At 68.1% G+C, this 57671-nt stretch carries 34 protein-coding genes (2 of these 34 cut by a window edge); 18 read left to right on the top strand and 16 right to left on the bottom strand.

Translation table 11 applies throughout. The features are described 5' to 3' along the window. On the bottom strand, positions 1-3136 hold the 5' portion of the coding sequence (locus NM961_RS15675; RefSeq protein WP_255915348.1) for a WD40/YVTN/BNR-like repeat-containing protein. It extends 95 nt beyond the left edge of the window; the window shows 3136 of its 3231 coding nt (coding positions 1-3136); its start codon is at positions 3134-3136; its stop codon lies beyond the left edge, outside the window. A 19-nt stretch (positions 3137-3155) separates the two neighbouring features. Next, entirely contained in the window at positions 3156-3902 is a 747-nt protein-coding gene (locus tag NM961_RS15670) for a LolA-like protein (RefSeq protein ID WP_255915347.1), read from the bottom strand. Positions 3903-4306: 404 nt separating this feature from the next. On the opposite strand from NM961_RS15670, the gene NM961_RS15665 reads away from it, so the two are divergent. Next, the gene (locus NM961_RS15665; RefSeq protein ID WP_255915346.1) at positions 4307-5059 is read left to right on the top strand and encodes a choice-of-anchor D domain-containing protein; all 753 of its coding nucleotides are present in this window, start codon (positions 4307-4309) and stop codon (positions 5057-5059) included. Positions 5060-5399: 340 nt separating this feature from the next. On the opposite strand, the gene NM961_RS15660 is transcribed toward NM961_RS15665, so the two are convergent. Further along, complete coding sequence (locus NM961_RS15660; RefSeq protein ID WP_255915345.1) at positions 5400-6374, bottom strand: hypothetical protein; 975 nt, start codon at positions 6372-6374, stop codon at positions 5400-5402. 659 nt (positions 6375-7033) lie between these two features. Between NM961_RS15660 and NM961_RS15655 the strand changes: the two genes are divergently transcribed. Continuing rightward, complete coding sequence (locus NM961_RS15655) at positions 7034-9850, top strand: outer membrane protein assembly factor BamB family protein (protein ID WP_255915344.1); 2817 nt, start codon at positions 7034-7036, stop codon at positions 9848-9850. Between the two features lie 402 nt (positions 9851-10252). Here the strand turns inward: NM961_RS15655 and NM961_RS15650 are convergent, their stop codons facing one another. The 3 genes from NM961_RS15650 to NM961_RS15640 all read right to left on the bottom strand — a co-directional run bounded on the left by NM961_RS15650 (position 10253) and on the right by NM961_RS15640 (position 20980). Further along, positions 10253-11299, bottom strand: coding sequence for a LacI family DNA-binding transcriptional regulator (locus NM961_RS15650; RefSeq protein WP_255915343.1), 1047 nt, complete (start codon positions 11297-11299; stop codon positions 10253-10255). Between the two features lie 668 nt (positions 11300-11967). After that, positions 11968-19080, bottom strand: a complete 7113-nt coding sequence (locus NM961_RS15645) for a DUF11 domain-containing protein (protein ID WP_255915342.1) — start codon at positions 19078-19080, stop codon at positions 11968-11970. A gap of 589 nt (positions 19081-19669) precedes the next feature. Next, positions 19670-20980 (bottom strand): sugar MFS transporter, encoded by a 1311-nt coding sequence (locus tag NM961_RS15640; protein ID WP_255915341.1) that lies wholly within the window; start codon positions 20978-20980, stop codon positions 19670-19672. A gap of 434 nt (positions 20981-21414) precedes the next feature. Between NM961_RS15640 and NM961_RS15635 the strand changes: the two genes are divergently transcribed. The 8 genes from NM961_RS15635 to NM961_RS15600 all read left to right on the top strand — a co-directional run bounded on the left by NM961_RS15635 (position 21415) and on the right by NM961_RS15600 (position 38930). Beyond that, on the top strand, positions 21415-22446 hold the full coding sequence (locus NM961_RS15635) for a glucokinase (protein WP_255915340.1): 1032 nt from the start codon (positions 21415-21417) through the stop codon (positions 22444-22446). Between the two features lie 160 nt (positions 22447-22606). Beyond that, the gene (locus NM961_RS15630; protein ID WP_255915339.1) at positions 22607-25279 is read left to right on the top strand and encodes a TonB-dependent receptor; all 2673 of its coding nucleotides are present in this window, start codon (positions 22607-22609) and stop codon (positions 25277-25279) included. 189 nt (positions 25280-25468) lie between these two features. Beyond that, a complete protein-coding gene (locus NM961_RS15625) occupies positions 25469-27844 on the top strand; it encodes a family 20 glycosylhydrolase (RefSeq protein WP_255915338.1) in 2376 nt (791 codons plus the stop codon). 255 nt (positions 27845-28099) lie between these two features. Continuing rightward, positions 28100-30196 (top strand): hypothetical protein, encoded by a 2097-nt coding sequence (locus NM961_RS15620; protein WP_255915337.1) that lies wholly within the window; start codon positions 28100-28102, stop codon positions 30194-30196. A 165-nt stretch (positions 30197-30361) separates the two neighbouring features. Next, positions 30362-31741, top strand: coding sequence for a toll/interleukin-1 receptor domain-containing protein (locus tag NM961_RS15615; protein WP_255915336.1), 1380 nt, complete (start codon positions 30362-30364; stop codon positions 31739-31741). A gap of 9 nt (positions 31742-31750) precedes the next feature. Then, positions 31751-37003, top strand: coding sequence for a WD40 domain-containing protein (locus NM961_RS15610; protein WP_255915335.1), 5253 nt, complete (start codon positions 31751-31753; stop codon positions 37001-37003). Between the two features lie 452 nt (positions 37004-37455). Next, positions 37456-37941, top strand: a complete 486-nt coding sequence (locus NM961_RS15605; RefSeq protein WP_255915334.1) for a hypothetical protein — start codon at positions 37456-37458, stop codon at positions 37939-37941. Beyond that, positions 37941-38930 carry a GlxA family transcriptional regulator gene (locus tag NM961_RS15600; RefSeq protein ID WP_255915333.1) on the top strand — a complete coding sequence of 330 codons (990 nt, stop codon included), beginning with the start codon at positions 37941-37943 and terminating at the stop codon, positions 38928-38930. Before NM961_RS15605 ends, NM961_RS15600 begins: the two co-directional genes overlap by 1 nt. Before the next feature lie 443 nt (positions 38931-39373). Here the strand turns inward: NM961_RS15600 and NM961_RS15595 are convergent, their stop codons facing one another. The 5 genes from NM961_RS15595 to NM961_RS15575 form a co-directional block, all read right to left on the bottom strand. Continuing rightward, complete coding sequence (locus NM961_RS15595; protein ID WP_255915332.1) at positions 39374-40243, bottom strand: nitrilase-related carbon-nitrogen hydrolase; 870 nt, start codon at positions 40241-40243, stop codon at positions 39374-39376. A 154-nt stretch (positions 40244-40397) separates the two neighbouring features. Continuing rightward, on the bottom strand, positions 40398-41234 hold the full coding sequence (locus NM961_RS15590; protein WP_255915331.1) for an aldo/keto reductase family protein: 837 nt from the start codon (positions 41232-41234) through the stop codon (positions 40398-40400). A 243-nt stretch (positions 41235-41477) separates the two neighbouring features. Beyond that, on the bottom strand, positions 41478-42506 hold the full coding sequence (locus NM961_RS15585; protein ID WP_255915330.1) for an aldo/keto reductase: 1029 nt from the start codon (positions 42504-42506) through the stop codon (positions 41478-41480). 132 nt (positions 42507-42638) lie between these two features. After that, positions 42639-43940 (bottom strand): hypothetical protein, encoded by a 1302-nt coding sequence (locus NM961_RS15580; RefSeq protein ID WP_255915329.1) that lies wholly within the window; start codon positions 43938-43940, stop codon positions 42639-42641. Beyond that, positions 43937-44524, bottom strand: a complete 588-nt coding sequence (locus NM961_RS15575) for an RNA polymerase sigma factor (RefSeq protein WP_255915328.1) — start codon at positions 44522-44524, stop codon at positions 43937-43939. Before NM961_RS15575 ends, NM961_RS15580 begins: the two co-directional genes overlap by 4 nt. 501 nt (positions 44525-45025) lie before the next feature. On the opposite strand from NM961_RS15575, the gene NM961_RS15570 reads away from it, so the two are divergent. From NM961_RS15570 to NM961_RS15560, 3 genes are all read left to right on the top strand, one after another. Beyond that, positions 45026-45724, top strand: coding sequence for a glutathione binding-like protein (locus NM961_RS15570; protein WP_255915327.1), 699 nt, complete (start codon positions 45026-45028; stop codon positions 45722-45724). Between the two features lie 211 nt (positions 45725-45935). After that, entirely contained in the window at positions 45936-47360 is a 1425-nt protein-coding gene (locus NM961_RS15565) for an outer membrane protein assembly factor BamB family protein (protein ID WP_255915326.1), read from the top strand. A 69-nt stretch (positions 47361-47429) separates the two neighbouring features. Continuing rightward, positions 47430-48308 carry a DMT family transporter gene (locus tag NM961_RS15560; protein ID WP_439334220.1) on the top strand — a complete coding sequence of 293 codons (879 nt, stop codon included), beginning with the start codon at positions 47430-47432 and terminating at the stop codon, positions 48306-48308. 3 nt (positions 48309-48311) lie between these two features. Here NM961_RS15560 and NM961_RS15555 read toward each other — a convergent pair whose 3' ends face one another. Next, complete coding sequence (locus NM961_RS15555) at positions 48312-49079, bottom strand: MmcQ/YjbR family DNA-binding protein (RefSeq protein ID WP_255915325.1); 768 nt, start codon at positions 49077-49079, stop codon at positions 48312-48314. Positions 49080-49200: 121 nt separating this feature from the next. Then, positions 49201-49524 (bottom strand): hypothetical protein, encoded by a 324-nt coding sequence (locus tag NM961_RS15550; protein ID WP_255915324.1) that lies wholly within the window; start codon positions 49522-49524, stop codon positions 49201-49203. A 161-nt stretch (positions 49525-49685) separates the two neighbouring features. On the opposite strand from NM961_RS15550, the gene NM961_RS15545 reads away from it, so the two are divergent. From NM961_RS15545 to gloA2, 4 genes are all read left to right on the top strand, one after another. Beyond that, complete coding sequence (locus NM961_RS15545; RefSeq protein WP_255915323.1) at positions 49686-50252, top strand: RNA polymerase sigma factor; 567 nt, start codon at positions 49686-49688, stop codon at positions 50250-50252. After that, entirely contained in the window at positions 50249-50704 is a 456-nt protein-coding gene (locus NM961_RS15540; protein ID WP_255915322.1) for a hypothetical protein, read from the top strand. The genes NM961_RS15545 and NM961_RS15540 overlap by 4 nt, the downstream gene beginning before the upstream one ends. A gap of 135 nt (positions 50705-50839) precedes the next feature. Then, positions 50840-53728, top strand: coding sequence for a PKD domain-containing protein (locus NM961_RS15535; RefSeq protein ID WP_255915321.1), 2889 nt, complete (start codon positions 50840-50842; stop codon positions 53726-53728). A gap of 217 nt (positions 53729-53945) precedes the next feature. Then, entirely contained in the window at positions 53946-54350 is a 405-nt protein-coding gene (gene gloA2, locus NM961_RS15530) for an SMU1112c/YaeR family gloxylase I-like metalloprotein (RefSeq protein WP_255915320.1), read from the top strand. A 39-nt stretch (positions 54351-54389) separates the two neighbouring features. Here the strand turns inward: gloA2 and NM961_RS15525 are convergent, their stop codons facing one another. Both NM961_RS15525 and NM961_RS15520 read right to left on the bottom strand, forming a co-directional pair. Next, entirely contained in the window at positions 54390-54674 is a 285-nt protein-coding gene (locus NM961_RS15525; protein ID WP_255915319.1) for a hypothetical protein, read from the bottom strand. Between the two features lie 237 nt (positions 54675-54911). Then, on the bottom strand, positions 54912-56516 hold the full coding sequence (locus tag NM961_RS15520) for an electron transfer flavoprotein-ubiquinone oxidoreductase (protein ID WP_255915318.1): 1605 nt from the start codon (positions 56514-56516) through the stop codon (positions 54912-54914). 262 nt (positions 56517-56778) lie between these two features. On the opposite strand from NM961_RS15520, the gene NM961_RS15515 reads away from it, so the two are divergent. After that, positions 56779-57285, top strand: a complete 507-nt coding sequence (locus NM961_RS15515; protein ID WP_255915317.1) for a hypothetical protein — start codon at positions 56779-56781, stop codon at positions 57283-57285. A gap of 144 nt (positions 57286-57429) precedes the next feature. Here NM961_RS15515 and NM961_RS15510 read toward each other — a convergent pair whose 3' ends face one another. After that, positions 57430-57671, bottom strand: the 3' portion of a protein-coding gene (locus NM961_RS15510; RefSeq protein WP_255915316.1) for a GntR family transcriptional regulator. Its footprint extends 559 nt past the window's final position; 242 of the gene's 801 nt are visible here — the last part of the coding sequence; its start codon lies beyond the right edge, outside the window — the gene reads right to left on this strand; its stop codon occupies positions 57430-57432.

Raw genomic sequence — 57671 nt, 5'->3', positions numbered from 1 at the left:
CGCTGGACAGGGCGCTCGCGGCCGCCGGCTGTGCGGGCGGGACCTGGATCGCGGGTGCGCCTTTCGCCTTCAGGGCGTCGTTGACCGGCGGCAGGTCTTTCGCGACGAGGGCATCGAAGCGCGTAGCGACTTCGCTCATTTCCTTCTGCAGCGCGTCGACGGTGGCCAGGTGATGCGTGCCCGGTGCGCCGTCGTAGAACACGATCGCACCGTATACGCTGTCCAGCTTCTCGCGCAGGCGCTCCTCGCCGGTGATGGCGCCGCCTTCCTTCGTGGCGACGATTTCCTTGCGGATCGCGTCGGCTTTTTCACTGAGTGCGGCCACCTTGCTGCGTGCCGGGTCGCCTTCCGGGAGCTTCGCGCCGATGGCGGCTGCCTGGTCGCGGACGGCGTTGATGCGTGCCATCAGGCCTGTCATTTCACCGAACATGCCGTGCACGCGCATCGCTGCGTCGAATTGTGCCTGGCGCTCGGCGACCGTCAGCTTCGTGCGCCGGTCTACCGAGACCTCGAGCGGCGTCTCGTAGACCTGCTTGTTCTTGGTCATGCGTACCTTGTAGGTGCCCGGCACTACGCGCGGGCCGATCGTGCCGAAGTTGGCGAGCTGCGCCGCGGGCGGTACGACGGGTGGCTTCACGCGCATCGACCACGTGATGCGGTTGAGGCCCCGACGCTTCGACGCGGGCAGCGTCTCGATCACCTTGCCGTGGGGGTCTAGCACCTCGATCTTCAGGTCGCCGAAGAGGTGACGCGTACGCTGGTAGTAGGTGATGACCGCGGCGTTCGACGGGTTGTCGCCGACGAATTTGGCGTCACCCTCGACGCTCCCGCCGAAACTGGCGATGCGCTGTTGCACCGGGCGTGCGGCGACAAAGGCCGCATCCCGGGCGAGCAGGGTGTCGTCAATCGAGCGCAGTGGCGTGATGTCGTCGATGATCCAGATGCCGCGGCCGTGGGTCGCTATCACCAGGTCGGCATCGCGCGCCTGCACGGCCAGGTCGCGCACCGCGACGCTCGGAAAGTTGCCGCCCTCGAACTTGGCCCAGCGCGCGCCGCCGTCGGTGGAGATCCACAGGCCGAACTCGGTACCGACAAACAGCACATCCGGATCGACCGTGTCTTCCTTGACGACGTGTGCGTAGCCGCGCAGCCCTTGTTCCTTGCCCGCGATCTTCTGCCAGCTGCGGCCGAAGTCGCGCGTGCGGTAGACGTAGGGATCCATGTCGCCGAAGGTATGGCGATCAAACGTCGCGTATGCGGTGCCGGCGTCGTGCAGGGACGCTTCGACCGTGCTGACCCACGCATTCTTCGGCAGTCCCTTGATGTTGCCCACCAGGTTGTTCCACGACTTGCCGCCGTCGCGCGTGAGCTGCACGTTGCCGTCGTCGGTGCCAACCCAGATCACCTTGCCGTCCTTGGGCGACTCGCTGATCGAGTAGATGGTCGTGTGCATCTCGGCGGCGGAGTTGTCGACCGTGATGCCGCCCGATTCCTCCTGCTTCTGCTTGCCCGGGTCGTTGGTGGTGAGGTCGGGCGAGATGCGCTCCCAGTTCTGGCCCTGGTCGCGCGAACGGAACAGGAACTGTGCGCCGTAGTAGATCGTGCCCTTCTCGTTGGGCGAGAGCTCGATCGGTGTGTTCCAGTTGTAACGCAGCTTTTCCTTGAAGCCGGCGGTCGGCGCGATGAAGCGGGTCTGTTTCGTGTGACGGTTGACGCGCCCGAGGAAACCGCCCTGGGCTTCCGCGTAGAGGTAGTCCGGATCCGCCGGATCGGGGAACACCCAGAAACCGTCGCCGAAGAACACCGGCTCCCAGCGGGCGTTCGTGATGCCGCCCGGATTCGCCGAATCGCCCACCCACGAGCCGTTGTCCTGCAAGCCGCCGTAGACCTGGTACGGATCCTGGTCATCGGCGCTCACGTGGTAGAACTGCGAGATCGGCAGGTTGTCGCCCTTCCACCAGCGATTGCCGCCGTCGTAGCTCAGGAACAGGCCGCCGTCGTCGCCGCCGATGACGTGATTGGTGTTGTCGGGGTTGATCCAGAGGTCGTGCCAGTCACCGTGCGCACCGCCGCCCGTGGACGAGAAGCTCTTGCCGCCGTCGAGCGAGACGATCAGCGGCAGGTTCGGCTTGAAGAGCTTGTCGGGATTCTTCGGGTCGACGATCAGGCGCGAGAAGTAGAACGGCCGCCAGACCATGGACTGGCTGCGGTCGCCCTCGGTCCAGGTGCGGCCCCCGTCGTCGGAACGGAACAGGGCGCTGCGCACACCTTCGATCACGGCGTACACGCGCTTCGGGTCGCTCGGCGCGATCGTCACGCCGATGCGGCCCCAGGGCTTGGCCGGCAGACCGTTTTGCTTGCCGGGCTCGATCGATGCGAATGACTTGCCGCCGTCGCGCGTCTCGAACAAGCCCGAACCGGACACGGCCTCCGGGCCGTCGCCGCCGGAGCGGAACGTCCAGCCCTTGCGGCGGAAATCCCAGAGCGAGACGAACAGGTGGTCAGGGTCTTTCGCGTCGATGCTGATGTCGGCGCAGCCCGTCGAGGCGTTGGGTCCCTTGAGCGCGAGCGTCCAGTTGCGGCCGCCGTCGTGCGTGACGTAGAGGCCGCGCGCCGTGGAGTCGCTCCACAGCTTGCCGGGTACGCAGGCGTAGACCGTGTCGGTGCGCTGCGGGTGCACGACAATGCGCGAGATGCGCTCCGATTCGGGCAATCCCAGGTACGTCCAGGTGTCGCCGCCGTCGGTCGACCTGTAGATGCCGTTGCCGATGGAAACGCTGTTGCGCGTCCACGTTTCGCCCGTTCCCACCCATACGACCTGCGGGTTTTTCGGATCGATCGTGACGGCACCGATGGATTGCACGGGCTGCTTGTCGAATACCGGCTTGAAGGTCGTACCGCCGTCGGTCGACTTCCAGACGCCGCCGCTCGCCGCGCCGACATAGAGCAGCGTCTTGCCGTCGACGACGCGCGCGTCGAGCGCCGAGATGCGGCCGCTCATCGTCGCGGAGCCGATGTTGCGCGCGCCGAGGCCGGAGATCGTGCCGGCGTCGTAGTGCGCCGCCGCCGCGTCCTGCGCGGCGGCCGGGATCGAAAAGGCCGCGAGCGCGAGGGCCACGGCGAGGTTGTTTTTCATGCGCATGGTCGTCGCCTCCTTACTTCGACGCAGCGGGGGAGGCCGGGAACGCGAATTTCGCGTTATCGACCGGGACGTTCGCCTCGACCTTATCGAGGGTGATCTTCTGCTGCTTCGGCGCGCCCTTCGGCCCGCTCTCGATCGAGAACGGGATATAGACGCCGGCGACTTTCTCGTAGTTGCCGAGGTCGCTCTCCAACGCCTGCTCGCTGCCGCGCACCTTGCGCTGCGTCACCGTGCGGATCTCCAGGAAGTAGTCAGGATCGAAGTAGAAGTACTTCACGTCTCCGTCCTTTTCGCTCACCTTGAGCTTGTGCGCCGCCGTGCCGTCGACGTCCTCGGTGCCGAGGTATTCGATCGTGCTGCCCTTTGCCTGCCAGTCGACGAGCGGGCCGTCGATGTCGGCATCGTCGACCAGACTCTTGCTGTCGTCGGCCGACAGCTTCTCGGGATCCTTGCGGCCGCCGAACGGCTGGATCTGCCAGCCCTCCGTGCCATCGTAGGCCTGCACCGACGTCATGCCCTGTAACGACGCCTCCTGCCGGACCTTGCCGGCGCGGCTGACGATCGTGTCGAGCGCGAGATCAACCGAGAAATCGCCGGTGAAAGACAGCTTGCCGGTCGAGTGCAGCGATTGGATCGCCTTGATCGCATCGCGGCCGCCTTTTGCCTCGAGATTCTTCGCGATCAATTCCTCGGCAGTTATGGCGCTGGCCGCGCCCGAGACTGCGAGCAGCAGCCCGCACAAGCAGATGCGTGGGTGCATGGGAGCTCCTTCTGGATTGGTATATGACAGTGCGAATCGCCGCGCGCTCGAGCGATGCCGGCACGAGAGCCGAAGCAAGAGCCTACGCCTTGCTGATCCGCTCGCAGATGGGGCGGAAGTCATGCTGGAGGACTGGGCGGCAGTCCGCTATCGGGGTCAGGTTGACTTCCCGGACCATTGCCTTTCGCCTCCTGACGATGCCCTTGATACCTCTGCCGGTTAAGCCGGCGCGAGTGGCTGCCGGGAGACTCGGGTTCCGGCTAGCCGCCTGGAACAGCACAGCCGAGGCTATTTGGCCCGTTACTTCGGGGTGTTTGAACGCCATGGCAGAAAACCCCGCCGTTCGTCGTTCCATTGAGGTGCGGCCCAGTGCCGGTCCCTGTCCGCTTTGCGAGGAGTCCTGCATGCGTTGTGCCCGTCTGATACTGGGAATGCTGTTGTTGGGTGTGGGCGTCAGTGTGCAGGCCGATCTCGTGCCCTCACCGGGACAGGTGGATTTCGGATACCGGGCCGTCGGCACAACCAGCGAACCGAAGGCGACTACCCTGCGCAATACAGGCGGCCAGGCGTTGAGCATTGTTTCCATCACGCCCGCTACCGGCGTCTATGCGCGCACGGGAGGGACCTGCGGCGCGCCTCCCTTCACCATTGCCGCACAGTCAAGCTGCACGCTCGAGCACACCTTCACGCCTACCGACGTCACCCAGTTCCCGCAGACGCACACGGTCACGCTGGCCGGGGGCAGCTCCGTCGCTTTCGGGTTGTACGGGCAGGGCGAAGTGGGGTATCTGGAGATCTTTCCGACGTCGCTCTGGTTCTCTTCTGTAGCCGCAGGCAGCACCAGCGGCACACTGACGGCCACGATGAACAACATCCGGTCGGTCCCGCTGGTGGTCGTGCAAATGCATACGACCAGCGTACCGCCAGGCTCGTTTGTACGCGCGGGCGGAACCTGCCCAGAGCCGCCCTTCGAGGTCGGCGGCCCTGGCGGCTGTACGGTCGAATTCGCCTTCACGCCCCAGGCCGTTGGCCCTGCATCGGGAAGCCTGAATATCATGGCGTCTTCTGGCACTTTTGTACTGTTTCTTGGCGGTGACGGCGCGCCGGAAGTTCCGCTGTTCGGCGACGGATTCGAAGCGGTCGTGCCGGTTCCGTGAGCGTGCAGCAAATCAGCAGCAAATCAGGACACCAGCAGCAAATCAGGACACCCATGAAATCCGGCGCAGCAAATCGGGGAGCCCAAGCAGCAAATCAGGACACCCACGAAATCCCAGCAGCAAATTAGGACACCCATGAAATCCGGCGCGGCAAATCGGGGGAGCCCATGAAGCCCGGCGAACAAAACCACGACCTGTGATACGGCCCGGGCGATAGCTTGCGGATCCGTCGCCTATACAGCGTGAGGTGCGGCATCACTCGCCGCTAGCAATGCGCAAGAACCAGCACGTGGCGATGTCTCAGCCGATACCGAACTGATACCGATGACCGGCCGGACCTTCAGTGCGCGATGGTCGACTGCGACAGTGCGCCACTGCCTTTGAGCCAGCGTTGTCCCAGCCGCCGCGCTTTGTCGATCAGCGCCTCGACGGCGCCGACCACGCGCCAGTAATGTGTCTGTATGCCGAAGACCTGATAACACCAGAGCGCGTCATCAACATCCAATAGTCGTAGCAGTGGAACTGCCTGCGGGGCGAGTTTGCCACGCTTGCCGGGGCGGGCGACTTGCCCGGTCAGGTCGACGAGGGTCAGGTATTGCTGCGAATCCAGCGGAAATGAAGGGGCCGGGAAACCGATGAGCGGTCTCAGCGTGACGCTTTCGGTTTCGGTGACTGCCTTCAGCGACGCGATACGGCGCTTGATCGAGGTGTGGTCGCAGGTGTTGAGGTCAGTGGCAATCCCGGCGCGCACGGGATTGAGGTCGACATAGGCCATGCAAGCCACGACAGCAGCATCGTCGAGCAGCGCCTGGCAGCGGTAGCGGCCTTCCCAGAAGCGGCCGGTGCAGGCGTCCTCGCGGTTGGCTCGGCGCGCAATCGGCTCATTCAGGCAGCGCATGAACCAGGAGAGGCTGGCCAGCCGCGCACGGCATACGGCGATACGTTGCGGATTACCGGCCATGAGTTGCGCGCGTAGATGCGTCGCTTCGGTATCGATCTGGCCGTTCTCGCGAACGGGAAACAGGCGCATCCATCGCGTGGCGACTTCGTCCGACGACCAGGCCGTGGCGGCGCCTGGATCCAGGTAGGTCACCACATGCACGTGATTGCTCATTACGGCATAGGCATAGACGCCTATCGCGAAGATCTCCGCCAGCTGCAGCAACCTTTCTTCAATCCATGCTCTGCGATGGTCGAAGCAGCGGCCGGTGTAGCTGTCTGTTCCACATAGGAAGGCTTGTCGTACGCAGCGGGAGACGCAATGGTAGAAGCCGGGGACTTCAGGGTCGACGATGAGGGCGCGGGCTGTGGTCATGGCCACAGGATGGCTTGCGGCTGCGGGAGGCGTCCTCGGAAAAGTGCCTGGTTTGGGGTCGGAAAATGGTGGTTTATGGTTGTCCGGTCCAGGAAGACCGTGGATGTCCCGGTTCGGGGGGCGGGAAGACCGTGGATGTCCCGGTTCGGGGGGGCGGGAAGACCGTGGATGTCCCGGTTCGGGGGGCGCAAGCCTGAGGGACGGATCGGAAAAATCGATGGATAGTGGCTGTCCTGATTCAGGAGACAGTGGATGTCCCGGTTCGGAAAGGCAGTGGATGTCCCGGTTCGGAAAGGCAGCTTGATCGCTGCGCACTCAGGCGGCACCAGGCCTGCGCGGATCGTGGCGGCGATGCTGCCCGCGCATGGCAGCAGGTTTCTCCCAGCTCGACGGCAACGAACAGGGGCTATGCGAATGGCGGATCAGGAGCCGCCGGATCGTCTCTGATCGAAAACTGCCGGCAACCGGGCATCTCGGTTCGAGGCGGCGAGCCGGGGGCAGGCCGGCTAGCGCAAACAACGATCCGAAGTGGGTCTGCTCCTTGTCGGTATGGGCGTTGCCGCGGTCGCGGAGCCGGTCATGCTGTGGGAACATCGCCGACCAGGAAAGGCGAGGAATACCGGCTCGCCGGCGTCCCGAGGCTTGCAGGAAATCTGACGATGCACGCAATAAAGCGACATTTGCACCAGTGGTTGCTGTTCCTGTTCGTCATGACCTGTGCTGTAGGCGCTGGCGCGGGCTGGCAGCGGGATTGGAATGAAACCGGTCCGGCTTTCAGCCTGCGTGCCGAAGATGGCTTCCAGTTGGCGGGGACGGCGGATGGCTCGGCCTTGGTCGGGTCGACCGACGGTTACGATTATCGGCTTTCGCAGGTCAGCGGCGACGGCAGCATTGCCTGGAGCTTTGCCCTGCCGCTGTCGGAATGGACGCCGGCCGATTTCGCGCCCGAGCCGGACGGTGCGACGCTGCTGATGTTCACGGGCCTCAACTATGCCAGTGTGGCACGCTTGGATGCTTCCGGGGCATTGCAGTGGAGTTCGGCCCTGCAGGGCCACTATTTCGCCATCGGCGGCGACCGGCTGGTCGCCAGGACGAAATATTCCGACGGTGCCGCGGTGGTCACTGCCATCGACCGGCTGAGCGGACAATGGCTCTGGCAGGTCCGTGTTCCCGGAATTCACGGCCATTGGCCTGCCAGAAGGCCAATCGCCGTGGACAGCGATGGCAATACCTATCTCGTCGGCCCAGGGGACGATGCTCAGCCGTTGTTGGCAAAGTTGAATCCGCAGGGCGGTTTGGCCTGGTTGAGGCCTGTTGCGTCGCTCGGTGTGATCGCTGTGCGCGATGGGCGTATCTACCTGCCGTATTCGGGAGCGCTGCAGGTGCTGGATGCCGCCGGCGGGCAGCAGTTGTGGCGCAATGAGGACTGCGATACCGGATATTCCGAGCTTTTCTTCATTGCCGGTGATCCCCTGTGCGTATCCGCTGGGGAACTCGCCCGTGTCTCGGCAGTAAGCGGCACCGAAGTCTGGCGGCGCGAGTATGCTGGCGCTGTGCTGGGTGTGTTCGGGGACGATGTATACATCGGCTCGGACCCGACCACATTTCCGGTCGCCAATGGCGTGCTGGCACGCCTGGCCGGCAGCGATGGCGAACCGCTCTGGCAGCAGCCGATGCCGTTTCCGGTGCTTGGGCGCATCTGGCAGGTGTCGGCCGACCTGATCGCTATTGCTGGTCCGGGGCGGACGGACGGCAGCCTGGCACTGCGCCGCTACCGCATTCCTGACGGCAGTCTCTCCGACGATCGCCCGCTCGCCGACGTGCCTCGCGGCGTGCAGCAGCCACGCGAGTTCCGCGACGGATCGGACCTGTTCGTGCTTGCCGGGGTGCCGTGGAAGGCGCTACCGACGCGGGTGAGACGCCTGGCGGCCGACAGCGGCGATGTGCTTTGGGAAAATGCCGCCCCGCCGCGCCAGAGCCCCTCCGGTGTTGCGTTGACACCGGACCGGCTGCTGCTGGCGGAGGAGACGGATATGGGTGATGCGCTCGTGCGCAGCCTCGATCGGGCGAACGGTCAGCAGCGCTGGGAGCGAAGCATCGTCCAGGCGCCGGTGTCCAGCGGCAGCATGAAGCCGCCGCGCATCATCGGCCTACCCAACAATGATGCATTGGTGAGCTACGGTTATCGCAACAACTTGTATTCGCCGACGCGCGTGCAGGAGCTGCAGCGGCTGAGCGATGCCAGCGGGCAGACGTTGTGGATACAGCAGCTTGCCAGCTGGAATTCCCCGTCCGTGGGCAACTACTGGGCCGAGCCCTTTCTGCTCGGCATCGGCGAGGACGCGCTGCTCTGGCCCGCCCGGAGTATCGAAGGCCCGATTGGCCTGAGCGCGCAACGGCGCTCCGGCGTCGACGGTGCGCTGATGTTCTCTTCAGCTGCAGCGCCGCTTGCATCAATGGTGCGTCTTTCGGTCGCAGCCGACGCCGTATTTGCGCTGGGTTTCGCTGATCGAGACACCCTGCGCTTGACCAAGCACAGCGCAACATCGGGCGAATTGCTGTGGCAGTTCGACTATCCAACGGCACCCTGGCCCGACGCAGCGCTGCTGGATCTGCTGCCATTGGCGGACGGCGATGTCATGATGCTGGTGCAGTTCTACAACTCGATGGCAGCGGCGACGGGGCAGACCACGCATCTGCTGCGGATCAAGAGTGACGGCAGCGGACTGCGCTATGTCTATCGCACCCCCATGCAGGGGAAAACACGCGACCTCATCACCCGCATCGTCCTGGCCGGCAACGGCGAGGCATTGCTTCGGCGCCTGCTCCACCAGGACCGGCGTTCCATCGAATTCCTGCAGCGCTTCGATCTGGAGCAGGTGCGCGTGCTCGGTTCGCAGGCGCTGCAGCTGCGCGGCGTCGAGCCCTTTGCCGCACGATCGGAGTGGAACGGCAGCTTCGTACCGCACGCTGACGGGATACTGATTTCAGGCACGGTGTTGCAATCGCCGCTGCCGCCTACGCGGCGCGATGCGCTGCTCGATATCGGCATCGTGCAGCATGGCGACCTGGGCTTACAGGTGCCGGCGTTCCCGGCCGGCATCAACGAAGGTGACAGCGTGCCGTTCACCGTCGGTGTCAGCTACACGGGCGATGCCGCTGTCACCGATGCCACGCTGATCGTGGAACTGCCCTGGCAGGGCGGCGAAAGTGGCTTGAGCTGCACGGGCGCCGGCATCAGCCGCTGCGACCTGCTGCTGCGCCACGGACAGCTCACCGCCCGTTTCGACGCGGCACCGGGCGCTCAATTGGAATTGCGCGGCACACTGCGCAGGCTGGCCGCGCCGGCGCTGGACAAGAGCGTGCTGCGCGCGGTGGTGCATGCGCCGATCGGTCTGCTGGAAGGCAATATCTACAACAACTTCCGCAATATCCCCGTGGATGGGCCGATCTTTGCCGATGACTTTGATCAGTGAGTTCGACAGGGCCTTACAGCGACGGTAGTAGGCCGGCACCTTGCATCAGATAAGGAGGGAAACCCGTGCTTCTTCGGCGTGAGGGCGCAGATCGGCGTAGATGCCGATCCGGGGCTGGGCACGCAGTGACGGCGGAGGTGCGCTTCAAAGGCTTGGCGAAGACTACCGGCCGGATTCCGGCGCTATTCGCGGTTGTCGAACCTGTGCATGGTGCGCAAGCGGCTGTTGGCGATGAAGGAGAGAGTTGCGCCTGAGGCCGCGTGATGTGGCAAACGGGCTGCTATTGGCGGCCTGGGCCCTCCCGGGCGGATGCGGTGCTTTGCGTCTACGGGCTCTCCTGGCATCCGTGTCGTTGTGGAGCATCAGGTGCTGTTCCTGATTGCCGTAGAGCACCCTCACCCACTAGGACGCCGCCCTCGCCGGCCCCGTGGACCCACGCACCACCAGCTGCGGACTGAACCCCTTGTTTCCCACCACGGTGAGCTTCTCCACATCGTTCTCTTCGCGGTCGATCTCGGAGATCAGCAGTTGGGTCGCGTGCCGCGCGATTTCCTCGGTGGCCTGCTTGGCGGTGGTCAGCGCGGGCCAGGATTGCTTGGAGAAGGGGCTGTCTTCGAAGCCGGCGATGGAGAGGTCGTAGGGCACTTCCAGGCCGGAGGACTTGGCGGCGGCGAGTACGCCGGCGGCGATTTCGTCGTTGGAGCCGAAGATGGCGGTGGGGCGGTCCTTGAGCGCGAGCAGCTTGCGCGCGCCGCGGAAGCCGTCGTCGAAGCTGTAGTCGCCGGGAATGATGAGCTTCTTGTCCAGCGGGATGCCGTAGTCCTTGAGCGCGCTCTCGTAGCCGCGGTAGCGCTCGGGACTGGAGCGGTGGGCCTCGCCGCCCCAGAGGAAGCCGATGCGCTGGTGGCCAAGCTGGATCAGGTGCTTGGTGATGTCGTAGGCGGCGTCGCGGTCGTCGACGTAGACGCAGGGGAAGCCGTCCTCGGGATCGGCCGCGGCCGAGATGATGCGCACGACATGGATGTCGTTCTCGGTCAGGTGGCGGATCAGTTCCAGGCGCTCGGACATGGGCGGCGCCAGCACCAGGCCGGCCAGGCGCGCGTGGCGGGCGAGGTGGACCAGTTCGTCGGCCAGGTTGGGCGAGTTGGAATTGCAGGGGTGGATCTGCAGGCCGTAGCCGGATTCGCGGCACACCGACAGCACGCCGCTCTGCACCGCGATCACGTAATACGGATTGGGGTTGTCGTAGACCAGGCCCAGGGCGTAGGAGCGCGCGCTGCGCAGGCTGCGCGCCGACAGATCGGGCTTGTAGCCCAGCTCGGCGATGACGCGCAGCACCTTGTTGCGGGTGCCTTCGCGCACGGTGGCTTCGTTGTTGATGACGCGGGATACGGTTTTGAGGGAAACCTGGGAACGTTCGGCGACGTCTTTGATCGTCGGACTGCGCATCGGGCGGGCCTTGCAGCTGCGGCTGTGGTATTCGGGGCGCGCACGAAGGTGCAGGCCGGTAGCGATTGTGGCCGGAAACCGCGCTAGCGCCTAGCCAGGGGCGGCGAGGCGGCAGCAGATGAATCATTGCGCGGCGGCTTTGCGGGGATTTGTTGCAACGGCGAGTGCTGCCGGAGCGGGATCCGTGGCGGCCAGCTCCGGATGCTGCGCCGGCCTGGCTGCGTCGGCAGCGTGGCTGGGATCGCGGCCATGCAGCGGCGCAGGGCGGGATGGGGCCGGCGCAGGCGCGGCTGGATGGCCCGGCGCTTCGGCGGCCCGGCAGCCGCGCCTGCGACATCCCCGGACGGTAGCTTGCGGGGCAGGCAGTCCGGAAGCGGCAGGCGCCGCCGCAGATTGTCTGGAAACAGCCGGCGGCAACACCGCTGGAATCGACCCGGCGCGCCGCCGGGCCTGCTGCATTTCGCGAGCCGCTGCATTTCCAACGCCGCTCAAGCGAAGCTGGGGCGGCGTAGCCGATCGGGCCGTCTGCTCCTGACGACATTCCGTTTCCCCGGCGGGCCGCCGCATCCTGCGATGCGGCGGCCCGTCGGGTCTTGCAGCGTCCGCGATTTGATTTTTTGTGGAAATTTCAACACGGACTTGCCCGGCATGCCGTACTCAATCTCCGCTTATGAGGCCTTGGCCCGCGGCGCCGCCAGCCCGGTCAGGGCGGTCAGCGCCAGCAGCATCAGCAGCAGCATCCGGCCGGCCGGGCCCAGCAGCGGCACCGGCTGCGCCGGCGGCGCGACGGCGACGGTGGTGGTCGCCGTGGAGGTGTTGTTGGCCGGGTTCGGATCCGGCGTGCTGCTGCTGGCGCTGGCGGTGTTGGTCAGTGGATTGGGGCTGGTGTAGTTCGGCGGTACGGCGTAGGTCACGCTCAGGTTGACCGAGGCGCCGCTGGCGAGGTCGCCCACGTTGCAGGGGAAGCCGCCCGCGCAGGGCGCTGTGACCGAAAGCAGGCTCAGGCCCGGCGGCGTCGGATCGTTGACGATCACGCCGACGGCGCTGGCCGGACCTGCGTTCGCGACGGTGATCGTGTAGCTGATCAGGCCGCCCGCGCCGATGCTGGCCGGTCCCTGTTTGAGCACGCCCAGGTCGGCGTCGCCGGTGCCCAGCAGCGGGGTGGATTCGCCGCCGGTGTTGTTGTTCGGCTGCGGATCCGGCGTGCTGCTGCTGACGCTGGCGGTGTTGATGATGGGATCGGCGCCGCTGTAGTTCGCCGGCACGCCCAGGGTCAGCGTGATCGCGCTGCTGGCGCCGTTGGCCAGGGTCGGCGTGGTGCAGGTGAGCACGCCGCCGGCCTGGTTGCAGGTCCAGCCGGGACCGCTGGCGCTGAGGAAGTTCAGGCCGGCCGGCAGAGTGTCGCTGACGCTGACCGCATTCGCCGCATTCGGGCCGGCGTTGCTGACGCTGAGCGTGTAGACCAGGTTGCCGCCGAGCTGCGCGCCGCTGCCGCCGTCGCTCTTGCTGATGGCGAGATCGGCGTTTTCGCCGACGGGCGTGTCCACCGAGCTGCTGCAGTTGCCGGCCACGCAGCTGCCGCCGCCGCCGCTGACAGTGGCGGTGTTGCTCAGCGCGGTGCCGGCTGCCGCGGGCAGCGGCGTCACCGGGATGACGAAGGCCACGTTCGCTCCGGCCGCCAGGCCTGCGGCGACGGTGCAGCTGACTACTTGGCCGCTGGCCGTGCAGCCCGCCGGCAGCGCGCCCAGGGCGAGCACGGCCGGAACCGGATCGGTGACGGTCGCGGCCGCGGTGGTTGCGGCGTTGCCGATGTTGGTCACGGTCAGCGTATAGCTCGCCGGAACGCCGACCTGGAAGCCCGCGCTGCTGGCGGTTTTCACGATGGACAGCTGCGGCGCCTGCACCGGCGTATTCGTGGTGCTGGTGCAGCTGGCCGCGGCGGGACAGGTCGGGTCGCCGCCGCCGGAAACCGTGGCCGCATTCGTCACCGAGGCGCCGGCCGCCGCCGCGTTCGGCGTGACCGGAATCACGAAGGCGACGCTGGCGCCGGCGGCCAGGCCGGCGGGGACGCTGCAGCTCACCTGCTGGCCGCTGGCGCTGCAGCCGGCGGGCATCGCGCCCAGGCTGAGGCTGGCGGCGACGGTGTCGCTGACGGTGGCAATTGCGGTGGTCGCGACGCTGCCGCTGTTGGTCACAGTCAGCGTGTAGCTCGCGGCTACGCCGACGACGAAGTTCGGCGCGCTCGCAGTCTTCTGCACGCGCAGTTGCGGCGCATTGACCGGCGTGTTCACCGTGCTGGAGCAGCTCGCGCCGCCCGGGCAGGCCGGATCGCCGCCGCCGCTGACGATGGCGGTGTTGGTCACGACGGAGCCGCTGGCGGCTGCGGTCGGCGTCACCGGGATCAGGAAGCTGACCGGCGTGCCGCTGGCCAGTCCGGCCGGAATGGTGCAGGTGACGACCTGGCCCGCCGCGCTGCAGGCCGCGGGCAGGCTGCCCAGGGTCAGCGCGGCCGGCACGGTGTCGCTGACCGTGGTGACGGCGGTGGTCGCGGCCGAGCCGATGTTGGTGACGGTGAGCGTATAGCTGGCCGGCACGCCGACGACGAAGCTCGCGGCGCTGGCGGTCTTGACGACGCGCAGCGCGGGCGCATCCACCGGCGTGCTGACGGTACTTGTGCAGTTTGCCGCACCCGGGCAGTTCGTCGCGCCGCCGCCGCTGACGGTGGCGCTGTTGACCAGGGTCTGGCCGCTGGCCGCGGGCGTGGGCGTGACCGGAATCACGAAGGCGACGCTGGCGCCGGCGCCCAGGCCGGCGGCGACAGTGCAGCTGACCGACTGGCCGCTGGCGGTGCAGCCGGCCGGCAGTGCGCCCAGGGTGAGTGCGGCGGGCAGCGTGTCGCTGACGGTGGCCGCGGCGTTGGTCGCGGCGGTGCCGGTGTTGGTCACGGTGAGCGTGTAGCTGGCCGGCACGCCGACGACAAAGGCGCTGGCGCTGGCCTGCTTGACCAGGCTGAGCTGGGGTGCGTCTACCGGCGTTGTCGTGGTGCTGCCGCAATGCGCCTGGCCGGGGCAGCTGGGATCGCCGCCGCCGCTGACCGTGGCGCTGTTGACCACGCTGGTGCCGCTGGCCGCGGCCGTGGGCGTGACCGGAATGACGAAGCTCACCGGCGCGCCGCTGGCCAGGCCCGCGGCAACGGTGCAGGTGACGACCTGGCCGGCCGCGCTGCAGCCGGCCGGCAGCGTGCCGATCGTCAGCACGGCCGGAATGGTGTCGCTGACGCTGGCCGCGGCGGTGGTCGCGGCGGTGCCGGTATTGGTCACGGTGAGCGTGTAGCTGGCCGGCACGCCGACGACGAAGGCGGCGGCGCTGGCGGTCTTGCTGACGCTGAGCTGGGGCGCATCCACCGGCGTGCTGATGCTGCTTTCGCAGCGCGGCTCGCCCGGACAGGTGGGATCGCCGCCGCCGCTGACGGTGGCGTGGTTGACCACGCTGGTGCCGCTGGCTGCGGCCGTGGGCGTGACCGGGATGACGAAGCTCACCGGCGCACCGGCGCTCAGGCCGGCGGGTATGGTGCACGTCACCACCTGCGAAGCCGCGGAGCAGTCCGGCGGCAGCGCGCCCAGGCTGAGGCCGCTGGGGATGGTGTCGCTGATGGTGGCGACGGCCGTGGTCGCGGCCGAGCCGATATTGGTCACGGTCAGCGTATAGCTGGCCGGCACGCCGACGACGAAGTTCGCCGTGCTGGCGCTCTTGACGATCTCCAGCAGCGGCGCGTTCACCGGCGTGCTGACGGCGCTGCTGCAGTGAGCCGCGCCAGGACAGGTGGGATCGCCGCCGCCGGAGACGCTGGCCGCGTTGATCTGCACCTGGCCGCTGGCAGCCGCGGTCGGCGTGACCGGGATCACGAAGCTCACCGGCGAACCCGGCGCCAGTCCGGCGGCGATAGTGCAGGTCACCACCTGGCCCGCGGCGCTGCAGCCAGCGGGCAGGGCACCGATGCTCAGGTCGCCCGGAATGGTGTCGCTGACGGTGGCGGCTGCGGTAGTCGCGGCCGAGCCGGTGTTGAGCACGGTCAGGGTATAGCTGGCCGGCACGCCGACGACGAAGTTGGCGGCGCTGGCCGTCTTGGTGATCTCCAGCACCGGCGCGCCTATCGGCGTGGTGACGCTGCCCGTGCAGCGCGGCGGCAGGCCGGGGCCGGGGCTGGCGCAGCTGGGATCGCCGCCGCCGGTGGCCGTCGCCGTGTTCGTCACCGACAGGCCGGCCAGGCTGGCCTGGGGCGTGACCGGAATTGCGAAGCTCACCGGCGTGTTCGTGGCCAGGCCCGCGGCAATCGTGCAGGTGACCACCTGGCCGGCGGCACTGCAGCCGGCGGGCAGGGCGCCGATGGTCAGGCCGGTGGGAATACTGTCGCTGACCGTGCTCGTTGCCGTGGTGGCGGCGGTACCGATGTTGGTTACTTGCAAGGTATACGTTGCGGCAACGCCGATGACGAAGCTGGCCGGCGTCGCGCTCTTGACGATGGACAGCTGCGGCGCGGAGACCGTGTCGGTCGTGGTGCCGGTGCAATGCGGCGCGGCCGGACAGCTGGCATCGCCGCCGCCGCTGACGCTGGCGCTGTTGCTCAGGCTCTGGCCGTTGACCGCGGCCTGCGGCGTGACCGGGATGGAATAGCTGACGCTGTTGCCGGTGGCCAGGCCCGCCGGCAGTGCGCAGGTCACCACCTGGCCGGCGGCGCTGCAGCCGGCGGGCAGGGTGCCTATGGTCAGGCCGGTGGGAATGGTGTCGCTGATGGTACCGGCCAGCGCCGTGGCCTGGCCGGTATTGGTCACGCTGATGATGTACAGGCTCTGCACGCCGACGACGAGATTGCCCTGCAGCGTCTTGACCAGTTCCAGTCGGGCCGAATCCACCGGCGTGGTGGTCGTGGCCTGGCAGTGCGCCGCCGCGGGGCAGCTCGAATCGCCGCCGCCGCTGGCGCTGGCGGTGTTGACGGCCGGCGAGCTGGTGCCCACCGCGACCGTCACATTCACCGTCACCGGCGGCGCGCTTGCGCCCGGCGGCAGCACGGTGCTGCTGCTGCAGCTGATTACGGTGGCGGTGCTGGCCGCGCAGTTCCAGCCGCTGCCCGTGGGCGTGCCGGTGGCGCTGATGCCGGCCGGCAGCGGATCGCTGATGCTGAGCGCGCCGCTCGTGCTGGAGGTGCCGGAGTTGCTGAGCTGCAAGGTGTAGCTGCCGCTCTGGCCGACGGCGAATGCGCTGGGCGTGGCCATCTTGCTCAGCGAGAGCTGCGGCGCGCCCGCGTCGGTATTGGTCGCGGTGCCGGTGACGGTGCAGGGCGGCGTGGTGCAGCTGGTGCCGGCCGGCGGGCTGGCGCTGGCGGTGTTGACGATGGCGCCGGTGGCGCTGAGCTGGGCTGTGCCGCTGATGCTGACGGTGACGCTTTCGCCCGCGCCCAGCGCGATCGCATTCAGCGCGATGGCATTGCCGCTGCCGCTGGCGCCGGTGCCTGCGGCGGCCGTGTCGCAATCGGCCGCCGGGCCGCTGGCGCTGCAGGTCCAGCCGGATACGGCGACGGCGGCGGGCACGGTGTCGCTCAGCGTGATGCCGCTGGCGGCGGAAGGCCCATTGTTGGTCAGCACCAGGCTGTAGTTGAGTGCGCTGCCGGGCAGGTAGGTGCCGGCGGGCGTCGCGGTCTTGACCAGGTTGAGGTTGACCAGGGCGGCCCGTGTATCGCTGTCGTTGGCCGAGACATCGGTGGCGCCGGTCGCTGTCGCGGTGGCGGTGTTGACCAGCGGATCGGCCGTGAGCGAAGCGGCGAAATTCACCGGGATCAGGATGGTGAGGGTATTGCCCGCGCCCGGTGCGATGCTGCCGCCGCTCATGCCGGCGCTGTTGCCGCCGGCGCTGCCGGTCAGTGTGCCGCAGGTGGCCGTGCCGGCGGCGGTGCAGCTCGGGGCGCCCGAGAGTGTCACGCCGGCCGGCAAGGGATCGCTCAAGCCCACGTTGGCGGCGATCGAAGGCCCGGCCGGGTTGCCGATGACGACGGTATAGGTCGCGCTGCCGCCGGGCGTATAGGTGGTGCTGCCGTCGGTCTTGCTGATGCTCAGCGACGAGGCGCAGCCCAGGCTGCCGGTGGTGGAGGCGCTGTTGTTGGCCGTGCCGCCGGGCGCCGGCGTGGTGAATCCGGCCTGCGCCGAGGTGCCTTCTTCCAGGCCCGCCGGCGTGGTGATCTGCGAGGTGTTGACCAGGGATCCGCTGCAGCTGCCGGGCGGCGCCACGGCGTCGATGACGTAGGTCACCAGGCCGCCGGCTGCGGCGTTGCCGGCGGGCAGGACGGCATTCCCGCTGATCGCGCCGCTGCCGGTGGTGGTGCCGTTGACCGTGCCGCCAGGACAGGATGCACCGTTGCTCGCGGTGCAGGTCCAGCCAGTGAAGGTGAGGCCGGCCGGCACTGCATCGGCGACCGCGGCGGTCGCGTCGTGCGCGGTCAGCGGTGCCACCGTGGTCGCGGCGGTGTTATTGCGGAAGGTCACCGTGTACTGGAACGGCACGCCGCCGAGCGGCGTGGCGGTGGAGGCCGACTTGGTCGTGAGCAGGTCGATGTCATTGTCGACGATCGTATAGGTGGCCGAGGTGTTGGGCGGCCCGCCGCAGGTGGTAGTCGAGCCCAGCACGTACGCCGACGGATTCGGCTGTATGGTCAGCTGTACCGTCTCGTTTTCCTCGACCACGGCATCGTCGATCACGCTGAGTGCGGCGCCGATGGGGACGGTGGTCGGTGTCGGATAGCTGCCGGCCGGAACGGTGAAGGTACCGGTAGTGGTGTAGTCGGTGCCCTGCGTCGCGGTGCCCGCGGTCACGGTGAAATTCACCACGGTGCCGCCGGCGGGGATATTGCCGACGACGATGATGCTGGCCGGCGTGGCCGACGGGCCTTCGCCGGTGAACAGGGGCGGGCCGGCGAACTCGATCACCGGCTGCAGCGTGACATTGACGGCGTCGAGGAAATTGCCCGAACCCAGCGATCCGCTGCCGGTGGAGATCGCCGCGAAACCGATATCGTGAATGCCGGTGGTGCCGGTCCAGGTGAAGTTGCCGGTATAGCTGCGCCAGCCGTTGGCGGTGGTCGCCGAGGAACAGGTCGGATTGGCCACTTGCCCGTCGGTGGCGCCCGCGACCGGCCCGTTGGTGGCGGCGACGGTGGTATTGCCGCATTGGGTCACGCCGCCGGTGCCGTTGCTGGTGGTGCTGGCGCGGATCACGGAATTGGCGGCGCTGTCGATATTGAACTCCGCCACGTCGGCCACGCTCGCGCTGCCGCGGCCGCGGTGTTGCATGGTGTAGCCGATCAGCTCGCCGTTGATCAGGCAGACGCTCTGGAACAGGCGCGCGCTGTTGAACGCATTCAGTTCGGCGAGCTGGGTGCCCTGCGCGGCGGCAACGCTGCCGAAGCCGTTCGCCCACAGCTCGATTACGCCGTCGCCGGCGCTGCCGCTGTTGGGCGTGAAGGTACAGCTGCCGCCGAACACCTGGCCGGTGGTGGTGGTTTCGGTCGTGCTCCAGCCGGGCACGTCGCTGGCGCGCGTGGCCAGGGCGCAGGCGGCCGAGGCGATATCCGGCACCTCGAAGCCGAGGTTGTCGAAGCCGCGCTGGATCTGCGCCTGGGCGGGAGTCAGCGCGAAGGCGACGCCCAGCGCCAGCAGTGCGGCTGCCGGATGCAGGCGCCGGCGTGCTGCGGCGGTGGCAGGGGTCGGGCCAGGATGCGTACTGCGCGACATGCGGACGGCTCCTTGCAGTAACTCGGAAAAAATTGGGCAAAAAGCAGCCCCTGGCGGGGGCCAAAACGGCCACCGCCACCGGGGTGCTGGTGGTTTGGGGAAGGGCACGACGACGTTCGCGGACTGCTGCTGCGATGCGGCGTCTGTAATAAATTCACATAGTGTACATGCGCATTGTTTAAGTACCTAAACCTCCGGCAGGTGTCAATCACGCTTGCTCACCTGCGGCGCTCCGACGCAGTTTTTTACGGAAAACGCCCAGGATGCAGCGGGAAAAACCATCTGGCGTATGTGCAAAAAATACACAGTGCCGCATTTGACCGCGGCTGCTGCGCTGGCATCGGTACGGCGCGAGTACGCGGGGAGGAGGGCATGCTGTTGCATGCGCAAAGGTATGGCTCAGGAACCGGGCCGGGCTGTCGATGTGCAGGATCGCGGCGCCCAGGCGCAGGTGCGGCGGCAGCGCTTGTCGCGGAATCGGCGCCGCGGCAACCGGCGCGGTGTGGCGCCACGGACAGGCGGTGTGCGGCGGGCGCCAAAAAGAAAGGCTCCGCCTCGCGGCGGAGCCTTGGTGCAGCACGCGAGGCGATCAGGCCAGCGCGGCTGTGCTGCGGGCCGGGCCGCGGCCTACGGCATGGCCCTTGAGCGAATAAAACAGGATGTACAGATAGCAGGGCGCCGCGATGGCGAGGAACACCAGCTGGAAGTCGTAGGCATCCTTGTACACCGCGAAGACGCGCGGAATGATCGCGCCGCCGGCGATGCCCATGATGAGCAGGGCAGACCCCTTCTCGGTGAAGCGGCCCAGGCCGGCGATGGCCAGCGGGAAGATCGCCGGCCACATCAGCGCGTTGGCCAGGCCCAGCGCGGCAACGAAGCCGACCGAGACATAACCCTTGGTGAGATAGGCCGCCACGCTGAACACGATGCCCAGCACCGCCGAGATGGCCAGGCCGCGCTCCTGCGACAGGTACTTGGGAATCGTCGCCAGGCCGATCAGATAGCCCAGCAGCATGGCCGCGAGGGTAAAGGCGGTGAAATACGTGGTTTCCTCGCTGGGAATGCCGAAGCTCTTGCCGTAGGTGCCGATCGCATCGGCAGCCAGAACCTCCACGCCGACATAGAGAAAGATGCAGACCACGCCCAGCAGCAGGTGCGGGAACTGCAGCACGCTGCTGCGGCGGTCTTCCGCGCCGCCGCTGCCGGCGGCGTTCGCGACCGAGGACTTCAGCTCCGGCAGCGGCGAGCGCAGTATCCATACCGCCAGGCCGGCCAAGATCAGCGCCATCACCATGTAGGGCCAGTAGATCTGTGCGGCGAACTGGTCCAGCAGCTGGTGCTTGATTTCCGGCGTGGGCGCCGCCGCGACCTTGGCTTCGAGCTGGCCCACGTCCTTCATCACCAGCACGCCCATGACGATGGGGCTGAGTATGCCGGCGACCTTGTTGCAGATGCCCATGATGCTGATGCGCGCGGCGGCGCTCTCGATGGGGCCGAGGATGCTGATATAGGGGTTGGACGCGGTCTGCAGGATGGAAAGGCCGGAGCCGATGACGAATAGCCCGGCCAGGCAGGCGGGATAATTGCGCATTGTCGCAAAAGTGCCGAATACCACGGTGCCGGCGGCCATCACGCCCAGGCCCAGCGCCATGCCTTTCTTCATGCCGGTGCGCTCCAGGATCAGCGAGGAAGGCAGGGCGAGGAAGAAATACGCCATGTAGAAGGCGAAGGTGACCAGGAAGGCCTTCGCGTCGGTATCCAGGTCGAAGGCGAGCTTGACGAAGCCGATCAGCGGGCCGTTGATCCAGGTCACGAATCCAAAAATGAAGAAAAGTACGCCGATGATGACGATGGAGCTGCGGTAGCCGGCGGGACTCGCCGCGGTGGTCGCACTGGTCATGCTGGATTCCCCGTCTGGGTTGGTCGGCTGCGGCGTGTCCTGCGCCGCCGCAGCGGCTGCGAAAGCACCGGACGGCGCGGTCGCAGCAGGCACTGCGCGCCGGGACGCCGGATGAGTAACGTTGTCATATCTTGCCCCGGCCGGCGCCCGTTTGCACCTGTTCCGGATGTTGCGTTGCAGCGTAGCGAAAAGTCCCGTCAGGTTTCCGCCGGCGCACTGCATGAGTACACGGAAACGTTGAAAAATCAACGGAATATGGCGCCGTTCGCAGACCACTTGGAGGCCGCGGCCGAGGTGCCGCCGGGCGCCGGATGCAGTCCGGACAAGCGCCTGCCAATATTCTGTTGACAACGTTGTCACTCTGGTTTCAGACTCGCCCCCGCGCTGACCGGCACAGGCCGGGCCGGCGGCAATCCGGGGCAAGGGAGGAAGGCGTGGCAGCAGCAGCCAGTCAGCGATTTGCCGATGCGACGAATGCGCAGGCTGCGCCGTTCGTGGCCGCCGATGTGGGCGGCACCCATGCGCGGGTCGGCCTGGTGCGTCAGGTCAGCGCCGGCTCTTCCGCGGTCACCGTGGAGCAGTACGACAAGTTCGTCTGTTCCGATTTTCCCAATCTCGGCGTATTGCTGCGCCAGTTCCTGCAGTCCATGGGCGATGTGCGCGTGGACCGCGTCTCCATCGCCTGTGCCGGCGTCGCGGTCGGCGATACCCTCATCAATGCCAATTTGCCCTGGCCGGTGTCGCTGGCGGAAATCCGCAACGAGATCGACGTGGACGACGTCGCCCTGGTCAACGATTTCGAAGCTGTGGCCTGCGCCACGCACTATCTGCGCGCCAGCGAATGCGTGCTGCTGCCCGGCGATGCAGAGGCCGCCGCGCAGGGGCCGACCCTGATCGTCGGCCCGGGCACGGGGTTGGGCGCTGCGGTGCGCATCCCGGGACGGCGCTATCCGACCGTGCTCGCGACCGAGGCCGGCCAGGCCGCGCTGGCGCCGGGCAACGAGCTGGAAATCGAGATCCTGCGCCTGCTCATGCGCCATTCCAGCCATGTCAGCAACGAGGCCGCGCTGTCCGGGCCAGGCTTGGTACAAATCTATAATGCGCTATGTGCCATCCGCGGCGTGCAGCCGGTGCTGCGCGCGCCGGCCTCGATCACCGAGGCGGCGCTGGGTGCGCACGACGCGCTGGCCACGGAAACCCTGAACCTGTTCTGTGCCTGGCTGGGCAGCGTGGTCGGCGACCTCGCACTGAGCTGCGGCGCCCGCGGCGGGGTGCATCTGGCCGGCGGCATCCTGCCGCATATCCGCCAGTTCCTGCTGCATTCGAATTTTGTCGCGCGCTTTCTCGCCAAAGGCGTGATGCGGCCGGTGCTGGAACGCATTCCGGTCAGCCTGATCGACCACGGCCAGCTCGGCGTGATCGGCGCGGCGTGCTGGCTGCTTGATTCACGCTCGGCGGAGGGCTGAGCGGCTGTGACCCGGCGTTCCGCGCGGAGCGCCCCGCTACGGAAGAACGTGTGAAACAGGATGCGTAGAAAAAAGTACTGAACCGAGGCCCGTAAGGCGAGGTTGCGCGCGCAGCCGGCACCAGCGGCAAACAACGAACGGTAGGGAAGGGGAACACCTCATGATCCAGCGTAGAAACCTGCTCGCCCTGAGCATAGTCACCGCACTGAGTTTTTACGGCGTCGCGCAGGCGGAAACCGCGGCCGCGACTGAAGCCGATGCAGCGGCCGCCCAGACCGGCGGCACCCAGGAACTGGAAGAAGTCGTCGTCAAGGGCATACGCCAGAGCCTCAAGGCCTCGCTGGATACCAAGCGCGATGCCGAGGCCGTGGTCGAGTCGATCACCGCCGAGGACATCGGCAAGTTCCCCAACACCAACGTCGCCGAAGCCATGGCGCAGATCCCGGGCGTCACCATCGACCGGCGCTTCGGCCAGGGCGAGCGCGTCAGCATCGACGGCACGGATCCTTCGCTCAACCTGTCGTTCATCGACGGCCATCCGGTGGCCCAGTCGATCTGGCTGTACGGCGAGCAGCCCAACCGCGGCTTCGACTTCACCCTGATCGCGCCGGAAGTGCTCGGCCGCCTGGAAGTGTACAAGTCGCCCGAGGCGCGCCTGCCGGAAGGTTCCATCGGCGGCACCATCCTGATGCACACGCGCAAGCCGCTGGATCTGGAAAAGAACACGCTCACCGGTTCGGTCGGCTACAGCTACAGCGACCAGGCTTCCAAGGGCCGGCCCAATGCCTCGCTGCTCTACAGCGTGAAGAACGATGCGGAGACCTTCGGCCTCGCCGTCGCCGCGCAACGCTACGAGGAACAGGTCGACCGCCAGGGTATCGAAGTGTTCGGCTACGTGCCGGCTTCCACCTTCAACAATGCGACCGGCGCCTCGGCCACCACCATGGTGCCCAATTCGGTCAACGCCGCCTGGTTCCAGCAGACGCGCAAGCGCAACAGCGCCGTCGTGAACCTGCAGATGAAGCCGAACGACAACTTTGAAGCCACTCTGAGCGGCATGTACATCCGCGAGAACTTCAACAACTACAACCAGTCGGTCTACAGCTACACCACCTGGCTGCCGAGCACGGTGGCGGCGGTGGACCGCCTCGGCGACGTGCGCAACGGCGTGGCGCGCAGCGGCCATTCCTCGGCCGACGGCGGCGCGGTGATCTACGACAACCAGGCGCGCGAATCCGAAGTCACCACCAAGGGCCTGGACCTCAACCTGCAGTACCGCGGCGACGGCTGGGATCTGGGCGGCCAGGTCGGCCGCTCCAAGTCGGACAATCCGAACATCACCCAGTGGTTCATCGAACCGGTGTTCTTCGGCGGCTACAGCTGGAACATCGACCGCGGCGTCACCTTCGACGATCCGAATGCCGCGCGCAATCCGGCCAACTGGAAGGACGCCGGCTGGATGGGCAACCGCGGCATCTTCTCCTCCGAAGGCGAAGACACCTACGCCCAGGTCGATTTCAGCAAGAGCTTCGACAGCGTGTTCAACCAGCTGCTCGTGGGCTACCGCCACAACAAGCATGAGGAAGCCTACGGCCTGGCCGTCTACGGCGGCGTGCGCCTGGGTTCGCTGGCCAATGTCGGCACCGTCGGCTACGCCGACACCATGGGCGCGTTCAACGGCTTCTCCTACGACCACGGCCACCACGTCTACGTCGGCCGCGACAACGTAATCAACTGGGTGCGCGGCTCGCCGATCAACTACGGCGCACCGGATCCGGGCTCGACCATCAACAACACCTGGGCGCTGGACCAGACCACCGACGCCTTCTACGCCCAGCTCAACTTCCAGACTGCCGGCAAGCTGCACGGCAACTTCGGCGTGCGCTATGTCGACACCGAAACCAATGCCAGCGGCTACAACCCGGGCGGCGCCGCGCCGGTGCTGCCGGCTCCGCCGAGCTGGTGGCAGACCAAGACCAGCAAGTACGACAAGCCGCTGGCCTCGTTCAACCTGATCTACGATGCCACCGACGACGTGGTGCTGCGCTTCACCGGCGCCGAAGTCATCGCCTGGGCGCCGTACAACCAGATGGTGAACAACACCTTCCTCAATGATTCCACCCTGACCGGCGCCGGCGGCAATGCCGACCTCGGCCCGTACGAATCGAAGAACTTCAACTTCTCGGCCGAGTGGTACTTCGCCGAATCCTCGGTGCTGGCCGCGTCGATCTTCTACAAGGACGTGTCCAACTACATCGACCGCGTTGCGCGCATCGAGCGCCAGTACAACTCGATCCGCGACAACAACCCGGACCAGTGGGGCAGCATGGTCGGCTTCCACGGCTGTACCGCCGACGGCTTCTGCGACTACAGCATCAGCCGTCCGGCCAATGCCGGCAGCGCCACCATCAAGGGCTTCAACCTGAACTACCAGCAGCCCTTCGGCGACACCGGCTTCGGCATCGCGGCCAACTACACCCACGCCCTGGGCCGCACCGAGGAAGGCAACCCGATGCCGTACCAGTCCAAGAACGCGCTGACCATCAGCCCGTACTACGAGAAGGGGCCCTTCAGCGCGCGCATCAACTACAACTTCCGCAGCAAGTACCTCGCCGGCGGCTATGTTGCAGGTGCCGCGCCGGCCAGCGTCGACGACTACACCGAAGTCGGCGCCAGCCTGGGCTGGAACTTCACCGAAAACCTGGGCGTGACCCTGGATGCGTCCAACCTCACCAACGAGACCTACTTCCAGTACCTGGGCACCGAGGACTACCTCGCCGGCAAGTATTCCACCGGCCGCCGCTACATGCTGACCCTGCGGGCCGGCTTCTGACCGGGCGGCGCGGCCGCAACCGCGCCGGAACCGTCCACACGGGGGCGGTTCCGGCAGCGGCCGGCGCAGCCGGTGTTTGTCGCTCTCCAACGTGGTGATGCTTTGGGGCCGGGAGTGGATCTCGGCCCTTTTTTTATCCGCAACAGCGCAGACCGCCTATGATCGGCGGCCGCTGCGCGCGAGGTGATCATGAGCCGAGTCCTGACGAATCTTGTTCTCGCCGCGGCGCTGGCCGCGACACTGGGCGCGTGTTCGCGCGAACCCGCGCCGGCAGCGCCGCCGCAGGCCGCGGCGCCGGCCCCTCCTGCCGGTGCAACCGCATCAGCGCCGGTTGCGCTGGATGCGATCGTGCCGCTGCCGGCCCAGGTCGAGGCGGCACCCGGCAAGGCGCCGGTGAGCGTGGATGCGTCCTCGCCGCTGCAGGCCTGCGGCGGCGCGGCCGAGAACGTCGCGCGCCATTTCGCCGGACTGCTGCAGCGCACGCGCGGCCTGGCCCTGCGCGCGCAATGCCAGGCCGCGGCGCCGGCCAATGGCATCGAGTTTCGCCTTGATGCCCAGCTCGCCGACACCGGCGCCGAGGGCTACCGTCTCGAAGCAGGCGACGGCCGCGTGCTGGTGCGCGCGCGCAGCGAGGCCGGCCTGTTCTACGGCGCCGTGTCGCTGTGGCAGCTGCTCAGCGCCGCACCGCCGGGAGCGGCCGGCGCCATTGCCGCCGGCCGCATCGACGATGCACCGCGCTATTCCTGGCGCGGCCTGATGCTGGATTCCGCGCGTCACTACCAGTCGCCGGAATTCATCCGCAAGCTCATCGACGCGATGGCGCTGCACAAGCTCAACACCTTGCACTGGCATCTGACCGACGACCAGGGCTGGCGCATCGAGATCAAGAAATGGCCGCTGCTGACCGAAGTCGGCGCCTGGCGCGTGCCGGCCGGGCCGGTCGCCGCCGCCGACATCGATCCGGCCACCGGCCAGCCGCGCCGCTACGGCGGCTATTACACCCAGGAGCAGATCCGCGAACTGGTGCAGTACGCCGCCGCGCGGCATGTCACCATCGTTCCCGAGATCGACATGCCCGGCCATATGCAGGCTGCCATCGCGGCCTATCCGCAGCTGGGTACCGGCGAGAAGCCGCCGGTGTCGGCGGAATGGGGCGTGCATACGTATCTTCTGAATGTGGAGGAATCCACCTTCCAGTTCATCGACGATGTGCTGGACGAGGTGGTGGCGCTGTTCCCCGCGCCCTACATCCACATCGGCGGCGACGAGGCGGCCAAGGACCGCTGGATCGCCTCGCCCCAGGTGCAGGCGCGGCGCAAGGCACTGGGCCTGAAAGACGAAGTCGCGCTGCAGGCCTGGTTCGTCGCGCGCCTGGAAAAATCGCTGGAACGCCACGGCCGCAAGCTGATCGGCTGGGACGAGATCCTCGAAGGCGGCGAACTGCCTGCCAGCGCGACCGTGATGTCCTGGCGCGGCACCAAGGGCGCGATCGAGGCCGCCCGCGCCGGCCACGACGTGGTGCTCTCGCCTTCGCCGGACCTGTATATCAACAACCTGCAGAGCGATGCCGCCGACGAACCGCCGGGCCGCTACGACATGGTGGTGACGCTGGAGAAGCTCTACGGCTTCGAGCCCACGCCCGCCGAACTGGATGCGCAGCAGGCGCGCCATGTGCTCGGCGCCCAGGTGAACCTGTGGACCGAGCACATACGCACCGCCGAGCGCATCGAACACGCCGTATTCCCGCGCCTGGCCGCACTGGCCGAGATCGACTGGAGCCCGCGCGAGCGGCGCGACTGGAACAATTTCCTGCAGCGCCTGCCGGCGCTGCTGGAACGCTATCGCCAGCTCGGCATCGGCTACGCCGGCTCGGCCTTCGCCGTACGTGCGACAGTCGCCGCCGCCGGCGATGCAATGACGGTCACCCTGGCCAACCAAGCCCATTTCGGCGATATCCGCTACACCGACGACGGCAGCGAACCGCAGCCGACATCGCCGCAGTACACGGCCCCGCTGTCGCTGCCGCGCGGCAAGGTGCTGCAGGCCGCAGCCTTCGCCGGCACGCAGCGCCTGAGTGCGCCGCTGCGCCTGGAAATCGGCGACGCGCTGCTGCGCACGCGCAACAGCGGCGAACTCAGACCCTGCCGCGAGAACGGCATGGTGCTGCGCCTGGAAGACGACGCGCCGCTCGCAGGCGAACGCAAGTCCTACAGCGTCGACATCTTCGACGCCTGCTGGCTCTGGCCCAAGGCCGACCTGGCCCAGGCCCGGGCCATCGAAATCGACGTCGCCAATCTGCCGTATAACTTCCAGCTGTGGCACGACATCAAGAACGTGAAGCTGCGGCCCGCCGCCACGGCCGAGGGCGAGCTGGAAATCCGCCGCGACGGCTGCGACGGAAAGCCCTGGATCACCCTGCCGCTCAAGCCCGCCGCCGGCAACCACGCCGTCACCACGCTGCGTGCGGAGCTGCCCAAGGACAGCGCCGGCGCGCACGACCTGTGTTTCGTGTTTGCGCGGCCGGATACGCAAACCCTATGGGTGGTGGACGAAGTGCGGATTTGATGCGGCGATCCGGGCGCGTGTAGCGGCCGGATCGTCCTTGCCCGGCTCGCCCGGGTGGCGCGGGCCTGGCCATGCCGGTTCGCGCCCCATGTCCGCTTGAAACGCGGTTGTGGTTCAATCGGCGAACCGGGCGGTCCAGCTACGCCTGGACAAGGGGAATCCGCTGCATTGTCCCGCGCGGCCGCCGCCGCGCGCGGGCTGCCGTGTGCGCAGCGCGTGCGGACACCCGAACCGGCCTTCGTCAGCGGTGAACGCATGGACAAGCAGTTGGCAGCAGTGCAGCAGGATTCCTGTGTCCGTATCGGCCTGGTCGGCACGCGCCGTCTGGGCGAAGCCAGGGAGTGGCTGCAGTCGGCCCTGACCGAGATCTGGCAGCTGACGGCGGAGACGGTCCCGCATCGCCTGCGCCTGGTCTGCGGCATGGCCCACGGCACCGACCGCGCCGCGCTGGACAGCTTCCTCGCCTGGCGCGGCGAGGCGCCGCACGAAGTGCTGGCCATCTATCCTTGCGGTCCGGACGAATTCCGCAATGCCAGCGGCGTCGAGGATCCGGCGCATTTCGACAGACAGCGCGTGCTGCTGCGTGCGGATACGCGTGGCGCGGAGCTGGTGCTGGACGGCCGCCTGCCGCGCGGCGACGGCAGTTGTCCCGTCGAGTGCGAGCAGGAAAGGCGCGTACGCGCATCGGCGCACACCTACCACTCCGAGGTGCTGATCCGGCAGTGTGAATTCCTGATCGCCGTACTGGACCGCAGCGCACCCGGCGCCGTTGGCGGCACGCGCGACGCCCTGCTCAGGGCCGCGGCCCTGCATACCCCGGTGCTAGTGCTGGATCCGGCCTCGCGCCTCTGTTTCCTGTTGCGCAGCGTCGAGGAATTGCGTCCGCAGTATTGCCCCGAGCCGCCGGGTTGGGCCGGCGATTGGCAACGGAAGCTGCGCGGTACCGCGTTCGGGCCGCGGGGCCGGCGCTACGCGGAGACGGCCGAGCCCAGCCTCGAATCGGCCTACGGCGGTCAGCCCGCCGTCGTGCAGCGGAGCTGGCGCGGCTGGGAAGCCTTCGTACAGGTATTCAAGGAGCGTGCGGCAGCGCAGGCGGCCGCAGATGGGGCCGCCGCGGCTGCGCAGCCGCCGCGCGATGCGGGCCACGCCGCAGACCACGAGCCGCCGCCGGGTGCCGCGACGACCTTGGCCCTGTTGACGCGGTCGATCGGTCGGGCGATACGGGGAAAGCCCCGTCCTGTACCGGCCGCGCGAACACCGGAACCGCCGCGGGAAGATGCTGCCCGCACACAGCCGCAGGCATCGGCAAGCGAAGCGCAAGGGCCCGGGCCGGCCGCGCCTTCGACCGCGGCCGGCGCGCCCACGTTGTCAGTCTGGCGCGGCCAGATCGCGGATCGGCAGGCCCAGGTCATGTCGCGCTATCGCGGCGTGTTCCTGGCCAACTACCTGCTGGGCCTGGGCGCGGTGGTGCTGGCGCTCACGGTACTGGTCATACTCACTCTCACCCGGTTGCAGCCCGGCCTGTTCTGGATCGCCGTGCTGATCGGCCTTACCGCGCTCAAGTTCTTCGTGGTGCTGCGGATAGGCTTCAATGTACACAATGCGGAGCACCACGATTTCGGCGGCGTGGCCATAGGCTTGCGCTACATCGCCGAGCGCCTGCGCGTCATGCCGGTCATGCTGGCTGTCGGCTGTGCGCGGCTGGACCTGTTGCACCGCACGCCGCGCCGCAACCGGGCGCACGAGATCGCCGAGGACCTGTGCCGCTGCGTGCCGCTGGCCGAATGCGCCGGTGTGCACGACAGTCATGCAGCCCTGAGCCAGCTGGCGGCGCTGATCGGCGAGCAGCGGGATCATCACCGTGTCAATCACGCGACGATGCGGCTGCTGCACCGGGTGCTGGATCGCGCGGTAAAGCTGGCCGGCAGCAGCGTGATCGCCATTGTCTGCTTGGACCTGGTGCTGCTCGGCGCCAAACTCGGGTTGAAGCTGCATTGGTTCGACCCTTGCCTCTTGGGCCTGGATCCGCAGCGGCTGGGCACTGCGCTGGGCGTGGCTGGCGTTTTCGCGGTCGCGCTGACGGCGCTGCTGCCGGCCGTCATGGCGACGTTTAACGCCATCCTGTTCCAGTCCCAGGCCGAACAGCTGGCCGTGCGTCACGGCGTCATGGCCGAAGCCCTGGCCGGTCTCGCCGCGGAAGCGGAACTGCTGGCAGAACACCTGAAAAGCGAGCGCTTCGAGACTCGCGGCAGCCACGCCGTGCTGGCGCTGGCCGAGAGGACTGCCGGCCTGATGGCAGAGGAGGTGGCGGAATGGGCGACGATGTACCGGCAGGGAGTGAAAGAGACGTAATTTTCCATTCCGGGAATAGCCCTCGCCGGTGCCGCACGGAGTTGCGGCGGGAAGCTGCGCCGTCCGTTCCCCTGGCGCCCTGGCTTGAGCTACGCTCGGTCCTCCGGTGCGCAAGGCGCCGGGTGTGGCGCGCCATCAGCCGGGCAGGGGCTCATCGAAACGACGATGACGGAAGGCTTTGACGACGACGACTGGGAGCGGTTGCTTGACCGCATTGAGAACCGGCATGTGCTGCCGGTGATCGGGCCTGCCCTGGTGACGGTCGAGTGCAATGGTGAACAAGTGCCGTTGTACCGGAGTCTGGCGCCGCTGCTGGAGCGCAAGCTGGGCCTGGAGCCGGCGCCGCCCGGCGTGACGATCATGGATGTCGCGCGCGAATACATCAGCCGCGGCGGCCGCAGCACCACGCTGTACGCAACGCTGAGCACCTTGCTCAAGCAGCCCTATCCGGTCAGCCCGGGCCTGCGCGCCCTGGCCGGGGTCGGCGGCTTCGACCTGTTCATCAGCAGCACCGCCGACAATCTCATGGCCCAGGCCCTCGCCGAGCACAACCGCGGGTTCAACGCCGCCTGCCAGGTGTTTTTCTTTCACCCGAAAGGCAGGGCGGTGGCGCATCCGCATGACAAAAGCGAGAAGGTCAAGCCCAACTGTGACCTGCCGACCGAGTTCGAGGGGCCGGCGCTGTACCAGGTCATGGGGTCGCTGCAGTCCACCGATTTCGCGGTGTGGGAAGAGGACTACATGGAGTTTGTCTGCGGGCTGCTGGAACAGCGCGGCACGCTGGAGCGCCTGTTCCACCGCCTCAAGGCCAGCGACCTGCTGCTGATCGGCGCGCCCTCGGAAGACTGGATCGTACGCTTCTTCCTGCGCGCGGCGCGCGGGCGGCGGCTGTCGGAGGAGGCGCAGGGCTCGCGCTATTACCTGGCCGACCGGCGCCGCGACTTGCCCGAGCCCATGACATTCTTCTTCGAGACCGCCACGCGGCTGACCCGCATCATCGACGGCGATCCGGTGGCATTCGTGCTGGAGCTGGCGCGCCGCTGGCAGCAGCGCACGCGGCCCGTGGCAATCGGCGATCCCCTGGCGCGGGTGGACGAGGAGTGCCCCGACGGTGCGGTGTTCATCAGCTACGCGCGCGAGGACGTCGAAGCTGTGCGTGTGCTGGCCCGGGCCCTGCAGATGGAAGGCGTGAAATTCTGGGTCGATCGCCGCGAGCTGCAGTACGGCGGCAACTACGACCGCGCGCTGGAACATCAGGTCCGGCGTGCCTGCAGCTTCTTCATTTCGGTGATTTCCGAGGTCACGGAGAACCAGCCCGACCGCTATCTGCACAAGGAGCGCCGCTGGGCCGCGAGCCGGCATATGGACGGCTATGTTTTCTATCTCAAGCTGCTGGTCGGCCTGCCAGCCGGCTATGTGGTCCGCGGCGAACCCGCGGAAGTCCACAAAGTGCAGCGCGCACGGCTGGAAGAAGTGGAGGACTTCGCGCGCCGGGTGAAGCGGCTGGTCGAAATCCGCCGCGAAGGCGGCTGGCCGCGTGACTGAGCTGGCCGCATGAGCGACGGCGCCTCCCTGCGGCTGGACCCGCAGCGCCCGTGGCTGGGGCTGCGTTCGTATACGAGTGAAAACCAGAGCTATTTCTACGGCCGCGACGGCGAGGTTCGCGAACTCTACCGGCGCGTCTGCCTGGACCCCATGACCATCCTGTTCGGCCGCTCCGGGCTGGGCAAGACCTCGCTGCTCGGCGCGGGCCTGCTGCCGCGGCTGAAGGTGGAAGGGCGCGAGGCGGTGCTGACCCGCCTGCGCTTCGATGACGCGCCGCCGCTGGTGCAGCAGGTGCGGGAGGCGCTCGGGCAGGCGCTGGGCGTGAAGCTGGAAGAGCGTTCGCTGTGGGAGCTGGCCCACCACGAGGCGACGCGCGGACGGATAGAGCTGACCCGGCCGGTGCTGATCTTCGACCAGTTCGAGGAGATATTCACCCTCGCACAGCGCCGCGACGGGCGCGAGCGGCGCGAGGAAGTGGCCGCCCTCATGGCCGAGTTGGCGGGGATCACGGAAAACCGCCCGCCGCCGGGCGTGGAGCTGCATTCGTCCGAGGACCCGTTCGCGCCCGGCCCCTACGTGTCCGGCGAAAGCGCGCTGCGTATCGTGCTTGCCCTGCGCGAGGACTTCCTGCACGAGCTGGAACGCTGGAAGAAATCGCTGCCTTCGGTGATGCGCAATCGCATGGAGCTGACCGAGCTGGACGGCATCAATGCGCTGCAGGTCGTGCTTGGCCCCGGCTGCAAGGCGGAGGCGCCGGTGGTGAACGCGGCGGTGGCGCACGACATAGTCTGCTACGTCGCCAAGCGCGAGCCGGGCACGGATCTTGGCGATATCGAAGCTGTGCCGCCGCTGCTCAGCCTTCTCTGCGCCGAGTTGAACGAAGCGCGCATTCGCAGCCAGCAGCCGCAGATTTCCGCGGATCAGGTGCGCAACCACAGCGAGGATATCCTGCAGCAGTTCTACCTGCGCAGCTTCGCCGGCATGCCGGCATCCGTGCGCGATGTGGTGGAAAACCTGCTGGTCGATGCGGAAGGGCGGCATCGCGAGGCGTCGTCGCGGAACACGGTGCTGGGACGGATGGATGCGGCCGGTGTGGCGCGGGCGGCGGAATTCCTGGACCGCCTCATCGAGCGGCGGCTGCTGACCTCCGAACTGCGCGACGGCGTGCAGCGCATCGAGCTGACCCACGACCTGCTGGTGCCGCTGGCGGCGCAGTCGCGCGAAGAGGGCCGCCTGCTCGCCGAACAACGCCATCGCGCCGAAGAGGAAGCTGCCCGGGCCGAGCAGGAGCTGTTGCGGGCGCGGACGGCGGAGCTCAAGGCGGCGCAGGCGCGCCGGGCGCAGCTGATCACCTGGGCGATCGTTGTTGCGATGGCCGGGCTGTTTGCCTTTGCGATCCTGTCCGCCTACCAGGCCTGGGTCAACGCGACGAAGGAAAGCGTCGCGCGCAGCAAGGCCCAGGTTGCCGAAGCGAAGGCGGATACGCTGCTGACCCAGGCCGCCCAGCGCGCGTTCGGACGGGCCCAGGAACAACTGCTGGCCGGCAACGGTCCGGGCTGGAATGCCTATCTGACGGAATCTCTGGGTTATGGCGTGCTGCCCGGCGCGGCGCTGGCCGGCACCATGGCCCTGCAGCAAGCGCCGGGTTCCGCACTGCTGGCCAGGCTGCCGCATATCGGCAGCGTGCAGGATGCGGTGTTCAGTCCGGACGGCCGGCGCGTGCTGACGGCCGGCCTGGATGGCTCGGCCAAGGTGTGGGACGTGGATACCGGCGAGCCCACCATGACCTTGAGCCAGGAATACAAGCTGATGCTGGTTCGCTTCAGTCCCGACGGCAACTACGCGGCGACAGCCGGCAGCGATCAACTGGTGCGGTTGTGGAATCTGCAGCAAGGTGTCGCGACGGGATCGGCCCTGTCCCACGACGGCCGCATCAACGCCGTTGAATTCAGTCCCGACGGCAGCCGCCTGATTACGGCGAGCGACGACGGCACGGCGCAGATATGGCTGGCGCGCGACGCCTCGCGCGCCGGCCCGCCGCTGCGTCACGCGGCGGCGGTCAGGCAGGCGCGCTTCAGTCCGGACGGTACCCAGGTGGTCACGGTGGGCGCCGATCGGATCGCGCAGGTCTGGGATGCGCAGTATGCCGCCGCTGCCGGCCCGCCATTGCTGCATGCCGCGGAGGTGGTGGCGGTCGACTTCAGTCCGGACGGCCGCCGCCTGGCGACGGCGGCGGGCGATCAGGTACGGGTCTGGGACATGGCCAGCGGCCGGGCGGTGGGGCCGCCGCTGCATCACGGCGGCATTCTCTCCGCGGTCCGTTTCAGTCCCGACGGGTTGCGTATCGCCAGCGCGGGGCAGGATCACGCGGTGCTGCTTTGGGACGTGACGGGCGCAAGCCGGCTGAGCGAACCCATGATGCACGAGGGGGCCGTCAACGCCCTCGCCTTCAGCGACGACGGTCTGCGTCTGCTCAGCGCCGCGGCCGACGGCACGGCCAGGCTCTGGGATGGCTTTACGGGCGAAGCGCTGGCGCCGCCCCTGCGCCACGCCGGCGCCGTGTACCAGGCGCGCTTCAGCCCGGACGGCACGCGCCTTGTCACCGCCAGCGCCGACGGCGCCGCGCGTATCTGGGACACCCGCCGCGGTGCGGCGGTGAGCCTGCCGCTGCGTCATGCGCAGGGTGTCGCACAGCTGGATTTCAGCAGCGACGGGCGTTATTTCGCGACAGCGACCGAGGGCGGCGACGCGCAGCTGTGGGATGCAAAAAAGTTGGTTGCGGCCGGCCCTGTCCTGCGTCACGGCAGTCCGCTGGCGGTGCTGCGCTTCGATGCCGGCGGAGGGCGTCTTCTGAGCGCGGGCGAGGACGGCTCAATTCGCCTGTGGCAGGTGCCCGGCGGCGAAATGCGGCAGTTGCCGGAGCATCCGGGCGGGATCACGTCCGCCGATTTCAGCGCCGACGGAAAGTGGCTGGCCACCGCCGGGCGCGAGGGCCAGGTGCTGCAATGGGCGCTTTCCGACGGGCTGGTCCGGCGCCGGGCGTGGCAGCAAGACGGTAGCGTCTCCTGGGTGCGCTACTCGCCTTCGGGCGACCAGCTTGCCGTCGCCGGCGGCGACGGTAGCGTGCGCCTCCTGGATGCGGCCAGCGGCGCCGTGCTGGCTGACGCCGGACACGAGAGCGGCGCCGCGCATTGCGTCGAGTTCAGCCCCGACGGTGCCTGGCTGGCCAGCGCCGGCGACGACGGCATGGCGCGGTTGTGGAAAATTGGCGACGACAGGCTTGAAGGCACGCCGCTGCCGCATGGCGCGGCGGTGGACCTTGTGCGCTTCAGCCCCGACGGGACACGCCTGGCCAGCGTCGGCCGTGACGATACGGTGCAACTGTGGGATGCGGCTACGGGCCAGCCGGCCGCGCCTGCGCTGCACCACGAAGACCGCGTGCTTTCTGTGCGTTTCGACAGCGATGGCACCCGCCTGCTGACTACGGCCGGTCGCGCCGCGCGGCTGTGGGACGTGCGCAGCGGCGCCCTGCTGGCCGAGCCGCTGCGGCACGACGACATCGTCACCGCGGCCGGCTTCAGCACCGACGACGCCCGTGTCGCCAGCGCGAGCCGCGACGGCACGGTGCGGATCTGGGACGCGCAGCGCAGCAAGAACACGCCGGTCGGTCCCTTTAACCACGCCGGCACGGTATCCGTGGTGGAGTTCAGCCCCGATGGCGGCCGCTTGGTGACGGCCGGCTGGGACGGCGTCGCGCTGATCTGGGATACGCAAAGCGGCAAGGCCCTGGGAGCGCCGCTGCATCACGCCGACTGGGTGCTGTCCGCCCAGTTCAGTGCCGACGGCAATCGCCTGGTGACGGCGAGCAAGGACGGCACCGCGCGGCTGTGGAATGCGCGTACCGGCGAGCCCGAGGGCCAGCCGCTGCAGCATGCGGACGCCGTCTACTGGGCGGAATTCAGCCCGGACGGCGCCTACGTCGTCACCGCCAGCAAGGACATGTCCGCGCGCATCTGGTCTGCGGCCGACCAGCGCCAGATCGGCAATCCCATGGTGCATGGAGGCTGGGTATACATGGCGCATTTCAGCCCCGACGGCGAGCGTATCGCGACCGCGGGCGACGACGGCGTGGCGCGCATCTGGGACAGCGATTCCGGACGGCCGCGCGTGCCGCCGCTGCGTCATCGCGGCCCGGTCTATTCAGCGCGGTTCAGCCACAACGGGCGTCAGCTCGTCACTGCCAGCGGCGACTTCACCGCACGGATCTGGAACGTGGCCGACGGTGCCGCCCTGGGCGATCCGCTCAGGCATTCCGATGCAGTGGTCAGCGCCGAATTCAGCCCCAACGATGTGCGCGTGCTCACTGCGAGCTGGGACGACACGGCGCAGGTATGGGGCAGCATGACCGGACTGGGGTCGTACAAACTGTTGCACGAAGGCGATGTGGTTGCCGCCCACTTCAGCGCGGATGGCCGGAGCATAGTGACCGCTTCCAAGGATGGCGCAGCGCGCCTCTGGGATGCGGAAGACGGAGCGGCGCTGGGAGCGCCGATGCGGCATGACGGCCCGCTTGCCGCGGCGAGCTTCAGCCCCGACGGACTGCTCCTGGCGACCGGGAGCTGGGACAGGTCCGCACGCCTCTGGGAAAAGGACCAGCGCGACGCCGATAGCACCGCCCGCAGCATCGTCCGCACCTTGCAGGTGCTGGGCGGCCAGAAGGTGGACGAGGACGGCCGCATCAGCGATCGGGTCCACGACCAGGCCCTGCGCTTGCGCCAGGAGGAGCGGAACTCCGTCGGCCAGTCCGTCAACGACCGCATTCTGCGCTGGCACCTGGCGGACCGCGGCAGCCGCAGCATTTCGCCGTTCCTGCCGCTGGAAGTGAAGCGTCTGGTCGACAGCGAAATCGATTGGGCGCTCACGCTGTCGCCCGACGATCCGGCGCAAGCCGCAGCGGGACGCCGGATATTGCGCGAAGCGCATGCGCTGGCGCCGGCGCACCCGTATCTGCTGCTGGCGCTTGCTCGCTTTGAAGCCGCTGCGGAAACCCGGGCGCTGTGGTATCGCCTGAGCCTGCAGCGCCTCGCCGCCGCGCCGCGATACGGCCTGCGCGCCGCCGAGATTTTTCGCGCCGCCGGCGACCGCGCCAACGCGGCGGCGGCCGCCGGAATCGCCCGCAGTACAGGTGACAGCGAGCGCGGCGGTGATTTCGGCCGGCGTCTGGACGATCTGCAAGTGTGGCTGCGGGATGGGGAAAGGTAATCCTGCGCGGAGTCTGACTGACAGGGCGCCGGCATGGGGTGCGCCCCGTGTTCGATGGGCGATCCCGTGCCGTGCGCGGCGCGGCTGCAACGAAACAGGCCTGACCGCGCCGCGGGTGCGGATGGGTCGGCGCCGGTTTCGGAGCGGCCGCGTCCGGCGGACTCGGGCTGATCCGCCCAGCTCATCGAGGCGCCCGCGATCGTTGCATTCAGCGTGCGTGGGCTGATCTTTTTCTGCACGAGCCGCGCAGTCGGCAATTGAATTCCGCGCTGCCGGTCCCCATGCGCCAGTAGGCATCGGGCGCGACGGCAGCGGCTGCGGCGCCGGTTGCGGATTCCGTCACGGCGGCGGAAATCCCCTGGCGGAATTCACCATCAGGATTGCGATTCCGCCACCGGCGCCGCAGGCTGGCGAGACCTAGCATGGTTCCACCCTCCCCAAGGACACGAGCCATGAAAACCGCCTCCCGACTGATTTCCCGTCCCGTGCTGGCCCTCTGCGCCGGCCTGCTGCTCGCCGGTGCTGCAGCGGCGGCGGATATTGCCATCGACCAGAACGCCGCCGAGCCGCTGCCCGGCCGCGATTACAGCATGCGGCTGGACCTGGCCGCGGCCCGCTTCGAGCAGTACGACGCCCGCGACGGTGCGGTCCATAGCCGCGTTTTCAGCGCCGAATGCGCGGCCAGCCTCGCACCCGGCCTGTGGCTGGCAGTGCCGGCCGAAGGCGGCCGGCTGGATCTGCTGCCGCTGGGCGGCACCGAAGCCGGCGCCCGCGCCACCCGTGTCGACGCTGGCTGCCGCACCGCACCGGGCCAGGCCGCGACGCTGCCGCCGGCGCTGCTGCAGCAGATCGCCGGGCAGGGCGGCGGTGTCGTCTTTGTCGACAATTCCAGCCTGGTCCAGGCCGGCCGGATCGCCGCGGTTCACGGAGCCGACTGATGGCGCTGCGCATCGGCATCCTGGTGCATGAGTCGGCCATGCCGTCGACGGTGACGGCGCCGCTGGACACCTTGCGCACGGCCAACAAGCTGGCCCATGTACTCAATCCCGGCGCGCCGCCGCCGCTGAGCGCGCGCCTGGTCGCGGCGCGCGCCGGCACCGTGCGCCTGGCCCAGGGTGTCAGCTTTGAAGCGGAGCTGGCGCGGCCGGACGAGCTGGACGTGCTGCTGGTCAGCGCCATCGACTACAACAACGTCGGCGACCTGTGCCGGCGGCTGGACAACCTCGTCGCCGAGCGCGTGCTGCTGCGCCGCTGCGCCGAAGCCGGCCTGCGCATTGCCACGACCTGCAACGCCATGCTGCTGCTGGCCGAAGCCGGCCTGCTCGACGGCCGCCGCGCCACCACGAGCTGGTGGCTGGCCAACCTGGTGCGCGAACGCTATCCGGCGGTGGAGCTGGCGGTCGAGGAAATGCTGATCGACGACGGCGACATCATCACCGCCGGCGCCTCCACCGCCGCCTACGAACTGGTATTGCAGATGGTGGAATGGGCCGGCGGCAAAGGCCTGGCCCACAACGTCTCGCGCCTGATGCTGGTGGACCGCGAACGCCAGAGCCAGGCGCCCTACATCAGCATGGCCCTGGCCCAGCGCCCGCGCCAGGGCCTGAGCGAGCGTGCCGAAAAATGGCTGCAGAAGCGCCTGCACGAAACCATCAGCGTGCGCGACCTGGCGGATCATTGCCGCGTTTCCGAGCGCACTTTGCTGCGGCGTTTTCATGAGGATTTCGGGGCTACGCCGCTGGAGTATGTGCAGAAGCTGCGAGTGGAGCGGGCCAAGGCGCTGCTGGAGACCACGCACCTTTCGTTTGAAGAGATCGTGGGGCGGTGCGGGTACCAGGATGTTTCGAGTTTCCGGCGGCTGTTCAAGCAGGTGGTGAGCATGACGCCGAATGATTACCGGGGGAGGTATCGCCTCAGGGGGCGCTGAGTTGAGGGCTCTGGCGGTGCCTGTCTAGCGGTGGTTCTGGATGTTTGTGGTGCGGCGTCGGCACCTGCGGCGAAACGGGTCGCCGTTTTCGGCATTAACCGTTGCGTTTCGTTGAATTGCGGCGCGGAGAAGCCCTCTTCCCCAAGCGCGTTCTACGCGCTTGGGGAAGAGGGGCGGCGCTTCGGTTTGCGATATGGTCCGGTTTTCGCGCTGTTCTTCGCGTGTTGAAGATTTTGGCGAAAATACAAGCGGCGAGGGGCGTTGGTCGTTGCCCCCTCGCCCCAGCCCTCTCCCCCAAGCGAGCTTGGGGGAGAGGGGGCTTTCCGCTTTTTCTCGAAGAAATCCGGCGAATTTTACTTGCCATAAGCTTCAGGTTCCGCCGCACGTTCACTGCGAATTCCGAAGCCGGGCCCGAGCCCGAATCCGAGCCCTAACCCTGGCCGCTACGGCGCCACCAGCGCCCCATAGCTGTCCGGGCGCCGGTCCCGGTAGAACGCCCATACGTTGCGCACTTCGCGGATCTGGTCCAGGTCCAGCTCCGCGGTGACCAGTTCGGAGCGGTCGCGCGAGGCGGTGGCGAGCATCTGGCCGCGGGGATTGCAGAAGTAGCTCTGGCCGTAGAACTCGCCGATGTTCCAGGGGGCTTCGGTGCCTACGCGGTTGATGGCGCCGACGAAATAGGCGTTGGCGACGGCGTGGGCAGGTTGTTCCAGTTTCCACAGGTATTCGGACAGCCCGGCGACGGTGGCCGAGGGGTTGAATACGATTTCGGCGCCGGCCAGGCCCAGGGCGCGGGCGCCTTCGGGGAAGTGGCGGTCGTAGCAGATGTAGACGCCGATGCGGGCATAGGCGGTGTCGAAGACGGGATAGCCGAGGTTGCCGGGGCGGAAGTAGAACTTCTCCCAGAAGCCGGGGGCGCAGTGGGGAATATGGTTCTTGCGGTATTTGCCCAGATAGCGGCCATCGGCGTCGACGACGGCGGCGGTGTTGTAGTAGACGCCGGTGGTGTCTTCCTCGTACAGCGGCACGACGATGACCATGCGGTACTGCCGTGCGAGTTCGCACATCAGCTGCGTGGTGGGGCCGTCGGGAATTGCTTCCACCGCGTCGAACCAGCGCGGGTTCTGTTCGGCGCAGAAGTACGGGCCAGTGAAGATTTCCTGCATGCACAGGATCTGCACGCCTTCGCGGGCGGCCTGCTCGATGAAGCCGACAGTCCTGGCAATGTTGGATTCGCGGATGATGGGCAGCGGTTCGTCGGCGGCGCAGGCCATGCGGGTCTGGATCAGGCCGCATTTCACGAGCTTGGGCATGGGAACCTCCAGGGCGGGACGCGGGGCTTATCCTAGCGCCGTCGCGGACAGGCCTGGTGCTCGGGTGCCGGGCGCGGCTGATATGGCCGTTTCCTGACCGGATTCCACGCACGACAATGGCGGCGATACCGGGGAATGCCGGTGGGGTGCGCGGCTAGAGCAGCGCCGTGATGGCGCCGGCCTCTGCATCCGTCAGCGCGAAATCGAAGATGGCCAGGCTTTGCTGCATATGCGGCAGCGATGTGGTGCCGGTCAGCGGCACCACGTCCTGCTGGAGCAGGTAGCGGAACAGGATCTGTGCCGGCGTGCGGTCCAGCGAGCGGGCCGGGCCGGTCACGGCCGGGTCGGCGAGCAGCTGCGGATTGGCGCTCAAGGTCCAGAAGCTCTGGTAGACGATACCCTCGCCGCGGCAGTAGGCACGGATCTCGCTGTCATAGCCGGTGGCGGCGTAGAAGCGGTTCTGCACCACGGCGGGTTTGATACGCGCTTCGCGGTCCAGGCGGCGCAGTGCGTCGGGCTCGTAGCAGTTGCTGATGCCGAGCTGGCCGACCTGGCCGCTGTCGGCCAGGGCTTCCAGCGCCTGCCAGCATTCGCGCATCTGCCGCTGGTCCTGCAGCGGCGAATGCAGCAGCAGGCAGTCGAGATAGGGGCTGCCGAGGTTGTGCAGGGACTGGGCGAAGGATTGCCGCACCTGTTGCGCGATGCTTGCACCGGCGTCGTAGGGCAGGCGCGCCGGGTCCTGTCCGGCCAGCGGCGTGAACTTGGTCTGCAGATAAAGTTCGCCGCGTGCGCGGCGCGAGGCGCGCAGGCCGGTGCCGACGCCGGCTTCGTCGTAATGCCTGGGCTGGCAGGCGGTATCGATGCCGTCGAAGCCGGCATCGAGGGCTTCGCGCACCCAGCGCGCGGTCTGCGCTTTCTTCCAGGCCGTGCCGTACAGGATGCGCGGCACCCGCAGCCCGCTGCGTGTAAGGATGTGGCGTTCCGCCTGCATCACGGTTTCCTTGCCTGCGATCCAGGAAGACCGCGCAACAGTACTACGCGGCAAAGAATATGAAAATCATATCTGCGAAATTTATCGTACGAGAGCAAGGCTAGGTGTGCACAGCTTGCGGCCGCGCTGCGTGCATGCCCTGCCGCCTGCGCACGGCGCAACTATTTTGCAAACATCCATGCCGCAGGCCGGCGCCGCAATGACGGCGGCGCCGCCCCTCTGCATGCCAGGCCCGCCGCCGTTTCAGACTGGCGTGGGATTGCGATAGCTGAAGCCCGCCTGGTGCCAGTACGGATAGGTCTTTGTCGTCGCGCTGGCAGCGTCCAGCCGTGCGACCTGTTCCGCGCTCAGGTTCCAGCCCACCGCGCCGAGGTTCTGCCGCAGCTGTTCCTCGTTGCGCGCGCCGATGATGATGTTGCTGACAGTGGGCCGCTGCAGCAGCCAGTTCAGCGCGATCTGCGGCACGCTCTTGCCGGTTTCGGCGGCGATCTCGTCGAGCACGTCGACGACCTTGTAAAGATACTCGTCGTTCACCGGCGGGCCGTAATCGGCCGTCGCGTGCAGGCGGCTGGATTCGGGCAGCGCCGTGCCGCGGCGCAGCTTGCCGGTCAGGCGGCCCCAGCCCAGCGGGCTCCATACTACCGCGCCCACGCCCTGGTCGGCGGCCAGCGGCATCAGCTCCCATTCGTAGTCGCGGCCGATCAGCGAGTAATAGGCTTGGTGCGCCACGTAGCGCGACCAGCCATAGCGGTCGGCGATGCCCAGCGACTTCATCAGATGCCAGCCGCTGAAATTGGATACGCCGAGGTAGCGCAGCTTGCCGGCGCGGACCAGGTTGTCGAGCGTGGACAGGGTTTCTTCCAGCGGCGTGCGCGCGTCGAAGCCGTGCAGCTGGAACAGGTCGATGTAGTCGGTGCCCAGGCGCTTGAGCGCGGCGTCTACGGCGTTGATCAGGTGATGGCGCGAGGAACCGACCTGGTTCTCGCCGTCGCCGAAGCGGAAGGTGGCCTTGGTCGAGAGGATGAGCTGGTCGCGCGGACGCCCCTTGATCGCTTCGCCGAGGATGGATTCGGCCGCGCCCTTGGAATACACATCGGCGCTGTCGAACATGTTGAGGCCGGCGTCGAGGCAGATATCGACCAGCCGGCGCGCCTCGGCCACGTCGGTAGAGCCCCAGGCGCTGAACAGCGCGCCCTGGCCGCCGAAGGTGCCGGTGCCGAAGCTGAGTACGGGTACGCGAAAGCCGGAACGGCCGAGGTAGCGATATTCCATGGTGCGGGCTCCAGGTGGGATGGCGGCGCGCTGCGCCGCCGCGGGCAGATCAGGGTGGTGCCGCGGCGGCGACGATTCATTGCGACTTTGGTCGGGTGGACGGCGTTCGTTGCGCGAGGCTGCGTGGTTGTTTCACGCGGCCTCGCGTTGCGCCGCGTCGTCGTCGGCCGCCGATGACGCGCGGATGACGGCCTTCGCGCGGTGCAGGCTGCCCAGGCTCAGCGCCTCGACCAGCCGTGCGGCGAAATGCGGCGCCGCGCGGCGCCAGTGCCGATACAACAGCACACTGGCGATCAGTGCGGGCACGCCCAGGCCCAGCCAGGTCGCCAGTCCCAGCAGCTGCCACAGGTCGGCGGCGGCGAGCGCCAGCCCCAGCACCTGCAGCAGCGCCAGCGACAGCAGCGGCAGGGCGACGACGTAGGACTGCAGCAGCACTTCGCGCCGGTGCAGCGCGCGGCCCAGGCGTTCGCGCCAGGAACTGGCGTCGCCGGCGTCCGGCGCGGCCAGCGCGTCGCGCTGCTGGATCGCGGCGATGAGCCAGCCTACGGCGAGCAGGTGCAGGACGATGCCGGGAATCAGCGCACTGGCGCTGCTGCCGTGCTGCGCATTGAACACGCCGCCGCCGAGGATCAGCACGCAGATGGCGGCTATGCCCAGATCGCTGCGGCGGCAGGCGCTGCGCCGCAGCGCCTCGACAGCGGCAGGCAGCGGTGCCGCGGCGGCACGGCGCACGGCGTGCAGCGGCGCGCTGGCGAGGTCGTGCTCGAAATCCAGTTGCCGGTCCAACTGCGCGCTGGTGTGCTGCCAGTCGCCGCCGGCCACGCTGTCGCCGAAGCGGCGCAGTGCGGTCGACTGCGGCCAGCGCGATGCGGCCCAGCGCGTGACCGCGCCCAGCAGCGGTATCGCGATCAGGCCCAGGCTCAGATTGACCAGGATGACGCTGGGCGGAAGACGGCGCAGCAGATCCACGCCGGCCAGGCCTTTCACGGCGACCAGGATCATGGGCAGCCACAGCAGCACGGAAAGCTGGGCGATCAGCCGCGCCAATTGCAGGCGGCGCGCGCGCAGCTCGTCGTATTGCGTGCGCAGTCGGGCGAGCGGCTGGGCGAAGTCGATCTGCCGCAGGACGAGCCATTCGCGCGCATCGACACTGCCGGCGAACAGCGTCAGCAGCGCCAGCGGCAGCGCCAGCAGCAGATAGGGCGGATCGCCGGTGTGAGCGGTCATGAAGGCCAGCAGCGCGGCGAGCAGGCCGGCGCCGGCGAGCAGCGCCAGCCCGCGCCGCAGTTTCTGCCGCTGCAGCGCCGTCGCCGTGCCGGCGGCCAGGCGGCGGCGTACGGCGTTCACGTCCAGCTGCAGGTGCGCGTCCAGCTCGCGGCCTTGCGCAGTCCATTGCTGGCGCAGTTGGTCCAGATCCAGCGTCCGGGTGTTCATGGGCTTTCCTCCGCGGCCGCGTAGTCGCGCTGCAGCCGTTGCTTGATGCGGTTGATGCGGGTGGCGACATTGCTCGCGCCGAGGCCGGTCAGGCCGGCCATTTCTTCCTGCGAATAGCCTTCGAGATAGAGCAGGATCAGGGCGCGGTTGAGCGGTTCCAGCCGGGCGATCAGCTGGTGCAGCGCGCGCAGGTCGTCGCCCTCGGCGTCGAGTACGCGGTCGGCGGCGGCGAGGTCCAGGCCGAATTCCTCCAGCGGCAATGCATCGCGTATGCGCCGGCTTTCGCCGCGGTGGAAGGAGATGGCCACATTGATCGCGATGCGCTGCATCCAGCCGGCGAAGGAGCCGGCCGGATCGAAGCGCGGCCAGGAGCGCCAGAGTTCGGCCACCATGTCCTGGATCAGGTCGCCGCGGTCCTCGCGCCGGCGGCAATAGGCATTGGCCACTTTGTACAGAATGGCGGTGTGCTGGCGCAGCTGTTCCAGGAAGACGTCGTCGGCGGCGCGTTCGGTCATGGGCAGCGAGGCAGTGGATGCAGCCAGGCAGGCCAGGCCCGGGCTGGGAACGGGACAGAGGGGAATCATGCGCGCGGCGGCCCGGGCAGTCGGGACGGGCGCGGCGCGCGATACGGTGCGCCCGCGGGACGGGCAGGCGCAAGCACTGACTGGGTGGTACCGCAGGGCATGGCAGGTTTCCGGTGGCGGCGCCGCGACTGGCGCCTGCTGCCTGTATTCGCCGGCCGGGGCGGAAATATCACACGGCGCCGCGAAATTCTCCGCGCGGCGTGTGCCCGGCCGCCGCGGGGTTACGCGCAGCCGCGGCAGGGCGGAAGCGGCCTGCTCGCGCCGGCGCGCCGTGTTGCGGGCTGGGGCTCATCGCTGACGAAGAATTCGCTCGCGTACGGCCCGCCGCGGAAATCGGCACTCGGCATCCGGAAGCCCGGCGTCCCTTTTTCCGCCGGCCCGACGGTTGCACTGCGCGGCGCGATGGTCCCGGCGGCGGGACAGTCTTTCCCGCCGCGGCGCGGTTGAAAAACACCCGGGCCGCAGGCATACGGCGGCTTCCTTCATCGCGGATATGCACCCATGATCCAGCTCCACTACTGGCCGACGCCCAACGGCCACAAGATCACCCTGCTGCTGGAAGAGGCCGGCCTGGACTACAGCCTGCACCCGGTCGATATCACCGCCGGCGAGCAGTTCCGCGCGGAATTCCTCGCCATTTCGCCGAACAACCGCATCCCGGCCATCGTCGACACCGCGCCGGCCGATGGCGGCGCGCCGATTGCGCTGTTTGAATCCGGCGCCATCCTGGAATACCTGGCCGACAAGAGCGGCCGGTTCCTGCCGCGCACCGCGCGCGAACGCAGCCAGGTGCTGCAATGGCTGTACTGGCAGGTCGGCGGGCTGGGGCCCATGGCCGGGCAGAATCATCATTTCGGCACCTATGCGCCGGAGAAGATTCCCTACGCCATAGACCGCTATGTGCGCGAGACCGCGCGCCTGTACGGCGTGCTGGACAAGCAGCTGGGCCAGCACGAATTCGTCGCCGGCGCCGACTACAGCATCGCCGACATGGCCAGCTACCCGTGGATAGTGCCGCACCAGCGCCAGGGCCAGGATCTGGCGGATTTCCCGCACCTCAAGCGCTGGTTCGAGGCCATCGCCGCGCGCCCGGCGACGCAGCGTGCCTACGCCCGCGCCGAAGGGCTCAGTGCGCAGAACGCGGTCGGCAGCGCGGCGGCGAACAAAGTGCTGTTCGGCCAGGGCGGCAAGCCGGGCTGAGCGCGGCCGTGCGGCGCCGGCCAACTCGCGATTTGCGCAAACTCGCCGTGTCCTGAGGCACGCGGCCGCCGCGCGGCCGCGCGCCAGACTGCGCGCCGTCCGCCGCCGCGATCGGCCGCGGCGGCCTGCACGGGGAGGGAAGGTCATGCGCGGCGCAGTCGGGTCGGCAACGGCGGAATCGCACTATCCATATGTGGTTTGTTTTATTTTGATGGCAGCGCTGGCGCTGCTGCCGCGCACGGCGCCGGCGGCGGAGGATGCGCTGCTGGGCAAGTGGCTGGGTACGGCGGGTTCGGCCAAGGAGAAGATCGAGGTCGGCCTGGAGTTCCGGCGCAATGCCGAGGGCAAGCTGGCGATACTGACCACCCAGCCCATCGCCAACCTGTTCGGCACCGACATGGGCGGCGAAGTGCTGCGCGACGGCGATACGGTGAGCAGCGCGGCCATGTTCCTCAACCTGCGTCTGCACGGCGATACGCTCAGCGGCACCTATCCCGGCCCCAACAGTCCGGCCACGTTCAAGCGCGTGCGTACGCTGCCGCTCGAACCGGCGCTGCCCAGGCTGCCGACCGGGCCGGCGCCGCGCTGGGAGGCGCGGCTGAGCGGACAGGTCTATGCCTCGCCCGTGGTCGCCGACGGCGTGGCCTATATCGGCACCACCGGCGGCATTCTCAATGCAATCGATGTGCGCGATGGCAAGCCGCGCTGGGCCTTCAGCGCCGGCCGGCCCATACATGGCGCGGTGGCGGTGACGGCGGACAGCGTCTATTTCGCCGCCGACAACGGCTTCCTGTTCTGCCTCGCCCGCGCCGACGGCAAGGAGCGCTGGCGCTACACCCTGGGCGATGCCGCGGTGACGCGCGTGCTGCCGCATCCCTTTGTCTACGACTGGGACTGGCAGGGTGCCCAGCCCGTGGTGGCTGGCGATACCGTCTATATCGGCGCCGGCGACGGCGGTCTGCATGCGGTGGATGCGGCCAGCGGGCAGAAGCGCTGGCGCTTCGACACGCGCGGCCGCATCCGCAACGCCGTGGCGCTGGCCGAGGGCAAGGTCTACGTGGGCAGCGCCGATCATTTTGTCTACGCGCTGGATGCGGCCAGCGGGCGTGAACTCTGGCGCAGCGATACCGGTGCCGAAGTCGACGCCGCGCCGGTCGTGCACGCGGGCCGCGTGCTGGCCGGCAACCGCGGCGCCGGCCTGCTGTCGCTGGACGCGGCCAGCGGCGAGACGCATTGGCGCCTGTTTTTCTGGGGTTCGTGGGTGGAATCGACACCGGTGGTGCGCGACGGCGTGATCTACGTCGGCTCCTCCGACCTGCGCCGCGTCAGCGCGATCAATCCCGCGGACGGCCATGTGCTCTGGCGCAGCGATGTCTTCGGCTGGAACTGGGGTACGCCGCTGGTGACGGACAAGTACATCTACGTCGGCGCCGCCGGCGGGACGCCGTATTTCATCCGCCACCAGGCCAGCTTCAGCGTACTTGAGCGCAGCTCCGGGCGCCTGCTCACGCGCTGGCCGCTGGCCGACACGGGCGGACACCAGTGGGGCATCGCCGGTTCGCCGGCGCTGGCCGGCGACAGCGTGATCGTCGCCACCATCGCCGGCTCGCTGTTGGCGTTTCCGCTGCAACCCTAGAGGCATTCTTCCAGACAGGCGGCGGCGAAGCTGGCATTCTTCCGGCGTACTGACGACGAAAGGTGCTGCTTGCCGCTGACCGCTCACAGCAAGGCGCTGCTGCAGATCCATTTCTGCGTGGTGCTCTGGGGACTCACCGCCATCCTCGGCAAGATGATCAGCCTGCCGGCGATGGCCCTGGTGTGGTGGCGCATGCTGCTGGTCAGCGGCTTGGTGCTGCTGCTGCCGCGGGTATGGCGCAGCCTGCGCGCGCTGCCGCCGCGGCTGATCGCGATTTACGCCGGCATAGGCTGGCTGGTCGCATTGCACTGGCTGTCGTTCTATGCCGCGGTGAAGCTGGCCAACGCTTCGATCGCGGCGACCTCGATGGCGCTGTGCCCGATCTTTCTCGCCGTGATCGAACCCTGGGTCGCCGGCCGCGCACTGAACCCGCGCGAGCTGACCCTGGGCCTGTTCGTGCTGCCCGGCGTGGTGCTGGTGGTCGGCGCCACGCCGGAGGGCATGCAGATGGGATTGCTGGTCGGCGTGGTCTCGGCTTTGCTGGCTTCGCTGTTCGCCGCGTTCAACAAGCGCTATGTGCATGCGGCCGATGCGCTCAGCGTGACCGCGATCGAACTGGGCGCGGGCACCGTGCTGCTGACCCTGCTCGCGCCGCTGCTGCCGCACGACGGCGCCGCCTTCCCGCTGCCAGACCTGCGCGATACCGTGCTGCTGCTCGTGCTGGCCCTGGGCTGCACTCTGCTGCCGTTCTCGCTGTCGCTGGTGGCGCTGCGCCATATCAGCACCTTCACCGCGCAGCTGGCGATCAACCTGGAGCCGGTCTACGCCATCGTGCTGGCGGCCCTGCTGTTCGGCGAGCAGCGCCAGCTCGATGTGTATTTCTACCTGGGCGTGGCCATCATCATCGCCGCGGTGCTGCTGCAGCCGCTGTGGGAGCGGCGGCGCTAGCGGCTATTCGTCCAGTTGCGCCAGCATGCGCTTGAGCGCGAAATGCCGGTAGCTGTGCAGGGCCAGGCTGCGGATCTCCTTCCAGTTCGGTTTCGCGCCCACGCGCAGCGCGATCCAGCCGTTGTGGCCCATGTACGGCGGTATGAAGAAGCGCGCATCGCCGGTGTACAGGCCCTGCTGTTCCACGCCGACCCAGAAGCCGAAGCACAGCGCCTCGTCATAGCGCCAGGCAGTGGCGAAGGTGCGCTTGCCTACGCGCCAGGACGGCGAGCCGAAGCGCGGTTCTTCCGCGGTTTCCGGCAGCGAGAGGCAGTATTCGCGCAGTGGCTGCAGCAGCTTCTGCACCGCCGGCGCCAGCAGCGGATCGCGTTCTTCCGGCTTGAGTGCGGCCTTGGGCGGCCTGATGACGATGGTCTTGCCTAGCTTCGCCGCGAGCGCGGCCGGGGCGGCTTTTTCGTAGGCCTCGCGCACCAGCGCGGCGACCTGCTTCCAGTCCAGGCCCTTGTCCAGCTCCACGCCCAGCCAGCCGCGGTGGCCGACGTAGGGCGGTACAAAAAAGATTTCCGGCTGCATGCCCACCCACTGTTCCTGTGCGCCGGACGGCGCGCCCAGCCACAGCGCGACGCGGCCGTCGCCGTGGTGGTTGACCAGGTAGCTGGCGAAAGTCTTGCCGCGTACGCGGAAATTGGGCGAGCCGTGGGAGAGGTATTCCTCGGCCTCGGGAAAGGAAAGGCAGATTTCGCGAACGGCGGCGGCGATGTCGTTGGCCATGGCGGGCTCCGGCGGCGGCGGGGGTGAAGCTCAGCACGCCGTCGCGGCGGCGGCAAGCGCGATCCGGGCCTGATGCGCCGCGGCGCCGGCGGCGCGATCCCGGGCAGAAGCCTGCGGTGGCTCAGGCCATGCGCCGGGTGAGGCCGTAGTAGCAGAGATTGCCCAGGCCCAGCGCGCCGACGAGCACGGCAGCGGCGCCGGGCGTGATGTCCGTCCAGCCCAGCAGCTGGATCAGGCCGAAGCCGCCGGCCAGGGCGAGCAGGGTGATGCCCGAGCGCAGCGCGGCGTGGCGGCGCTGCTGTTCCTCGTTCTGCAGCAGCGAATGCAGCAGGCCGTCCGCGCCGCCGGCGCGCAGCAGCAGGATGCGCATGCGCGCATCGATCAGCAGCTTGATTACATAGGTGATGCAGAGAAACATCGTCACCGGCACCAAGACATTTTGCACTGTCATCTCCCGCTCCGCCGCCAGGCCCGTACGGCCGCTCGCCGCACAGGGATACGTCAACGCGGCGAGCGGTTGCAACCGGCCGGCACGGGGTTATTTCGGGTGTGCTGCAACCGCGGCGGCGGATTCCGTATCTTGCGCCGGATGGACGCTGCCAGCCCATGAATCCGGACCGTGAACTCGTCAGCGCCGTACTGGCCGGGCGGGCGGGCGCGTTCGAACGCCTGGTCAGCCTGCACCAGGGCCTGTGCTGGCACATCATCCAGCGCCTGGTGCGCCACCCCGAGGACACCCGCGAGCTGTGCCAGGAAACTTTCCTGCGCGTGCATCAGTACCTGCACCAGTACCGCTACGAAAGCGCGCTGAAGTCGTGGATAGGCCGCATCGCCTACGCGGTAGGACTGCGCCACCTGGAAAAGAAGCAGCTGCCGCTGCTGCAGGGAGACGCCGAGGACGAGCCGCTGGCCCTGCTGGAACGCGAAAGCGACGGCTTCGACCTGGAAGCCGCCTGGGCCGACGAGGAACTGCGCCGCCATCTGCAGGCCGCGATCGACGCGCTGGCGCCCTTGCCGCGCACCTTGCTGACCCTGTATCACCTGGATGAGCTGTCCATCCCCGAGATCAGCCAGATCACCAGCCTGGCCGCCGGCACCATCAAGAGCCACCTGTTCCGCAGCCGTCTGCGCCTGCGCGCACTGCTGCAGGACGTGGCGGGAGCGCCCCGATGAACACGCAGACACCGCGGGATCCGCGCGTGGATCCGCACGAATGGCAACTGCAGGAAGCGGCCCTGGCCCAGGAGCGCGGCGCCGCGGCTGCCGGCGACGGCGTCGGCCTGGGGCATTACCGCCTGCTGCACCGGGCGTTGCGCGAGGTACCCGCGCCACAGCTGCCCGCGGATTTCGCCGCTGCCCTGGCGCGGCGGGTGGAGCGCGAGCGCCTGCTCGACGGCCGCTGGGAGCGGCGCCTGCTCGCGGCCATGCTGCTGCTGCTGGCCGGGGCGGGCGGTGTGCAGCTGTTCCTGCACGGCGACGCCTGGCTGGCCGCCGTGCACCAGGCACTGCCGGCGCTGCCGCGCTGGGGCAACGGCTGGGGACTGCTGCTGGGCCTGGCGCTGGCCTGGAGTCCACTGTCCGGCCTGCTTCAGCGGCATTCGCGGTTGCAAAAGGTTACCCGCTAGGCCTTCGACACTGTACGGATATCCGTCTCCAGTACTGGTACTTATGGGCTATGGGTGCTGGAATAATCCGCCTTACGATCCGGTCGCGGTGGCCTGCGGTGGTGCGGGCCCGGCTTATCGTCTGGGGAGAGCGGCATGTCCAAAACAGTTCAGGGGTGGCGCCTGCTCGGCGCCGCTGTCGGTTTTTCGTTGCTGGCGCCGGCCCTGCCCGCGCTGGCCTCGCATGAGGAAGCCGAGCACATCGAGAAACTGATGCGCACGGAGGGGCAGAAGGAAAGCGAAGAGCACGAAGGCCGCGAGGAATCCTGGCAGATCGAGCAGCGCCAGTTGTGGTTCGAACGCACGCGCGGCCTGCGCAATGCGCCGGATGCGGCGCGCAACCGCGCCGAATCGGTGCAGGCGCTGCAGCAGATGCGCCGCAGCCGCGATCCGGAGCAGCAGCGCGGCGGCCTGGTCTGGGAGCCGGTAGGCCCCTCGTCCATGACCATGACCGACTGGATCATGGGCCGCGTCGCCGGCCGTATCAACGCGGTCACTCCGGTGCCGGGCAATGAGGACACGGTTTATGTCGGCTCGGCCGCGGGCGGCGTGTGGAAGACCACCAACGCCGGCGCCAGCTGGACGCCGATCTTCGACAATGTGGGCACCCTGCCCATCGGCGCGGTGACGCTGGATCCGAACAATTCCAACGTGGTATGGGTCGGCACCGGCGACAAGAACGGCGGCGGCTGCGCCGGCTACTTCGGCCAGGGCGTCTACCTCAGCGAGGATGCCGGCGCGACCTGGAACGCCCGCAACGGCGCCGGCGCGACCAATCTGCCGCTGAACATCGTCAACGCGGTCGCCATCCAGCCCACCGACAGCAACGTGATCCTGGCCGGCGGCGCCGGCAGCTGCAGCGCCTCCGGCGCACTCAGCGGCGCGGGCGTGTTCCGTTCCGCCGACCGCGGCCTGACCTGGACCCGCGTGCTCAGCACCAACGTCGAAGACATCATCTTCGTGCCGGGCACGAACACGGTCTACGCCGGCCTGATCGGCAGCGGCGTGTCCAAGTCCACCGACGGCGGCGCGACCTGGACGCCGATGAACACCGGCCTCAATGCCTCCGGCACGCGCCTGCGCCTGTCCATGTCGCCCAGCGATTCCAACACGCTGTACGCGCTGATCGGCTCGCGCCTGTACCGCACTACCAACGGCGGCGCCAACTGGACCCAGACCAACGGCTCGGCCTGCGAAGGCCAGTGCGGCTACAACCTGACCCTGTCGGTGCATCCGACCGATCCGTCCACCCTGCTGGTCGGCACCATCCGCCATTTCCGCTCCACCAACGGCGGCACCGGGCTGAGCGCGCTGACGGCGACCTGGGGCACCTCGCAGAAAGTGCATCAGGACACCCACGTGGTGCGCTATTCGGCGACCAACCCGAACCGTTTCTGGGTCGGCACCGACGGCGGCCTGTGGCGCACGGACGACGGCGGCGCGTCGTACGTGAACATGAATTCCAACCTCAACATCACCCAGTTCTACGACATCGCGGTACATCCCACCGATGCGAACATCGTGTTCGGCGGCGCCCAGGACAACGGCTCCTCCAGCCGCCGCACCAGCCTGCAGTGGGGCCTGACCTTCCCCAGCGGCGACGGCTTCATGAACGCGGTGGATCCGACCACGCCCTCGCGCGTGTTCCAGACCAGCTATCCGAGCGGCGGCTTCCCCAACATCGTCCGTTCCGAAGCCAACGGCAGCCTGGGCAGCTTCCAGAGCGTGCCCACCGCCGGCATGACCTCGTCCAGCAGCTTCCCCTGGGTCACGCCCATGGCGGTGGCCGGCAACCAGCTGTTCGCCTCGTCCAATACGCTGTACCGCATGCCCACCAACGGCAGCAGCTGGACCGCGGTTTCGCCCAACATGGGCAGCGCCGCTTCGGTGGTGACGCCGCAGCTCATCGGCGTGCTGATGCCGACCTATGTCGGCACCTCGGGCGGCCGCATCTATTTCAGCCCGGATGCCTCGGTACCCACGCCGACCTTCACCAACGTCACCGGCGACTACCCGGGCGGCATCGTCTCCGACGTGGCCATGGACCCGACCAATGCGCAGCGCGCCTTCATCACGCGCTCGGGCTTCGGCGCCTCGCGCCTGTACCGCACCACCACCGGCGGTACCACCTGGGCCGCGGTCGGCGCCGGCCTGCCCAATGTGCCGGCCAACAGCGTCGTGGTCGATCCGGGCAATACCAACCGCATCTTCGTCGGCACCGACATCGGCGTGTATGAAAGTACCGACGGCGGCGACAACTTCAACGCCTTCTCCGCCGGCCTGCCGCTGGGCCTGGTGGTGACGGATCTGGAGATCGACAACGATCCCTACGTGCTCACCGCCGGCACCTACAGCCGCGGCGCCTGGCGCGTGGTGCTGGGCAGTTCGCCGACGAATGCACCGCCGACGGTGGACTTCAGCGCCAGCGTCAACGACCGCACGGCGACCTTCGACGACACCTCGCTGGATTTCGACGGCACTATCGTCTCCCACAGCTGGAACTTCGGCGACGGCAGCCCGGTTTCGACCGCGGCCGACACCAGCCACACCTACGCAAACTACGGCACCTACACCGTGGCGCTGACCGTGACCGACGACGACGGCGCCAGCGCCAGCTATTCGCGTGTGGTGCGCCTGTTCGCGCCGCCGATTCCGCTGGTCAACGGCGTCAGCGTGCCGGGCCTCAGCGCGCCGCAGGGCGACGAGCTGCGCTACTCGCTGCAGGTTCCGGCCGGTGCGACCAATGTCAGCTTCGTCACCACCGGTGCCGGCGGCGAGGATGCGGACCTGACCGTCAAGCTCGGCGACGATGTGATCTGCGAATCCGCCGGCGCGACGGCCGACGAGAGCTGCAGCATTCCCAACCCGGCGGCGGGCAATTATCTGGTGATCGTGCTGGCCTACTCGGCCCTGTCCAACCAGACCATCACCGGCACCTACACCGTGCCGGATTCGATCTTCGCCAACGGCTTCCAGCTGCCGTAAGCGGAAAGCTCCAGCAATGACGCAGCGGGGCGGCGATAGCCGCCCCGTTTCGTTTGCGGGATCGGGTCGGCGCCAGTGGCGCGGGACTGGTCGTGGCTGCCCTGTGCACTTGCGGGACAGCCATTGGGCAGCCTGGAAATTCCCGGGATACCCAACGCTCCCGCACCCGCGGCCAAAGTCGCCTGGCGCCGCCCGCCGCCGCGCGGCAAGATGCGGCATGCTCAAGCGCCTGCACCATGTCGCGGTGATCTGTTCGGACTACGCCCGCTCGCGCCGTTTCTACGTCGAAGTGCTCGGCCTGCGCGTGCTGGCGGAAAATTTCCGCGCCGGCCGCGATTCCTGGAAGCTGGACCTGGCCCTGCCCGACGGCGGCCAGCTCGAACTGTTCTCCTTTCCCGCGCCGCCGCCGCGGCCTTCGTACCCCGAAGCCTGCGGTGCGCGCCATATCGCCTTCGCCGTGGACGATGTCGCCGCCTGCAAGGCGGCGCTGGAGCGCCACGGCGTTCCGGTGCAGGAAGTGCGGGTGGACGAATATACCGGGCGGCGTTTTGTATTTTTCAGCGACCCGGACGGGCTGCCGCTGGAGTTGTACGAAACAGCTGCGTCGGCGCCCGAGGTCTGAGAGCGGCGGCCGCATCCGGGATGCGGTGGCAGCCCTGCTTCAATAGTCCAGATGGCTGCGCCCGCCGCCGAGCAGGAACAGGCGGTCGGCGAATGCGATCACGCGCGCGTCGCCGGCATCGGCGAGGTTGGTGTCGGCGCGCAGGAACAGGCCGTAGCGGCCGCGCCAGCAGAATTCCACCAGCAGCGTACTGCCGTCCTCGCGGCGCGGCCGGTAGCGCAGCGGCGCGACACCGTCGCGCAGCAGGGCCTCGGCCCTCTGTGCCACGTCGTTCCAGTCCTCGATGGAAACCTGCTGCGCCCAGGTTCCGGGTGCCGGCTGCATGCCTCCCATGTCCGGCCAGCAGTCGGTGAACAGGCATTTCCAGCCTGCAGCCCGTGCACTCGCCCGACCTGGCTGAGGTAATTGAGGAACAGGCGGGTTCCACTGCCGCGCAGATCGAATGCCATGCCCGGCGGCGGTTCCAGCGCCAGTACGCGGTCGGGCGGCTAGCGCCGCGGCCGCGGCGTTGCGATTGCGGCCGCGGCGGCGAGCGCACGCCGCCGGCGCCAGCGATCGGGCTCAGAGGTTCTGGTAATTCGGTCCCGCGCCGCCTTCCGGCGTTACCCAGTTGATGATCTGGTACGGGTCCTTGATGTCGCAGGTCTTGCAGTGCACGCAGTTGGCGGCGTTGATCTGCAGGCGCTTGCCGGTTTCGTCCTCGACGATCTCATACACGCCGGCCGGGCAGAAGCGCTGGCAGGGGTTCTGGTATTCGGCGGCGCAGGTGGTGACGCAGATGTTGGTGTCCAGCACCTTCAGGTGTACGGGCTGGTCCTCGTCGTGCTCGGTCGCGGCAAAGTACACCGAGGCCAGGCGGTCGCGCGGCGGCAGGGTGCGTTCGAGGAAATCACGCTTGGGTTGTTCGTACTGGCCGATCTTGTGCAGCTGCTTCCAGTCGGCGTGGTTCTTCAGCGTCCACGGCGACAGGCCGGCGGTAAGGGTTTCCCAGCCGGCGTTGGCCAGGCCCAGCCACAGGCCCTTGTGGAAGCCGGGTTTGATATTGCGCACTTTGTGCAATTCTTTCACTACTGCAGAAGCGCGCAGTTTTGCATCCCAGCCTTCGCTGGTGCCGGCCGCGGCGACGTGTTCGGCGGCCAGCATGCCCGAGCGCAGCGCCTGGTGGGTGCCCTTGATCTTGGGCACGTTGAGCAGGCCGGCGGCATCGCCGATCAGCAGCGCGCCGGGCATCTCGCACTTGGGCAGGGACTGGAAGCCGCCGGCGACGATGGCGCGGGCGCCGTAGGAAATGATGCTGCCGCCTTCAAACAGCGGCTTGAACTGCGGATGGTTCTTGATCTGCTGGAACAGCTCGAACGGCGACAGCAGCGGATCGGAGTAATCCAGGCCGGTGACATAGCCGACCGCGACGCGGTCCTTGTCCAGGTGATACAGGAAGCTGCCGCCGTAGGTGGCGTTGTCGGCCGGCCAGCCCAGGGTGTGTACGACCTTGCCCGGCTCGACCCGGCCCGGCGGCAGCTGCCACAGTTCCTTGATGCCGATGGACCAGGTCTGCGGATCGCAGTCCTTGTCCAGGGCGTACTTGGCGATCAGCTGCTTGCTCAGATGGCCGCGCGCGCCTTCGCCCAGCACGGTCAGCGGCGCGGTGATGTCGATGCCCTGGGTATAGCCGGACTTGTGCGATCCGTCCTTGGCCACGCCCATGTCGCCGATGCGCACGCCGCAGACGGCGCCGGCCTCGTTGAACAGCGGCTCGGCGGCGGCGAAGCCCGGGTAGATCTCCACGCCCAGCGCCTCGGCCTGGGGCGCCAGCCAGGCGCACAGCGCGCCCAGCGAGACGATGAAATTGCCGTGGTTGTGCATCTGCGGCGGCACCACGGGCAGCTTGACCGCGCGGTCCTTGTCGCGGATCCAGTACATCTCGTCCTTGGTCACCGGCACGCAGATCGGCGGCGGGTTCTTGCCCCATTCCGGCAGAAGCTCGTTCAGCGGCTCGGGTTCGATCACCGCGCCGGAAAGGATGTGCGCGCCTACCGTGGACGCCTTTTCGATGACGCAGACGCGGATGTCCGGCTTGAGCTGCTTGAGGCGGATGGCGAAGGCGAGGCCGGCGGGGCCTGCGCCCACGGTGACCACGTCGTATTCCATGACATCGCGTTCGCTCATGGCGGACTCCGGCTAGAGGCGAGGAAAGAGGCTGATTGTCGGGGTTCGGGCCTGGGTGGAGCAATCCATGCCGCAACCGCCGCGCCCCGACCGGCGGCCGAGGCCGCCGCACGCGGCTTCCGCTACGCTACGCCGGCGGATCGCATCCTGGGGAGGGGCGTTCCGCGCCCATTTCCACGTCCTCTGCCGTTTCCTGGGCCGCTCTGCCGGTCCGGTGCTGCCGTGCGCGTGGGTCCGTGACTTAACAGGGGAAGCGTCCACCATGTGGCGAGTGATTGTTGCCGTGCTCGTGCTCGGCTTTGCGGCTTACAGATTCGTCGGCAAGACGCCGGCAAACGGTGCGGGAGCGGCCGCCGGCCAGCCGGTGTATGAGGGGTATCTGGAATTGCGCATGCTGATGAAGACCGAGCAGCGCGAGATCGAACTGGTCGCGGTCGAGGAAAAACCCTACGCCGCCGATTGCGAGAAGCACGACGCCGGCAGCCGCATCGCCGCGCTGTGCCCGGGCGGCGGCAAGAACGGCATTGGCTGTTCGCTGAAAAGCCAGGAATGCTCCAGCCAGGTCGAGCCGCGCTATCAGAAGATGCTGGACGGCCTGCCCGTCAGCACCCACTACGCCCGCGTGGAGACCAATGACCGCGGCAGCACGCCGCGCCGCGCGGTGGTGCTGGGCTGGGGCATGACCGAAGAGGAATCGCTGCAGCTGTGCACGGCGATCCGCGAATCGGCCGGCAAGCGGATCAGCGGCGGCACGGTCAGCTGTATCTGAGGCGGTGCGGTGCATCCGGCGGGCTGCGCCAAGGCGGTCCGCCGGTGTCTATGAGGCTGAGAGCGCGGATGCTTGCGCCGGGGCAGATGCTGCCTGCGGCGGGCTCGCCGCAGTCCGGCGGAAATCCAAGCTGCGCGTTCGCGGCTACACGCCGCGCATCACATCCGAGCGCTCATAGCGCGTGATGTAGGAGAACACATCGCCCGGATGCAGGGTGACGGCGACCAGCAGGATGCGGCTCTTGGGATCGAAATAGCGCCGCAGCGTGCGCAGCGCCGGCGTGCCGGGTTCCACTTCGAGCTGGTCGGCCTGTTCCGCATCCAGCGCGACGGCGGAGAGGCTTTGCTCGACCAGGCCGACGCGGGCGAACAGCTCGCCCTCGATCA

The sequence above is a fragment of the Tahibacter harae genome (genome assembly GCF_024437735.1).
Taxonomy (GTDB): Bacteria; Pseudomonadota; Gammaproteobacteria; order Xanthomonadales; family Rhodanobacteraceae; genus Tahibacter; species Tahibacter harae.
This window is presented reverse-complemented; position numbering and strand designations above follow the sequence as displayed.

Excerpts from the sequence above, each read along its gene's own strand:
- NM961_RS15670 (WP_255915347.1), bottom strand. The coding sequence starts at position 3,902 with ATGCACCCACGCATCTGCTTGTGCGGGCTGCTGCTCGCAGTCTCGGGC.
- NM961_RS15665 (WP_255915346.1), top strand. The coding sequence starts at position 4,307 with ATGCGTTGTGCCCGTCTGATACTGGGAATGCTGTTGTTGGGTGTGGGC.
- NM961_RS15660 (WP_255915345.1), bottom strand. The coding sequence starts at position 6,374 with ATGACCACAGCCCGCGCCCTCATCGTCGACCCTGAAGTCCCCGGCTTC.
- NM961_RS15655 (WP_255915344.1), top strand. The coding sequence starts at position 7,034 with ATGCACGCAATAAAGCGACATTTGCACCAGTGGTTGCTGTTCCTGTTC.
- NM961_RS15650 (WP_255915343.1), bottom strand. The coding sequence starts at position 11,299 with ATGCGCAGTCCGACGATCAAAGACGTCGCCGAACGTTCCCAGGTTTCC.
- NM961_RS15645 (WP_255915342.1), bottom strand. The coding sequence starts at position 19,080 with ATGTCGCGCAGTACGCATCCTGGCCCGACCCCTGCCACCGCCGCAGCA.
- NM961_RS15640 (WP_255915341.1), bottom strand. The coding sequence starts at position 20,980 with ATGACCAGTGCGACCACCGCGGCGAGTCCCGCCGGCTACCGCAGCTCC.
- NM961_RS15630 (WP_255915339.1), top strand. The coding sequence starts at position 22,607 with ATGATCCAGCGTAGAAACCTGCTCGCCCTGAGCATAGTCACCGCACTG.
- NM961_RS15625 (WP_255915338.1), top strand. The coding sequence starts at position 25,469 with ATGAGCCGAGTCCTGACGAATCTTGTTCTCGCCGCGGCGCTGGCCGCG.
- NM961_RS15620 (WP_255915337.1), top strand. The coding sequence starts at position 28,100 with ATGGACAAGCAGTTGGCAGCAGTGCAGCAGGATTCCTGTGTCCGTATC.
- NM961_RS15615 (WP_255915336.1), top strand. The coding sequence starts at position 30,362 with ATGACGGAAGGCTTTGACGACGACGACTGGGAGCGGTTGCTTGACCGC.
- NM961_RS15610 (WP_255915335.1), top strand. The coding sequence starts at position 31,751 with ATGAGCGACGGCGCCTCCCTGCGGCTGGACCCGCAGCGCCCGTGGCTG.
- NM961_RS15605 (WP_255915334.1), top strand. The coding sequence starts at position 37,456 with ATGAAAACCGCCTCCCGACTGATTTCCCGTCCCGTGCTGGCCCTCTGC.
- NM961_RS15600 (WP_255915333.1), top strand. The coding sequence starts at position 37,941 with ATGGCGCTGCGCATCGGCATCCTGGTGCATGAGTCGGCCATGCCGTCG.
- NM961_RS15595 (WP_255915332.1), bottom strand. The coding sequence starts at position 40,243 with ATGCCCAAGCTCGTGAAATGCGGCCTGATCCAGACCCGCATGGCCTGC.
- NM961_RS15590 (WP_255915331.1), bottom strand. The coding sequence starts at position 41,234 with ATGCAGGCGGAACGCCACATCCTTACACGCAGCGGGCTGCGGGTGCCG.
- NM961_RS15585 (WP_255915330.1), bottom strand. The coding sequence starts at position 42,506 with ATGGAATATCGCTACCTCGGCCGTTCCGGCTTTCGCGTACCCGTACTC.
- NM961_RS15580 (WP_255915329.1), bottom strand. The coding sequence starts at position 43,940 with ATGAACACCCGGACGCTGGATCTGGACCAACTGCGCCAGCAATGGACT.
- NM961_RS15575 (WP_255915328.1), bottom strand. The coding sequence starts at position 44,524 with ATGATTCCCCTCTGTCCCGTTCCCAGCCCGGGCCTGGCCTGCCTGGCT.
- NM961_RS15570 (WP_255915327.1), top strand. The coding sequence starts at position 45,026 with ATGATCCAGCTCCACTACTGGCCGACGCCCAACGGCCACAAGATCACC.
- NM961_RS15565 (WP_255915326.1), top strand. The coding sequence starts at position 45,936 with ATGGCAGCGCTGGCGCTGCTGCCGCGCACGGCGCCGGCGGCGGAGGAT.
- NM961_RS15555 (WP_255915325.1), bottom strand. The coding sequence starts at position 49,079 with ATGGCCAACGACATCGCCGCCGCCGTTCGCGAAATCTGCCTTTCCTTT.
- NM961_RS15545 (WP_255915323.1), top strand. The coding sequence starts at position 49,686 with ATGAATCCGGACCGTGAACTCGTCAGCGCCGTACTGGCCGGGCGGGCG.
- NM961_RS15540 (WP_255915322.1), top strand. The coding sequence starts at position 50,249 with ATGAACACGCAGACACCGCGGGATCCGCGCGTGGATCCGCACGAATGG.
- NM961_RS15535 (WP_255915321.1), top strand. The coding sequence starts at position 50,840 with ATGTCCAAAACAGTTCAGGGGTGGCGCCTGCTCGGCGCCGCTGTCGGT.
- gloA2 (WP_255915320.1), top strand. The coding sequence starts at position 53,946 with ATGCTCAAGCGCCTGCACCATGTCGCGGTGATCTGTTCGGACTACGCC.
- NM961_RS15525 (WP_255915319.1), bottom strand. The coding sequence starts at position 54,674 with ATGCAGCCGGCACCCGGAACCTGGGCGCAGCAGGTTTCCATCGAGGAC.
- NM961_RS15520 (WP_255915318.1), bottom strand. The coding sequence starts at position 56,516 with ATGAGCGAACGCGATGTCATGGAATACGACGTGGTCACCGTGGGCGCA.
- NM961_RS15515 (WP_255915317.1), top strand. The coding sequence starts at position 56,779 with ATGTGGCGAGTGATTGTTGCCGTGCTCGTGCTCGGCTTTGCGGCTTAC.